This is a genomic window from Thermococcus indicus, assembly GCF_006274605.1.
Taxonomy (GTDB): domain Archaea; phylum Methanobacteriota_B; class Thermococci; order Thermococcales; family Thermococcaceae; genus Thermococcus; species Thermococcus indicus.
Map to the genome: position 1 here is coordinate 834,616 of NZ_CP040846.1, position 57,671 is coordinate 892,286.

Genomic DNA, 57,671 nt, shown 5'->3' on the forward strand with positions numbered 1-57,671 from the left:
TTCCAGCAAAAGCGCGAGCAGCTGGTCTCCAGGTCCGGCCATCGTTGTGAATTCGAGCGTTTTCCCGGTTTACTTCATCATCAAAAAAGACGAATTGGCAAGAAACGTCACCCTCGTTTACCTGGACACAACTGGAAACAACAGTCTGATACAGGGTTTCTGGTTTCCGAATAACGTCAAAATCGTCAACGTGACGGTCTGCAAGACCAGTAAGAATACATCCACCAGCACGGCCGTTGAGACCAACGGCACAACCTACACAACAAAGACGTCTCCTAATACAACAAAAACACAAACCAACACAAAAGAAACCAAAAAGGGCATCTGCGGGCCGGCTTTTCTCCTCTTCGGCGCTTTAACCTCAGCCTGCGTGAGGAGAATTAGGAGGTGGCGCTCATCAGAAAGTTCATAGCTCTCTTAGCTGTAATTCTCTCAATTCTAGTTTTGACTCAGACGGTCTCGGCGGATTGCTCTGCCTATGAGGTTTACCTCGTCTGGGGAGTTTATCTCACAAACGGCTGGTTACTCATCGTCGTCCAGCACGACAGCTACACCTGCGAGATGATAGCTGGTGAATGGGAGAGCAGGCTGGACTTCGCAAATTCTCTCCAAGAATACTACGTCCTGACGGACGGAGAGCGAGCCTTTCTGCTCGGGGGATACGGGCCTTCGCTCATGAATACAACTCCGGTTGGCATGATAAACGGAACGTTCTACGTGCTTAGGGTGGAGAAATCCACGGAACCGTACAAAAACCTTACTGTGGCCATCGACGGCGAACCAAAGAACTTCACACTCATCAAGAACGTGACAGTAAGGGAGATCTACCGCTTTGAAGGGAACTGCCTTGAGAAGGTTTCAGAGTGCACCATCACCGCCTACCCAAACGGAACCGTGACCAAAAGGTGCAACGGAGCGCAACTTAACGTCTGGGCCTTTAAGCTCCCCTCAACACAGACCCACGGGAGCTACGTGGAGGCCAGAGATGGAAAGGGTAACATTCACTTTGGAGGGAAGGGACTACACCGCCACGCTTCCAGAGAGTATAAACGCCTCAAGGCTCAGTCTAACGGCTTTCAAGGCGAAAAGAGGAATTGTGGTGATCAACAGGAAGGTGGTGCAACTTCCCGCTGGAGAGGGTCTTGATGAAGCCTCTCTGCTCTTTAGGATCGAAAACGGGACGGTTTCCCGGCTTGAAGTGTCCCCAGATTTTAGCGAGCTTGTATGCGAGAAGCCAGTTGTGTCTGAGGCAAACGCCACCACTAAACTACACGAACCCGCAACAACCAGGAGAGAAATCTGCGGTACTGCCTTTCTGGTTCTGCTGGCAGCATCAGCGCTGGCAATAGAGAAACGCAGGTGGGGCAGTAAAAAGGCACACGAAGAACAAGGGAAAAGAGGAATCAGGCCTTCTTGGCCTGCTCCCAGTACTCGTTGAACTTGCCCTCGAAGAGGGCCTTGACGCGGAAGTCCTTGATCCATATCTGGGTCTCGTAGTTGAAGTAGCGAGCCGCCATGTCCTCGAGGGCGAAGAAGACCTCGTCGTCGCAGATGAGCATCGGGAGCTCGAGCTTGTCGATGACCTTGAGCTCGACCTTGCCCTTCTTGTAGTAGTCCATTATCTTCGAAGTGCCGAGCCTGTGGAGGACGTTCTCGGTGACGATTATCTTGGCCTTGGCGCCGTTGTCGATGGCCTTGATGATGTCGCTCTCGAGGTTGATCGCTATGTAGCCGTCGTCAGCCAGGAGGATCTGCTCCTTGACCTCCTCGAACATCTCCTTGGTCTTGAGGGTGGCGTTCCTGATTCCCCTGACCACCCAGACCTTCTCGACGCCGTACTTCGGAATCTCGGTCTCGATGAGCGGGCTCATGAGCTCAAGGAGTTCCTCCTTCGCCTTCTTCTTGAGCTCAAGCTCTTCTGCAACGCGCTCCTGCCACTCCTCGATGAACTTCTCGAGGATGTTCTGCGGGTGGACGGGCCTGTACTTGTTGACCTTACCCGGCTGGCTGATGGCGAAGCCCTTCTTCTCAAGGCTCCTGAGGACATCGTAGGTCCTCGGCGCCGGAACCTCCGAAACGCTTGCCAGCTCGGCCGGGGTGAGGACGCCAAAGCCGACCAGTGCCACGTACGCCCTGGCCTCGTAGAGGTTCAACTCAAAGTGCTCCTGAAGGAGCTCAACCATCCTGTCCTTAACCATTCTTACCACCACCGTATTTTCCATTTGTATGTTGGGCTCCATCACATATAAGTTTTTTCCAAATGTTGTTAGTGTCTTCGGTTATGTCCCGAAGATTACCCCGGGATGACTTCCCGGGATATTATATCCGTTGCGCATACATGCAAACCCATTACTACATCAGGATTTTAAAATTTTTGGTTTTACTTGGGAGCAAAATCACCCCAAAACCTTTTGTCGCTATGCTGCCGTTAAAATTCTAAAAAACCTGACCCTCCGTACCGGAACAGTCCAAAGCTGGTATCATCAAAAGTGTTATGGCACAGGTATCAAAAAGTAGTAAATAACCCGCGGAAAGAAACATTATTGGGGCTTCCCGTTCCCCAGATATCCCTGCAGCTCCCGGTAAAGCGCGTTTAGAACCTCCTGATAATCGACGCTGCCCTCCTCAATGCGGTCCATCATCTCCTCGAGCCCCCGAGTTTTCTCCTCACTGACGAGATCCCTGTACTTACTAATGAGATAGTGATAAACCTTGATGCCCTGATCCGTTGGCACCAGCTTCTTCCTGCCGCGGGTCTCGATGGCGTAGTAGCGCTGGAGGAGCGTCTGAACGATTTTTGCATAAGTTGAGGGACGGCCTATCTTGCGTTCCTTCATCAGGGCTATTATATCTCCCTGGGTGTAGAGTGACACCTTCGGTGCCTTCCACTTCTTGGCCTCTACAACCTTCAGCCTTGTCCCTTTCTCCAGCCTCGGGAGCTGCCTCATCGGCGGGCTCCTCAGCTTTGTCCACCCCTCCTCAACGACCTCAACATAGCCCTCTATCTCGGTCTTTCCGACGCCCGCGTCGATGACGGCCTTTTCATGGATTATCTTTGCCGCCTTCATCTGGCTCGTCATGAACTTCTTGAATATCATATCGTAGAGCCGGTAGTGGTTGCGGGTGAGGTTCTTGGGGAGCTGGATAATCCCATCGCGGATCAACTGCATCAGCCTGCCCGTGTCTATCGGCCTCGTTGGCCTTATGGCCTCGTGGGTTCCCTCCTCACCCCAGGGGCGCGGTTTAAAGTACTCCTCACCGAGTTCCTGGGTAATGTACTCCTTAGCAATCTCTATTCCCGTGTTACTGACGTGGGTGGAGTCAGTGCGGTGATAACTCGTCAGCCCGGCCTCGAACAGGTCTTGGGCCAGGCGCATGGTCTCCGGCGCTGACAGCTTGAGGAATGTGGAGGCGTCCTTAAGCATGGCGTCGGTCGTGTAAGGCGGCGAGGGCTTCAGCTCCCTTTCCTCAAGCTGGACGTCCTCGACGGTGACGTATTCGGGAGGCTCAACGTTCTTTCCGTCCTTCCCAAGCTCCACTGTTATCCCCAGGTCGTTCTCAAGCCTCAGACCCATGAAGTAGGTCTCGCTCTCGGTGAACTCCTTGTAACGCTCGATCACCCAGCCGAGAACCGGCGTCTGAACCCTTCCGGCGGAGAGGTTGCGGTTCTCAAAGACTCTCTGAAGTTCCTGGCTCAGCTCAAAGCCTATCCACCTGTCCTCTATTCTCCTCACTATCTGCGCGTTGACGCGGCCCTCGTTGACGTCCCTGGCCTCTTCGATGGCCCTCATTATCGCCGGTCTCGTCACCTCGTGGAACTCTATGCGCTTGATGTTCGGGGTGTACGGACTCAGGACGTTCATGATGTCCCAGGCTATCTTCTCACCCTCCGTATCGGGATCGGTTGCGATGAGTATCTCATCGACCTCCTGGGCCAGCTCACGCATCGCCTTGACGTTCTGAAGGGCGTCGCGGACGTTGGTCGAGCCGCAGCGCGGACAGACGCATTTCTCCTCCCAGTCCACGAACTGATGACCACAGTCGCGGCAGCGCTTGATGGTGTCGTAGACGGGTATGAACTTCAGCATGTCGTCTTTCTCGTCAACCAGAACGCCGTGGTAGCCCTCGTTCGTTACGAGGTCAAACATGTGCCCGCCGCTCGCCAGAATGGTCAGCATCATATTTCCTATGCTCACCTCGTAGGCGACCAGGTCACCTATCCTCGTCTTGCTTGGCTGGCCGAAGAAGTTGGCTATCGTCCTGGCCTTGTTCGGGCTCTCTACTATCATGAGGGCGGATTTGACGAGGTCCTTGACCTTGGCGCTTATCTTGCCCTCCATGACGAGCCTTACCTTCTCCCTGTCCTCGTCTATCTGTCTCAGAACATCATCGAGGTCCAGCTCCTCGAAGGGCACCATCTTGAATTCCGTGAAGCGCCAGCGCATCTGCCTGAGGAGGCCGTTGAAGACCTTCTCGTTGTCAACTATGAGCACGCTCAGTCCCTTGGTGATTCCACCGGCAAACAGACGGCTCGTCCTTCCGGTGGCCTGGATGTACGTTCTAACATCGGGAATCTCGATGTACCACTTGCCACCTTCCTCCTTCAGGCTGATGAATGGATCCTCGGCGAGCTTTCTGAGAACCTCCTCGTCCTTGAGGACCCTCCTCAGAAATTCGACCAGCTCGCGGAAAACGCCGAGGACGTGGTTGTGGAACTCGTTCTCTATCGGCAGTCCCTCGGCTAAAGCTTCCTCTATCTTGAGGAGCTCGAACTGAGGGATGTTCCGTATCAGCCTCCTGAGCCTCGCATGGAGCTTTTCAGCCTGCTTCCTGTCTTCGTCGCCCAGGAAGTCCATGACCTCGCTGAGGAGACCGAGGGCGCGGTAGATGGTCGGCCTTTCGAGGTCTATGGAGAAGCGAAACTTGGGAACGCCGGTGAATATAGCGTAGCGGATGAGGTGGGGCATGTCGAGACCGCGGACGAGGGAGCCGTAGTATGTGGCGGAGCCTATGAGGTAGTCGGCCTCCCCATTCTCGAAGCGTTCGATGGCCTTCCTGTTCTTGGAGCTGACGAGTTCGATTCTGAAGCCGCGCTCGCGGAGATAATTGGCCAGCTCCTCGGCGTAGGTCAGGCCCTGATCGATCGGTGTGAAGATTATGCCCCCCTTCCCGAGCATCGTTAGAAGCTCTTCAATGTGCTCCCTGATGTCCTTGCTCGGCTTTAGGTAGCTGTCAGCGACGTTCCTGAGGGCGCTTCTCCCGCTTCCAACCTCGAAACCCAGGAGCTCGCGGTAGAGCTTTATCCTGTCGCCCCTCGCCGAGCCCGTGGCCGAGGCGATGATCATGATGCCAATATCGTTCTTCGACTTGAACTCCTCAATCTCGCGCTGGAGTTCCGCTATCTGAGCGTTTAGCTCCTTAAGTCTCTCCTCCCGGTCCTTGGCGCGTCCGTTCAGGTATTTGGACATCTGCTTTTTGAGGCGGATTATCTCCCAGGCCTTTCCGATTACCTCGTCGTTGAAACCGAGGAGGTAAAGGGAGCGGTCTATGTTCTTGCTCGCCTTGAGAAACGCATCAACGTCATCGACGAATATGAAATCGAAGTGCCTGCCCTTCAGAACCTCATCGAACTTCCTGGCCATCCACTGGGCACTGGTAACGAGGATATCGTAGTCCCCGCCGGTTATCTTGGCCAGCATCTCCTCCTTCTCCTTCTTGCGGAGGTTGCCGTGGTAGTAGGCGAGGTTGACCTCAACGCCCGCGTTCTCCGCTATCTTCCGAATCTTCCTGACGGTCTGAACCACCAGCGGGGTGGTGGGCACGACTATGTAGCTCTTCTTCCCTCTGGTCGCGTGCCACACCGCCATGACGGCTCCAAAGGTACTCTTGCCCATCCCAGTGGGGGCTATGATGGAGAAGCTCCTGCCCTTCAGGAGTCTCTTAACCCACGTCCTCTGCGCGCTCCAGAAGGTAAAGCCCGTGGCCCTTTCGAAGAACCCCTCAACCTCACGCAGCCCGTTCTCGAGGGAGTATATCTTCTCCCACTCTTTCAACGTGCCTCTGAGCTCCAGGGCGCTTCTAACCGCAGTGATGAGGTCAAAATAAGAATCCGCCGTGACGGTGTCATCGAGACACTCGCTGCACGGGTTCTTATTGATCAGCCTCTCATCGGAGATTCTACCGAGGCAGTTCGGGCACATATCCCGGTAAATCGCCTTCATTTTCTCACCCTCTAAGTTCCTATTTGGGGTTGGGGAGATTTATAAGGCTTTTTTAGAGGGCCGTCTCAAGCTCTCTCAGTTCGTTCTCAAGCTTTAGGGAAAGCTCATAGTCGCTGAAAACGTGCCGGTATTCCTCAATAACCTCTTCAAGGAAGTGCAGGGCTTCCCTTTTCCCGGTCATACCCACGAGCCTCAGCGCCCGCCTGAAAAGCCTCGCGACCTCACTCCCGCTCTCGTCGGTGCTGAGGGCAAAGCGGAGCTCTTTGAGTGTAACGTCGAGGGCCAGCTCCGGAACCTCCGCGAGGAACTCCATGGCGACCGCTTCAGGAAAGAGATCGGCGTGACGGTCGAAGGCCTCAAAGTAGAAACCGTTCTCGTGGGCCTTCATAACGGCCGCAACGTGCTTGCAGTCACCTCCCAGGGGGCAGGTGCAGGTGTTCTCCCCCGTCGAGAGATCCAGCTCCACGTAGTACTGGTAAGTGCCCAGAACCTTGGAAAAGAGCCTGTCACCGTACTTGACGACCCATAGAACCTTTCCCGCCTTGTAGTAGCGCTCACCCTTCCGGAGGGTCTTCTCGTCCATGGCTCTCACTCTCACCGCTTGGCGGGGGTTGCTTTAAGCCTTTCGGACGAAAGCGTTTTATCCTCTGGGAGCATACTATAACCGGTGGTGACCATGGATGTTTTTGAGCTGGCCAGGCGCTATCACGACGAGCTGGGCATAAAAGAGCCGAGCATGGCCACGATGGCGGCGGAGTTCTTTGGCGACCTGGGTCTAAAGATGGCGGAGTTCCTCAAGGGGGAGGGCTACGCCGTCGTGAACACCAAGTTCGTCGACTATGACAAGAGCCTCGTGCTGGACATAACAAAAGGAGAAAACATATTTGAGATAACCCTGCGGAAGAGCTAGTCTCAATACCGGTTCTCGTAGTCGAAGATTATCTCCTTCTTTTCTCCGGGCTTCAGGGTCACCCTGAAGTCGATGTAGTTGGCGGTCTCTTCGATCGGCCCGATGCTCGAACTCAGCAACTTGCCCCACTTGTGGTGCCTGACTATCACCGTCTTGGTCTCGTTCCCGAAGTTCTCGAGGGTTACCTTTATCTTGTAGTACGTGTAGCCCTCGCCGTTCCTCTGATCGAGCACGGTAGTCGTGCCCTTGAGGTCGTAGTCCCTGCCGATGCCTATCCTCAGCATCTCGCCCTTGGGGGTGTGCTCGATGGCCCTCTCGCCCACGAGGAGGCTCCCGTCGTCGGTCTCCCTGTATATTTCGACGATCCCCGCTGGGAGAACCTTCTCGGTCTTGAACGATATCGACTCATAGACCGGTCCCTCCCGGCTGTAAGGCCAGCTCTCGTAGAGGTACTCCCTCTCGAAGGAGGCTTCGAAGTTGATGTAGGGGTACATCATCCTGCTCGCGGGGTTCAGGTCAACGATGCCGAGCTTGTAGAGGTAGAACGCCTCTATCTTCTCCGGCTCGCCGACGCTGACCTGGTCGGTTCCCTTCTCGGCCATCGCGTAGAGGACCCTCGGCTGGGGAACGTTCTGATACAGCTGGACGTCGCCCGCAACCAGGAGAACCTTCGCGTCCCTGAACTCCTGGGCGGTGGGGTTGTTGAGGACTATGTAACCGTAGAGCTTCGCGTTATCGCCGATGTAGAGCTTGTACCTGCTCTCCCAGCTCATGTTGGAGACGCGGTAGATTATGCTCACGTTGTACTTTCCGGCTTTCTCGGCCTGAAGAACCGCGTAGACGCTCGCCTTCCCCTCAAGGTTCTTGGCCTTGAAGTATGAAACTTCGTTCGGATTTATGAGGTAGTAACCGTCGCCCTCGATGGCTATCTTCCCGTTCTTGAAGCCGAGGAACTTGCCAGTAACGGTGTCGCCGCTCCTCAGCTTGACCTCGACCTCGCTCCCGACGTTGGCGCTGTAAACGTCCCCTGTTGAGCCTTTGCTGAAGACCCCGAGGACGTGTACTCCACCATCAAGAGGCCTTATCGTGACCTCCGCTATGTCGAGCCCGGCCAGCTCCTCCAGGGGCACGTCGTTTATTCCCTCATCCAGCTCGACCTCCATGACCCTCTCCACAACCCCGATCTTCGCGGAGTTGTAGAGAACGACGGTGGTGTCGCTCGCCGCTGCCTTCTCACCATGGAACGAGAAAACTGCCAGGATTATAAGTGCAATTCCACCCACTGCAGCCATCGCCTTCTTTCTCATGAAAATCACCTGTACTGTATTAGGCGGCGGAGTATTTATACCCCCCTCATCGCTTCAAACCAGGCCGAAACGAAAGAAACGATTGGTTGACGAATGGAAACCCTTTTAACCCCCCTGCCGGATTGAGAACTGTCAAGCTGATGGGGTGATTGGTATGGACAGGATCGAGAAGGCTAGGGCAATCATCGAGAAGGCCAAGGCCGAAAACAGGCCGCTCGTCGAGCCTGAGGCTAAGGAGATACTCAAGCTCTACGGCGTCCCCGTTCCGGACTTCAAGGTCGCCACCAACGAGGAGGAGGCCGTTCAGTTTGCCAGGGAGATAGGCTACCCGGTCGTCATGAAGATCGTTTCTCCGCAGATTATCCACAAGAGCGACGCCGGCGGTGTCAAGGTCAACATCAAGAGCGATGAAGAGGCCAGGCAGGCCTTCAAGACCATCATGGAGAACGCCAGGAACTACAAGCCCGATGCAGACCTCTGGGGCGTCATCATCTACCGCATGCTCCCGCTCGGCAAGGAGGTCATAGTCGGTATGATCCGCGACCCGCAGTTCGGCCCGGCCATCATGTTCGGTCTCGGTGGAATCTTCGTCGAGATCCTCAAGGACGTTAGCTTCCGCGTCGCCCCGATAACCAAGGATGAGGCCCTCGACATGATCAAGGAGATCAAGGCCTACCCGATCCTCGCCGGAGCCCGCGGTGAGAAGCCCGTTAACATCGATGCTCTGGCGGACATAATCACCAAGGTCGGCGAGCTCGCTCTCGAGCTTCCGGAGATCAAGGAGCTCGACATCAACCCGATCTTCGCCTACGAGGACAGCGCGGTTGCGGTTGACGCGAGGATGCTCCTTTGAGGGCTTTTGGCCCTTTTCTCTCCTATTCTGAACCACTCTTACCATGTCTGGATCTGAAGCCTCGTCGACAGGTTTTTAAGTATAACCACGGTTATTATAATGGTGGTTATACTAATGACCATTATACAAAGGCGGGAGCTGGATCGCGTCCTTGGAGTTAGGTGGCTCCTGCTCTACGGCAGAAGGAAAACGGGAAAAACCTTCTACGTCAGGGAGAGGAGCCAATACTCCAAGTACTTCGTTGTAACCCGGGGGAGGAGCCTCGTCGACATAGAAAGCGGTGAAGAGCTGACGATAAGCGAATTTACACGTCTCCTGCCATATATGATACAGAGCGGTCGCGTTGTTATTGATGAATTCCACCGGCTGGACGAGCCCTTCTTCTCACTGCTCCAGGGCCTCTCTGGAAAGGGAGAATTGACACTTATAACCTCAACAAGACACTACTTCCGGCGCTTCATTGGCGAGAACAGCCCGCTCCTCGGCCTCTTTCACCTCCAGGAGGTGAGACTCGTTGACCCAAGGGATGCCATGGCATACGTTGCCGGTCTCGGGATAAAGGGAAAATCCCTAATGGAGCTTGCCTGCCTCGTTCAGGAGCCGTGGCTGGCGCAGACCGTGGAAACTATGAAGGAGCGAACCTTTGAAGTGCTCGGGAACCTTTTGAGGGACTATGTACCGAGCCTGACGGGTGAGATATTCACGGAGGAAGACAAGGAGCTAAGCCAGCGCTATTTTGCTATCCTTGAGGCCGTTGCTGATGGTAAAAGAACCTCTGGAGAAATAGCCTCGGAGCTGTTTTCAAGGGGGCTTATCGAAAAAAACCACCCCGGGGCGGTGAGTCAGTACCTGGAAACCCTCGTGAACATGGGGCTCCTCGAAAGGATACTCCTTTACGGAAAGCGGAGAAAGGGCTACCACTACAGGCACGTTTCACCGGTCGCTGACTTTGCCTTCTACCTGAACTCCAAATACGGGTTCTTCGAAACCGGACTGCCGGAGAAGAACGTCTCCCAGCATCTCGGAGAGAAAATGCCCCGGTACATGGAAACCTTCTTCGAGAGGTTCCTCGCCAGGGTGTATGGTCTCCAGCCCGTGAAAATAGCCCTGCCAGAGCTTGAAGTCGACATAGCCCTGAGAAAGCACAAACGCCTGGCCCTTGTAGGGGAAGTGAAGTGGAAAACCCGGCTGACGAAAAAGGAGCTGAGATCCATAGAGGACAAGCTGAGTAGCCTCGGTGCGGAGAGACAATTCCTGATAGTGCCGGACAGATCAGCGATCCCGGAAGAACCCGAAGAGGTAGAGGTTCTGGACTGGAAGAACTTTGTGGAGCTCTCCAAAATGTGAATTACTCACTCCTCTTTTCATTCCCTGGAACATTTTGCGCGGTTTTCATAGTACTCCAAACCATGGAAAACCTTATAAGGTTCAACGACGTACCCTTTTTGCCATACGCTGCTCCATCTGGGGGAGGTAAATGGTCAGGTTCCTAATAAGACTCCAGCCGGAGAATGAGCCGTTCAAGGTTCCCTTTAACCACCAGCACAAGCTACAGGGCCTGATCTACAGGAGGATTGGGCGCGTTAACCCGGAGCTGAGCCTCAGCCTTCACCCGCCGAAGGTGCCCAAGCTCTTCACCTTCTCGCTCTTCATGGCAGAAAAACGGAGATTCGAGCGCGGAAAGCCTTATTTCCTCGGTGAAGGCGGGGGTTTCTTTTACTTCTCAACGGCAGTTCCCGGGATAGCGGAGGCATTCATAGGTGGACTTCTACAGAAGCCCGAGGTCGAGCTCTGGAACGAGAAGTTCGTTGTCAAGGAAGTTAAATCCCTGGCCGAGCCGAAAAAGCTGAGCGGGAAAAAGTTCGTAACGCTTTCACCGATAGCGGTAACCACTAAGAGGGTTCAGTTCGGAAAGCCCAGGAGCTACGACCTGAGCCCTTCCGAGCCAGAGTTCTACGAGCTAATACGGGAGAATCTCCGCGAGAAGTACCTCGCGATATACGCCGAGAGGCCGCCCGAAGAGTTCGAGATGAAGGTGCTCAACGCCAAGCCCAAGCGCTTTGAGGTCAAGCCCGGCATCTTCCAAGTGGCATGGCATCTGGTGTTCCGCGCAAAGGGCGACGAGGGACTCCTGAAAGCTGGCTACCTGGCCGGCTTCGGGGAAAAGAACTCGATAGGCTTCGGGATGGTGAAGATTGATGGGAGGAGAAGAGCTTAGGTTCACGGGCAACTGGTTCGTAGATGCCGGCATTTTGGGTTTCTTGAATTTGATGGAAGAAGTTTACGGCTGGGACCTTGAGGAGCTTCAGAAACGAATTAATGAGAATCGGGAGAAGGTCTATTATGGGTATTTTCCGCTGGCTTACTTTTACAATTTAGCCCCTAGGAGCCAAGAGAACAAAAGGATTCTATCTCAGGCAATTAAAGAAATTGAAACCTTTGATGGAGATAAACACGAGTTGCTGGAGCTGATATGGTGGAAATATATAGCCCAGCTATTTACTAACGTGTGGATTAGGAAGAAGCTTGAGATGATGCACGAGAAAGACTTAAAGAACAAAAGCGGGAAAATAAAGGATCCATACAATGATAACAGGTATGTAGAATTCGTAAAGAAGCGCGAAGAGCTCCTTAATGTAGTTCTTAAAATGGAAGGCAATCCCATCAAAGAGAAGAAGTGTGCCGATTCAATTAAGAAACTTATTGGAAAAAGAGAAGTGATTAAAGATGGCAACCACAGATTGACCCTGAAAGATTTTGAGGAACTGATTAAGCTATTCTCTGAGTCCTCAAGCCCACTAAACGAGTTACTCGAGGAGTGTAAAGTTAAGACAGAGGAAGCCATTGAAATTCACAAGAAGTTGGAAGAATATTTGATGAAAAAATGGAAAGAACTCTCATCGAACTCATTCGTGGAATATGGAAGTGAAAAGCTAAAGAATTCCTCAAAATTTTATAGATTGCCAATAGACTCCAGCTTTTATCACAATTACCAGTTCTTTAATCAAAGCAAGGGCATCATCGAACAGTTCAGAGCGTTCAGGGATGTCCTTGATGGTAAAATCCACCACATCTCCCGAGATGTTTCCAAGTTCCTTCCCTCAGACAATGAATTCCCAAACGTGTCCTATACCAAGTTCAACATAAAACCTCTCCAAAAAGTGGTTGAATATTTGCCTGTGTATCTAATTTGCGTGGATAAAGGAATGATTGACGTGAATTATAGTGATATCGGGAAGATATTGTTCTATGGGAGTGACCTAAAGTTTGCCTACACCGTAAACAGAAAATTAAAGGAGTGGCTAAAAACACTGCAGGATAAAAACTCGATTTTCAGGCTAACGTGGAGGGCAGTTATAGACACAATAGTGGAAACAAAATCAAGTTACTATCTCGAAAATATGTATATAATTCAACTTAACCGCAATGAAAAGGGCCAGATAATAATACCAACTCAGCAAACTTTTGTAAAAGTTGAGTACCTCGGTATTCCCAAGCTCCACGCCTCGATAATCCTCGACGACCAGATAAGGGAGGCACTTAATACCCAAATGCCCATTGACATTCTGGATAAGTCCAAAAACAAACCTAAGGACAAATTGAAGTGGAGCGACTTCAAAAAGGCTTGGTTACTTGAGGTATTTATCTCTCAGAGACCAATGTTCCCAGTAGTTCTAAGGCATTCTAACTTTTACCTTAGAATTGGAAAGAAACCCCTTTTGACGTCAAGCCTCTACGCCCTGGCAATAGACGCGGAACTCAGAAAACCCATGGGTGCTGGCATTTTTACGTGGGAGTTCTTTGAACGTCCCAAGAGTGCAGTTTCAGAGATAAAGGAATTTTACAACGACATGCAGATGGCTTTGAACGTAATAAAGCGAATCTCTGGGCAAATACGCGGAAAAGACATCCTGCCCCAGCTGTTTTCTGCCCTGAGAAGGCACAACAGAAACGCCTTTGTCAATACGCTCCTCAAGGCACTCTTGAAAGCTAATGATAAACAGGCGGTCGCTCTAATCAACTCCTACCTCTTCAAACATGTTTTGAACAACGATTCCTCATGGGAGGATTTTGCCCTTGCCCTTGTTATTGGTCTTGCCGGAGGTGGAAGCAGTGGGGAAAGTTGATGACCCCACCCTACGAGATATTAAGAGATTGAGCGGTGAAGTATTAGGTAAGGTCAGCTCCGACAGTTACAGACAGAAGCTCGTCTTCGACCTGTTAAACGCGGTTAAAGCTAAAGACCAGAACAGGTTTCTCTGGATTCTACTAAGGGCAATCAACGCCCACTCCAAGGACACGTCAGAGAATGTCAAAAAGCTCTCTTCCGTGCTCATGGAGGTCTTTCCTTCTTCGGAGTCTGATTTTGAAAAGATCGCTTATTCCATCATACTTGGGATAATGGGAGGTGGTAGGGAATGAGTAGGTTCCTCGTTATGGATGTCGTTTTCTACGGCAGTTCGCTCAACTACGACCAAGGGAGCGGGAATTACCAGGAGCTGAAGAAGATAACCCGCTGGGACGGGAGACAGTACACGTTGGTGAGCAAATACGCCCTTAGATACAGCATGCTCAACGACAGCGGGGTTTTTGGAAGGGAGCTCGCACCGGGGGAGGTCTTCATAAAAGACACCGGAGAGAAAAGTAAGGGAGATGTCTTCAACCCCAAGCCGGACGTTCTCTTCAGCGGGGAGATACTAAAGTATCCCGAGTTCGACCTTTTCGGATACCTCATTACAAAGTCAGAGCCAACTCAGTCGAGAACAGCCCCAGTCAGGATAAGCCACGCGGTTTCAATGACGCCGTTTTACTATGACTCCCACTTCAACGGGAACCACTGGATAGCTCAGAGGGCTTTAAAAGCAGGGCTTACGACAAAGCTTGAGCCGAACCTGTTCACGGTGGAAGAGCACTACTCCTATTACATCTACACCATCGTCGTTGACGTTGATAACGTGGGAAAGCTCTCAGTGTTCACGACGAAAATGGATGATGTTAAAACAGTCCTTGACAACCTAAAGGCTAAGGGGGAAAATGCAAAGAAGATTGAGGAGTACAGAACTTTCTTCGAAAGCAACGGCAAAGGAAAGAAGAAAGGAAACAAAGAAAGCGCCTTAGTTAATCCACTAACTCTCAACTCTGCTGAGGGAAAACTTGAAATTGCCGGCGTTGAATTGGAGGAACTCAAAATAATCCCCATAGTGGATCCAACGAGCAACAAGAAAGAGGTTAAAGTTAGTCTCTATGAGATTCAGTTTGACCTCGGCGAAGAAGCAAGGAGAGAAAGGGTTCTCAAGCTTGTCAAGGCCGTTTTGAACCTCAAGAGGAAAATAAAAGGACGCACTGAGTTTCTTGCTCCAGAACTTCTGATTCTTGGAATCTACAAGGACAAACCCTACGACTCCTTCAAGAACAGGATTCAGCTTCTCGGCGAATTTGAGGAAGAAGAGTACGTTGAAGTAGAAGAGAAAAACGGGAAGATTGTCAAGAAAATCAGGAGAATAACAACTGGTGAGAATGGTACTGAGGAATACATTGAGGAAATCGTTGAAACCAAGCCAGAGAACTCCGGCGAAAAAACGGTTCAGGTTAAGAGAAGAAGGAGTGTATCAAGAAAAAGAACTGCTATCTTCGAGATAACTGGTATTTCGAGTAGTACCCCAATATATGAATACTACAACGATGACACAGTAACAAGCACAAAGGAGAAAACTAAAGAACATAACAGTGGTAGTAATGATAACAAAAAAGAAATTCATCCTATTTCTATGGACAGGATACTAAATCTTCTTGGGGAACGCCTCTCCAACACCACTAAAGAGCCCCAGCAAGAAATTTTCATCGTTAAATCCTCGAACGTAGAGGTAAGGCTCAAGTGATGGCTATGGCTGGGAAAACCCTCCTCATTGAACTCTTCCAGCCCTTTGCCCAGTATCGCAATCCTTTCACCTTTTACTACGCCCAGACCTACCCATTGCCACCGAAGTCAACGATAATCGGTATGCTCCAGAACGCGCTCAACGACTGGTATGGTCATGGAGATGGTCATAGAGAGGGAGTTGAGAAGTGGTGGTCACTAAAGGTCAGCGTTCACGGTGGCTTCGAGAGCGTTTTCTGGAACTACCAGCAGCTGATAAAGGCCACTAAATCGGGAATTTCCCTCGTCCGCTTCAGGGGTAGGCCTGTGCTCTGGAATCAGGGCAGACCTCTCTACGGCTTTTCTCTGACATCTCAAAGAACTCCGGTTTCCCAGCAAGAACTCTTCAACGGCTGGCTTTACATCCTCCTCAAGCATAAAGACGAAGAATTTCTTGAGAAAATCAAGAACGCGCTTGAAAGACCAAGGAAAGTCCTCTCCCTCGGAAGGAGTGAGGATATCGTTTTCATAAGGAATGTTCACTTCGTTCGGGAAAGCGAGACAAACTCTGACAATGCCAGAGAAATCGGCGTTATATACCCCACCTACGTTTATGTCAAAAATCCAGAAGAAGCTCTGGCAAGGCAGGAGTATCCAGTCTATTATATTCCTATCAAGGTCATCTTCAAGAACAACGGAAATCCCGTTAGACACAAGGCGGAGATAAGCAAGAAAACGTTCAGAGACGTTGAGTTCAAGCCAGTAGTCCACGTCGGTCCTTGGAAATACTTGGAGCTCAAGCAGGAAGTTACTTTTGAGGAGTACCGGTTAGGTGAAGTTATTTTGAGGATCCCTAATGGAAAGGATGTCAGCGGGTGGTTGTAATGCCCCAGATGACACTTGATGTGTACTATCAAAAATCCCTTCAAAAGGAGGAACCCACTTCTAAGGTTCCTAACAGTGAGAAGGTGGAACTTTTGAGAAAAATACTCGCGAAGAGCAAGCGCGAGGAGGGCAAAGATGATAACTTCCCACCCTATACACTCGTCGGCCACGTTATATTGGCTTTAAACCGGTGTGTTGAGCTTGAGAAGTTTATATCAAGCCTTGAAAACATCAAATATCCTCGTTTTGCGAACCCAGAGGATAGATATATTTTCTTCAAGAACCTTGCGAAGGCTATAATAATTCACGATCTTGGAAAGATAAGCCTCGACTTTCAAAAGAGGCTCTACGCTCCAGATAAGGTTCCCCACGAGATTTGGGGGCTCCTCAAGGAGAGCAAGGGCGTTAAAACCTACGGCAACCACGAGTTGTTTTCCCTCCTCTGGAGCTTCGCCCTTTTGGGAAACAGCAATGAAGATGCAATGATTAGAACCGCTGTGCTTCTCCACCACTACAACGAGTTCTTCTCTCAGGAAGAGCCAAGAATAACCAAAATAATAGAGGGTGACAACTCTAACGAGCTAAAATACCTTGAATTTCTACTTTGCAAGAGAGACAAGCTTGAGGCTCTTCTCATGGCTTATCTCGAAATAATAAGAGACAAATTTAGTGCAATCAGCTTTATAGCAGAGGCTGCTGACGAGCTCATAGACAGCATGGACTTCTCAAGGCTTGAACTCCTAAAGGAACAGATGGAGACCTTTGGGATCAACCCATCCAGAGAGTTCCCCATATATAATCCAAGAGAACAGAAAACCAGCGTGGACTTCTTAGTCTTCCTTGGCATGCTGAGAAGGTGTGATTACTCATCGAGCGGGGACTTTTACGTTGAGGTCATCGATAACTTGGAGGCTATCTTTGGAGACGTGGACTCAAAAATCAAGAAGAAGATAAGAGCGAAAGCAGGAACCACCTTCAAAGGCCTCTGGCAGGAAGAGCTTTTGAGAAAGTACAACTCTGACTATCTTGCCGTTATAGCCCCAACGGGCTCGGGGAAGACCGAATTGGCTGTTCTCTGGGCGAAAAACAGGGGAAAACTCGTGTATACCCTCCCGCTTAGAGTGGCCCTAAACGACCTCTATAGACGCCTGGCCAAGGAGTACTTTGATGAGGAACACGTTGGGTTGTTGCATTCAACCGCTTTCATGGAGTACGTAGAGGGCTCAGGCAAAGAAGTCGACGTCGAGAAAAAGGTGAACGCCGCGAGTTTGCTCGCAATGCCGGTCATGCTATCAACACCTGACCAAGTCTTTCTCACAGGACTCAACTACTATGGGGCCGACAAAGTGATTTCAGTTTATCCAGAATCAGCGATAGTCGTTGATGAAGTTCAGGTATATACTCCTGAAATGGTCTCAGTCTTCCTCAGAACCCTTGACCTGATAATGCAGGCAGGAGGAAAGGTTCTCTTAATCACCGCGACCCTACCACCTCATATAAGATGGTTCCTATCGGGTTTCACTGAAGATGATGCCAAAAAGCTTAGAATCAACACTGACAGGCTTCCAAAACCACTTTTCAATTTCAAAGTCTTGGACGTCGCCGAAGAGTTCAGGGGAAAGGAGGAGAACGTTAAGAATCTGAAGATTAAAAGGCATAAGCTGGATGTCATTGAGGATAAAGTGATGTTTCAATACATCAATGAGAATGGAAAAATGTCTCCTACGGTAGGACCAGCGGCTTTCAAAGAAATACAAGAGCGCCTTGAAGAGTTCAATAACAATGGCCTTAAAGCTGTCATGATAGTCGTAAACAACGTGAAGAAGGCCATCGAGCTGTGTAAATCCTTCACAGAGACGAGTAATGAAGAACACAGGGAAACCAAGGAAATCAAATGCGGGAGCTGGAACAACTGGGATATCTACCTTCTTCATTCAAGGCTCCCAGAAAAGAGAAAACAACTCATCATAGGAGAGGTAAAGAAAATTCTCAACGAATACAAAGATAGAAAAGAAATAGACAGGCCAATTCTCTTAATAACAACTCAGGTTGTTGAGGCTTCGGTTGATGTTGACTTCGATGCGATGATAACGGAAATTTCTCCCATAGACAGCCAAGTCCAGAGGTGGGGTAGGGTCTACAGGAACAGGGGAGGAAAGCACTACAATGAGTACATAAAAGAGATTAGAGAGAAAAACAAAGTTGAGGAGAACCCAAATGGAGAAATCCCGCCGAACATAATTGTTTTCCTTGGAGATGAAATCGATAGAGGAACCACCACCGTTTATGGCAAAGGAATCGGTAAAGATGTCCTTGAGAAGACAAAAGAAGTCCTTAAAAAACTCGATGGAAAACTCCTTGGATACATTGAGGAAAGGAATGCTATTGAGGAAGTATACAGCGGGGAGATTCTTGGGGAATACATAAAACAAGTTGATGAACTCTATAACAAGCTCGACTACTTCACCCTCGAAAAGAAGAGCGAAGCCCAAAGAGTCTTCCGGCAGATGGCAGGGATGTACTTTGTCGTCCCCTCTCTGATGAAGAAGTTTGGGGATGAAACCGCCAAGAAGTTCGGTGAGTTCCTCAGCGAACCTGAAAACCGCAGGCTTAGCTGGAAAGATGTTGTAATCGGAGTCTATGGGCTTGAGGAGGAGCCTCCGCAGGAGAAAGAAAAAAAGGAGGAATGGGAGAAAAAACTGAAAATAGGAAAATGGAAGCTCAAAAAGATCCTCCAGGAGTACTCGGTGAACGTTCCGCTATGGTTCGTTCTGGAGGACTTCAACCTTCAACATGCTCTCAACGATACCTTCAAGGGCTATCCAGTGGTTCTAACATGGGGCAAAGACAATGCCGAGAAGCTCTGGAAGTTTGGAGTTGATGAAGTCGTCGGTGACCTCGATGCAGAAGAGGATGTGCTGTGAGCTACAACAAAAACTATAAAATTCATTACACAAAATACTGTTACAGGTGAAGGTGTAATGAAGGCACCCTTTGTCTACGGGAGGAAAGTGGGCAGGGAACACTTTGCGGATAGAGAGGAAGAGGTTGAGAGGCTCAAAATAGCCATAATAAGCGGTCAGAACGTTATCATATATTCACCAAGGCGCTATGGGAAGAGTTCCCTCGTCGGCATTGCTCTGGAGGAACTTGGGGAGAAGGTGTACCCAATAGAAGTCGACTGCTCGGGGGTCCTCACCAAGAAAGAGCTTGCCGAGAGAATAAGCTCGGCAGCGATAAGAACATGGAAAGGACGGATAGAAGAGTTCCTGAGGAAGTTGTTTAAAACAACAACGCCCAGAATCACCATCGGGAAAAGACTCAGCGTGGAGTTCGTTGTGGGAGAGGAAAACACCGCCTTCGAAGAAGCTCTAAAGTTGCCAAAGCGTCTTGCGGAGATCACAGGAAAGAGGGTCGTGGTCGTTTTTGATGAGTTCCAAGAGGTGAGCAACCTTGGAAAAGAAGTTCTCCCAAAGATGCGCGCCGAGTTTCAGAAACATAAGGAAGTTACCTATGTCTTTGTGGGGAGCAAGCAGGGTATGATGCGCGAGATATTCCAGTCACCCAGCAGTCCCTTCTACAACTTTGGGATGCACATGATTCTCAAAAGAATCCAGGAGGAGAAGTTCAAGCCCTTCATTGAAAACAAATTCAAAGAGAGCGGGTTTGAGGTTGACGACGAGCTGATGGACTCCGTGCTGAGGATAACCAAAGGCCATCCCCACTACACGCAGATGCTGTGCTACCGACTGTGGTTAAACGCCCTCCTCTCGAAGAGGGGCAGTATATCCGAGGAAGACCTGGAGAAAGCCCTTGAAGAGATACTCAACGAAACCGCGGAGTTCTTTGAGGAAATGTGGGACTCCCTGACGATCAACCAGCGGAGGCTCCTCGTTGCGATAGCGCGAAACGAGAGCGACCTTTACTCAAGGGACTTCCTTAACCGATACGGCTTTGAAAGGGCTTCAACAGTCCAAGCGGCGTTGAGGGCCCTTAAAGAAAAGGAGCTGATAGTGCGGGAAAATGGAAGATACTTGATAGAAAATCCCCTCTTTGAGCTCTGGATACTTAAGGTAAGCGAGGGTTGAAGGATGGAGGAATACCCCCTCGACGACCTCCTCATCACCGGCACAGAAATCAACTACCTCTTCATCTGTCCGACGAAGCTATGGTACTTTGCCAAGGGCATAACGATGGAGCAGGAGAGCGAGTGGGTCGATCTCGGCAAATTCCTCCACGAGCGGCGCTACGGCAACGAGGAGAAGGAGGTCCAGATTGGAAGGGTAAAGATAGACTTCATCAGGAAGGGCGAAATCATAGAGGTTCACGAGGTTAAAAAGGGCAAGTCCATGGAGAAAGCCCACGAGATGCAGGCGCTCTACTACCTTTATTACCTCAAGAGGCTCGGCATCGAAGCGAAGGCGGTTCTCCACTACCCCCAGCTCAACGAGACGAAGGAGATAACCCTCGATGGCAGGGAGCGGGAAGTTGAAGAGGCCATCCAAGAGGTAGTCCGGATTAAATCCCTGCCCGCTCCTCCAAAACCGGTAAAATCAAAGAAATGCCGGAAATGCGCCTACTACGAGCTCTGCTGGGTCTGAGGTGGTGGTATGCGAAAGCGCTCCAAAACGATTCTCTCCGACGGAACCCTCTTCCGGAGGGAGAACACCCTCTACTTCCAGAACGCCAAGATGAAAAAGCCAAAGCCCCTTGTGGTAGAGGGCATCTACGACATCTACATCTACGGCCACGTGAACATAACATCCCAAGCGCTTCACTACCTCGCCCAGAAAGGTATAGCTGTGCACTTCTTCAACCACCACGGCTACTACGACGGCAGCTTTTACCCGAGGGAGAAGCTACACTCCGGAGACCTGGTTATCAGGCAGGTCGAGCACTACCTCAACCGCGAGAAGCGCCTCCAACTGGCGAGGCTTTTCGTCAAAGGCTCGGCCCTGAACATGGAAAAGAACCTGAAGCGCTGGAAGGTCGCCGATGGCTTCTCCGGCCTGCTGGAGGAGCTGTTTAGGGAGCTTGAGATGGCCAAGAAAATAACCGAGATTATGAACGTCGAGGCACGGATAAGGAGCGAGTACTATTCAAGATGGGACGAACACCTGCCTGAGGACTTCAAGATAGTCAAGCGCACGCGCAGGCCGCCGGAGAATGAGATGAACGCTCTTATAAGCTTCCTCAACTCAAGGCTCTACGCCACAATCGTTTCCGAACTTTACAACACCCAGCTCGTTCCGACCGTTAGCTACCTCCACGAGCCGGGGGAAAGGAGGTTTTCCCTGGCGCTCGACCTGAGCGAAATTTTCAAGCCAATCATAGCGGACAGGATAGCAAACAGGCTCGTAAAGCAAGGAACCATCAGGAAGGAGCACTTCCGGGGGGAGCTAAACGGGGTCCTGCTCACGAAGGAGGGCATGAGGAAGGTGGTCGAGGCCTACAACGATGAGATGAGGAAGAGCGTGAGGCACCCGAACCTTAAAACGAACGTTACGAAGCAGAGATTGATAAGGCTCGAAGCCTACAAGCTCATGCGCCACTTCGTTGGAGTCGGTAGGTATGACCCGCTGGTGGCGTGGTTCTGAGGTGGGGAAGATGGACTACCCAACCGAAATCTCGGAGTTCAACGAGCGGATAAGGAGCGCCGTCTCGGGAAAACCGCCGCTCGAGAGGAGGATATGGGTGACGTCGCTAAGCCACTGCCTGAGAAAGACGGCCCTTTCAATATACCTCAACACCTACAACCCCTCAAAGAGCTGGGAGGCGAGGATAGGCTCGGCACTCCATGGATGGCTCGGCGAGGTCGTTAAGGGGGCGGAGTTTGAGGTTCCCGTGGAGTACAAACTCAAAAACGGATGGACCCTCGTCGGAAAGGCGGACGCCGTTAAAGGCGACTACGTTCTGGAGTTCAAGTTCAAGGGCTTCGAGAAGAAGGGGGATGCCGAAAGCAAGTCAAGGAACAGGAGAAACCAGGACCTAGACCACGCCGAGCCCTCAAAGGAATGGGTGGAGCAGCTCAACGCGTATCTCGGAATGCTGGGGAAGGAAAGGGGGTACATATACATCTTCGACAGGAACGGCCTCGAATTCAGGATATTTCCGGTGGACTTCGACGAGAAGCTTTTCAGGAGGTTCATAAAACGGGCCGAGCGGGTAATTGAGGCCGTGGAGGAGCTTGAGGCAGGGAAGTTCCCGAAGTGGATAAGCACCGTCGGGAACAAGAGCTGGGTCTGCAACTCGTGCATTTTCAGGCCGATATGCGCCAGCATCGACCGGGAATGGTTGAAGCCTAAATAACGTCCCCCATCGGGTTCTTTTCCACCCCCATTACCTCCCTGGCCGGCATGGAGCGGAGCTTGTAGATGACGACAGAATCCTCTTCATCATCGATCAGCTCCCGGAGGGTGGCCTTTATCCTCTCGAACTCCGCTTTTGTAACTTCCCCCTCAAAGACGCTGTTCTGAACCCAGTGGAGGTGCTGACGCAGGAACTTCTTGACGTTATTGACGCGCTTCACGTTCACGTCGTAGACTATGACGACGTACATGGCACCACCAAAGAGGGTACAGAACCAGGGCTTTTAGGGGTTGCGATTGTGTCGTATCACGTTTAAATACCCAAAATTCACCGAAAATGGGTGTTTTAGGGACCTATCTAAAAACACCGCCCGCTCAGCGTTCGGGAAGTCTTAAATAACCATGTGTTAGAATGTGCCACATTGTTATTTATTCAGCCAACAAATATGACGAAATTTTTTCGGAATGGTCGGATGGGTCAGCAATGCTCCCAAAACTCCCTGCATCCCCATAAAAGAGGACATTCAAGCAGTTAGAGCTGTCTCGCTCTCGATTCCCTGAAATAAGAGCCTAAGAAGGCCCGGGAAATCACTGAGGGACAAAAACGGCAAGGACCAAAACAAAGCCCTCGCCACTATTATGGGCACGTATGGCGCCAGGGATGCCCGGATTGAAGACCCCAACATGCTTCAAGAAAACCCCTCCAAAGAAAGGCTTATAAGAACAAACGGGTTTTATTCCTTTATAGGGCAAAAGAGGGTAAAAGTCGCCCTGTTGCAATAAGACTCTAGGAGAATTGAAAGGCAGAAGAACGACTTCTATCACACCAACAACAACGGCGTTGCAATAAGACTCTAGGAGAATTGAAAGGACGGCAACCCGGAAATGGCAAGGGCTGACGTATGGAGTTGCAATAAGACTCTAGGAGAATTGAAAGACTTGAAGGCATTTGGTATCAGGGGCCCTCTTGAGGAGTTGCAATAAGACTCTAGGAGAATTGAAAGACATATAGAGTTCTTCTACCTGCCCGCTGGGCACATGGTTGCAATAAGACTCTAGGAGAATTGAAAGGAAACTGGTGGAGAGGCTGGGGCAACATCTGGATAATGTTGCAATAAGACTCTAGGAGAATTGAAAGACATCGTCGTGTATCCCTACCAAGCACAGGAGCAGGGTTGCAATAAGACTCTAGGAGAATTGAAAGCTCGATGGATCCGCCGGGAAAAATCGCAGGAATGAGGTTGCAATAAGACTCTAGGAGAATTGAAAGCTGATTGTCCCTTCATCATATGCCGTAAGATAAGCCAGTTGCAATAAGACTCTAGGAGAATTGAAAGATCCAAAATGCTTGATTTTGGTGGCTCTGCGTTCACGTTGCAATAAGACTCTAGGAGAATTGAAAGACGACTCTAATGCCTCGTGAGGTTCTGAAGGAGCACATTGTTGCAATAAGACTCTAGGAGAATTGAAAGGCCCTCCTCGTCATTCTCATTAGGATAATCACAGGTTGCAATAAGACTCTAGGAGAATTGAAAGACAACCTGCCAAGCGCGAGCGACCTCAACATTCAGGTTGCAATAAGACTCTAGGAGAATTGAAAGGTAGTAATCCTTAGCCCAAAGCTCAATCTCATAATTCGTTGCAATAAGACTCTAGGAGAATTGAAAGATAGCTACCTCCCAGATAAAGTCAAGGTTGCTGGGAGTTGCAATAAGACTCTAGGAGAATTGAAAGATCAATGCCTTTGTAGCGTACGCACTGACCGACAACGTTGCAATAAGACTCTAGGAGAATTGAAAGATACCTCGCTCTCCTTTTCAGGGGTGTTTGTGAGGGGTTGCAATAAGACTCTAGGAGAATTGAAAGAAATGATAAAAATCAAACAAAATCCAAAACACTCCTGTTGCAATAAGACTCTAGGAGAATTGAAAGCTGAAGTCTTTGTCGAGTGTTAATAAGCCGTGGGCGGTTGCAATAAGACTCTAGGAGAATTGAAAGAGCAATGTTACAATCAAACCTCGTCCTGTCGAGTTAAGTTGCAATAAGACTCTAGGAGAATTGAAAGGAGGAACTTGATTCTCAGCTCTATTTCTGGTATTTTTAGTTGCAATAAGACTCTAGGAGAATTGAAAGGCCTGAAGTTGTCGCGCTGTCCATGTTCATAATGAGGTTGCAATAAGACTCTAGGAGAATTGAAAGCATTATGGTAACGGACGTAAGGGACCATGTAATCACCGTTGCAATAAGACTCTAGGAGAATTGAAAGGACCTGGTGGTTTTCAGTTTCGCCGCTACAATGTTCGTTGCAATAAGACTCTAGGAGAATTGAAAGCCATATTCGAAGGGGATAGGGACGTTGTCCTCACGGTTGCAATAAGACTCTAGGAGAATTGAAAGTACACTGTAATGGTACACCTGCTGGACATCCTCGCGGTTGCAATAAGACTCTAGGAGAATTGAAAGAAGAAAGTCTCGTTTGAGGGGAGAGTTTGGTTATAGTTGCAATAAGACTCTAGGAGAATTGAAAGAGAAGAGTGTCCCTATGGAGATATTGGATTATTCCCAGTTGCAATAAGACTCTAGGAGAATTGAAAGCTCCGCTCCTCGTAGTAGAACGAAGCCAGCACCAATCGTTGCAATAAGACTCTAGGAGAATTGAAAGAAGTAGATGCTGATAAACTGGGGCTCCGATATGGATGTTGCAATAAGACTCTAGGAGAATTGAAAGTCATAGTTTCTCTTATAGTAACTGGCCCGGCCTCTGGGTTGCAATAAGACTCTAGGAGAATTGAAAGAACGTTGACATATAGCAGGGATGTACTGATGAGCCACGTTGCAATAAGACTCTAGGAGAATTGAAAGTTCAACGCGTTCGATAGAAAAGATATGGTTTTCATGGTTGCAATAAGACTCTAGGAGAATTGAAAGAGGATGGTCTGGATGAACTGCGGGTTGCTGATGGCCTGTTGCAATAAGACTCTAGGAGAATTGAAAGGTTCTCTACGACGATAAAGAAATCTCCCGCCTTCTCAGTTGCAATAAGACTCTAGGAGAATTGAAAGATCGTCATGGATGAAGATTGAGGGGTGAGTGTAAAGTTGCAATAAGACTCTAGGAGAATTGAAAGTTCATTCACAGGCAGTGCGGAATCCCACCACGTACCGTTGCAATAAGACTCTAGGAGAATTGAAAGCTAGCGGGAGGAGCAACATGAAGAGGAGCAGGAAAGTTGCAATAAGACTCTAGGAGAATTGAAAGAATTTGGGGCAGGGCTGTCAATGAGGACTTTGATGAGTTGCAATAAGACTCTAGGAGAATTGAAAGTGAGACCCTGGAGGTCAAGCAGCTCGAAGACGGCAGGGTTGCAATAAGACTCTAGGAGAATTGAAAGTTCGAGATCAAGCACGGGCAACACCTCTCCGCTCCTGTTGCAATAAGACTCTAGGAGAATTGAAAGATAATCAGGATTCCCCCAAAAACTGGCTCGCCGTGAGTTGCAATAAGACTCTAGGAGAATTGAAAGGCATCGAAACGTACTCGTAAAACCTGGCGGATGTGGAGTTGCAATAAGACTCTAGGAGAATTGAAAGCTCATCTTTGTATGCAAGAACCAAGGTAGAGGTGCCGTGTTGCAATAAGACTCTAGGAGAATTGAAAGGGAGTAAATGCCCCACGGGAGCACGATGTGAGGGTGCGTTGCAATAAGACTCTAGGAGAATTGAAAGATGTAAAGATAGCCTTAGGCGCGACCCTCTCCACGGCGTTGCAATAAGACTCTAGGAGAATTGAAAGACGCTCCCCTTCTCCCAAAAGGTAAGCCGGCAGTTTAGTTGCAATAAGACTCTAGGAGAATTGAAAGTCAGAGGTATGACGTAGTATGGCTCAGCGCCCGTGAGGTGTTGCAATAAGACTCTAGGAGGATTGAAAGAGGAACGTCATGAAGCCCTTGGTTGCGGTCCTGGCGGTTGCACTACCCCCTCTGCGCAAGCTCCATCTCAAAGACCCTATCGAAAACCGCCTTGTGGTTTCCGAAGGCCTCAAACATTCTGCCGGAGTAGTTCTCGGAGGCGGTTTCGAGGAACAGCCGCAGGTTTCTGCTTATCTCGTCGCTCATGGGGACGTGGAGGGGTGAGGGTTCGTAGTAGTTGAACGCCGCGTGAAGGAGGACTATCATGTCGATCTCGACGCCACGCTCCAGGAGCCTCTTCCTGCCGGCGTCCTTTCTGAGGTCCGTTATCCTGTAGCCGCTTCTCGTCTGCTCATCGTAGGGCACCCCAATGCCGTAGATGCCCTCCACCCTTGGGTCATAGACAAGGACCTCGGTTCCGCCGACGATGTAGAGCTTTCCGTCGCGAACCTCAACGACGGTGTTCTCGGTGCTGAGGACCGGCAGACCTTTGGCCATCGCAAGAACCGACATGGTGCTCTTCCCTGTGTGAGGATAGCCAACGAAGAGCACCGCCTTCCCGTTGGAGGCCATGACGCCTACGGAGTCGGTTATGAACATCCTGCCAGCTTTGGCCGCGGCCCTCGCGGACGCCTGGAGTATGAAGAAGATGGGCGCCTCGTTTCCGTAGGCGGACGGGACGCGTGATTCTATCTTGTACTCGTCGCGCCCCATGTGGTCATAGACCGCACTGAAGACCCTGAACTCGTCGCCCTTAAAGCGCTCCACCACGACGTGAGGCTCTCCTGAGCTCTCCTCGACATCCGGAAGATAACGCCGCGCAAAAACTCCATTGAAAGCCCTCTCAAAGCCATCATCAAGTTCCCCGCTGAAATGAACGTTCACACCGCCGATTCTCATGCCCATTGGCTCCCCCGGTATGGGCTGGATGGGGGGATTTATAACTTTTCCGTGCGAAGCTGCACCCGCTGAGTGGTGCACATTAACACGGAGATGAAAAAACATCCCGGAAGGAACCCGAAAGAGGAGACAGAACACAGACCAAAACGGAGAAAAGAATGGGACCCTCACTCGAGGGCCGCGAGGAGCTTCTCCATGAACATCTTCTCGGGATAGGCGCCCTCGAACTGGACCTTGTCCTCGCCATCGACGATGATGACAATCTTCGGCACGGCCATGACGCTGTACTTGTCGGCCCACTCCGGGTACTCGATGGCCTCGACCATGTCGCCGAGTATCTTGCCCTTGCCGGCGTTGGTGTTCTCGATGGCGAACTTGTGGGCCATCCTGACGGCGAGCGGGCAGTACGGGCAGGTCGGGGTGACGAAGACGAGTATCCTGACGTCCCTGTCAACCTTCGCGAGCTCTTCCTTGCTCTCCGGCATCAGGTCGGTTGTCGCGTTGCTGACATCGACGATGCTCTCGAGGAAAGCGCCGAACTCGTGGCCAGCCGGAAGGCCGAAGAACCTGACGCCCATGTCCTTGCCGTCCTGGGTGAGTGTGATGGCCGGGGCGCGGTCGATCCTGTACTGCTCGGCGAGCTTCCTGCCCTCCTCGGTGTCGAAGTCGTGGAACTCATAGGTGAGCTTGTCGCTGAGCTCGCTGAGCTCCTGAACCAGCCCTTTGAGCTGGTCGCAGTACTGGCAGTGCTCCTTGCCCGTGAATCCGATAATCTTAACGGGGTTTGTCATCTTGGAAAAGAACTCCTCCCTGATGACCTTCTTATCAGCGTCGCTAATCAGTCCCATCTCCAAACACCTCCATAGCTAAAGGTTTATAACGTTTTGAGCACAATACCACGTGGAGTTTAATCTCCAGGTTTGCAACCTAAGGTTGAATGTTCACTATATAAGCTTTGCGTCACAGATTTGGGTGGTGTGGGTCATGACTGAACCGGACATCTTTTACATCCTGGGGAACAAGGTGAGGCGCGATCTGCTCAGCCACCTCACCTGCACCGAATGTTACTTCAGCTTCCTGAGCAGCAAGGTTAGCGTTTCTTCGACGGCCGTCGCAAAGCACCTTAAAATCATGGAGCGCGAGGGTATATTGAAGTCCTACGAGAGGGAGGGTCCGTTCATCGGCCCGGCCAGAAAATACTACGATATAGCCATATCAAAGACGTACGTTGCCACCGTCACGCCGAACCTGTTCTGGTACCGCGGGCTTGACTTGGGGGGAGAATCCCTGGAGAAAACAAACATAGACCTGTCCCGCATTCCCAAGGATCACGATTCACTCCTGGGCATGGTTCACTCATTCCATGAGCTGACTTCGGAGCTTGAAAAGGTTCTCAAAGCCCTTCAGGCGGTTGAGAGCAGGCGCGAGGTGCTCATGAGGCAGATAAAGGAGCGCTACCTCAAGGAGATCGGCGACATGACCCAGCTCGCGATACTGCACTACATCCTCCTCGTCGGGGAGGCCACCGTTGACGAGCTCAGCGACAGACTCAACCTCAAGGAGAGGGAAGTCCTGGTCAAGGCCCAGGAGCTGGACAGGTTCGTACCGTTAATAATAAAAGACGGCACCATTAAAATTGACGAAGAAAGGCTCAAACAAAAACTTGGCGGTGAAAGCGATGCCAGAGAGGATTAAAGTCATCGTGAACGAGGACCGGTGCTACCTCTGCGGGGGCTGCGCCGGTGTCTGCCCCACCCTTGCAATTGAGGTCCACTCCAGCGGCTGGGAGTTCCTCCAGGACAAGTGCATAAGCTGCAGGATATGCATCAGCGCCTGCCCCGTTGGAGCGCTCAGCGCCGAATCCCTGGAGGTGAGCGAATGAAGGAGATGAAATACGACGTCGTCGTTGTCGGCGCCGGAATCGCCGGGCCGATAGTGGCGAGGAACGTTGCCAAATCAGGTTATTCGGTTCTGCTCATCGATAAGAAGCCCGCCATCGGCACGCCCAAACAGTGCGCCGAGGGCATAAGCATAAAGGTCTTTGAGAAGTACGATATACCCTACGACAGGCGCTTCATCAACCGCGAGATTTACGGAGCAAAGCTCTACTCGCCAAGCGGCTACGAGCTTGAGCTCCGCTATAAAGAGGCCAGTGGCGTTATCCTCGAGAGGAAGGTCTTCGACAAGATGCTGGCCTACTACGCGGCGAAGGCCGGCGCCGACGTCCTTGCCAGAACCGAGGCGCTGGACGTCATCAGGAAGGACGGGAGGATAGCCGGCATCAAGGCCAAGCACGAGGATGAGACGGTTGAAATTCATGCCGATGTCATAGTCGCGGCGGACGGTGTGGAGAGCACGATCGCGAGGAAGGCTGGCATAAACACCTATGCTCCCCCGCATGAGTTCGACTCAAGCTACGAGTACGAGATGCTCATCGAGGGCTACGACCCGGACCTGATACACCTCTGGTTCGGCAACGAGGTTGCCCCGAGGGGCTACGTCTGGGTCTTCCCTAAGGACGAGGACAGGGCCAACGTCGGAATAGGCATCAACTCAGACAACCCGCAGACTGCCAAGTACTACCTCGACAAGTGGCTGAAGGAGAACAACATCCCCGCGAAGAAAATCCTCGAGGTGAACGTTGGCGTTGTTCCGGTCGGCGGCTTCGTCAAGGAACTCGTCAAGGACAACGTTCTCGTGGTCGGCGATGCCGCCAGGCAGGTAAACCCGATGCACGGCGGGGGAATGGCCGAGGCCATGGAGGCCGGAACGATAGCGAGTAAGTGGATAGTCAAGACCCTCGAAGAGGAGAACCTCGCGCTGCTCAGGAACTACACGACCGAATGGTGGGAGACCGACGGAGAGAGGCTTCAGAAGGTTCTCAAGGTCAGGAAGGTCACGGAGAAGCTCAGCGACGAGGACCTGGACCTCTTCATCCAGATACTCAGCGGCGCCGACGCAGAAAAGATAGCGGGCGGCGACTACGGGGAGGTTATCAGGGCGCTCCTCAAGCACCCGAAGGTCATCCTCAGCCCGAGGAGAATAAAGCTCCTCAGGGAGCTTCTCTGAGCCTGAATCCCTTTCCCTTCTTCCTTGAAAACACCACTATTTCTCTCGCTTTCCCGATGCTCAGGCTTCCCCAGGGGGAGTGTAGGTCTTTGGAGTTCTCGATGAAGTAGTAAAGCTCCACGTCGCCGGAAACTGTTTTTCTAAAGGCCAAAACGTCTGGGAGCTCGGCTATCTCCTCACAGGTTCCGTCAGAGCATTCCAATGGCTCTCCGTCGAGTCCCTCGCCAAGCTCAAGGGCGAGAAGCCAGGCAGTTTCATCGATCGAAGCAGGGTATAGCGTGTAGAGCCTCCTGACGGCCTTCAAGAGAACGGGAAAGCGCCTGTCTCCCTTGTCTATCCCGTAGCCGATGCTCCTCAGCGGATCCCTGACTGGCCTCCCATGGAGGGCGTTTCTGAGCTGGACGACGCGGTTGGCCCAGACCATCGTCGGTTTCGGTTCGCTGAGGAGTGAGAAGCGCCTGTCAATGGAAAAGCCCCTCTCAGGATTCAGTTCCCTGAGAGGAGAAAGCCAGAGGTCAAGTTCTGGTTCGCTGACCAGGAGGTGGCCGGCTTTGAGGACGTCGAGCCCCTCAAGGAACAGCCGGTAGGAGCCCTCGATGATATCGTCCCGTCCAAGGGGGAAAGCGTAGAGGCTCGCGTCAGCCAAACCGAGGACGAACGTCGACTGAACCTCAAGAAGGCTCGCCAGGGTTACCTCGTCCAGCCTAACCTCATCCCTCAATCTCTCCAGGAACTCGCGGGCATTGTCGAGCAGAACTTTGGCGGTCCTTTCCCACTCCTCCATGGTAAGAACTCCGCAAAAGGGAAGATAAGGCTATCGCTTCCTCCAATCCCTGCAGTTCATGTCAACGCATATCTCGTACTCGCGGCCCTTCTCGCGTATCTTGACCACCGGCGCGCCGTTGCAACAGGTTTTGCCCGTTGGAATTATCTCGCCGCGCTGGAGGAGCGGATAGGTGACGTTGCACTCCGGCCAGTTGGAGCAGCCGACGAAGCGCTTGCCCGTCTTCCGGTTGTACCGCACCACGAGATCGCCACCGCACTTGGGACACTTACCTATCACGAGGTGCTCCTTCCTCCGCGCTCCCCCGTCAACGGCCTTTTTAACCGCCTTCTCCTCTTCCTCGCTGAGCTCCTTTACCGCGCCGGCCTTTCTGGCTGCCGTTTTTGAAGTGGTCGCTCCGGTTCCGGTCGTCTCCATGAGCATCTTTCCTATGTCGAGCTCCTTCTCCTTGAAAACCTGGAGGATTTTAATGAGCTGGTTCTTGCTCTCCTCGATGACGCCCTCCCTGTCGGCCTTCCCGGCCATAATCTCCTCCATCCTCTCTTCGAAGGCCTTCGTCAGCTCGACGCTCACTATGTCGGGCACGTTCCTTTCCAGGGCCTCAACGACGCGCATGCCGAGCGGGGTTACCTTTATCTTCCGCTTGCCCTCGATGTAGCCGCGGCTGTAGAGGGTCTCCAGAATCTGGGCGCGCGTTGCTTTGGTCCCTATGCCAAGGTCCTCCATCCTCTTGATAACCGCCGCGGGTGAATAGCGCGCGGGGGGCTTCGTCTTCTTCTTCTCGCGCTTTATCTGGATGACATTTACCGGTTCGCCCTCCTTGAAGGCCGGAAGGATCACCTCGTCGAACTTGACGTACTTGCCGTAGACCTTCAGCCAGCCTTCCTTCACGGTCCTCGCCCCACCCAGGATGAAGCGGTGGGAGTTGGAGTCTATGACCACCTTCATTATCTCCCTGACGGCCGGCTCCATGAAGAGGGCCAGAAAGCGCCTGACCACGAGGTCGTAGATGTTCTGCTCATCCTTCGTGAGGTCACCGGGCTTCGGCAATTCGCCAGTTGGATAGATTGCCGGGTGGGCGGGGTCGTCCTTCTTGCCCTCGACGGGCTTGAGCCTCTCCTTACCCAGGAGCTCGTGGGCGAAGGGCTTGTACTCCGGCAGCTTGGCAAGGTTCTGGAGAATGGAGCGGAAGTTGAGGTTCTTGGGGAGCTTCTGCGAGCTTGTCCTCGGGTACGATTGTAAACCCCTCTCATACAGCTTCTGTGCAATTTCCAGCGTCTTCTTCGGGCTGTAACCGAAGGCGGAATAAGCTTCCCTCTGAAGGGTTCCGAGGTCGAAGGGCACCGGCGGATTCCTCTTCTGCTGCTTGACCTCGACCTTCTCGACGAAGGCCGGGCCCTTCCTAGCCTCCTCAACGATGCGCTTCGCCTCATCCTCATCGAGTATGCGCTCCTTCTCATAGGCCGCCGTGTACTGCTCCCCATTCTTCTCGAGGAGCATCTTTATTACCCAGTACGGTGTGGGCTTGAAGTTCTGAATCTCTTTCTCCCTGTCAACCAGAAACTTAAGCGTCGGCCCCTGAACGCGGCCGGTGGAGAGAACCTGCCATTTGCCGCTGGCGCGCTTTATGGCGGAGGTGAGTGCCCTGGAGAGGTTCACACCCCAGTACCAGTCAAGGACGTGGCGCGCTATTCCGGCATCGGCCATTCCGAAGTTTATCGTCGGTTCGAGGTTGTACCATGCCTTCAGAAGGTCCTTTTTGGTGAGGGCGGAGAACTTCATTCTCTTCGCCCTGGAGGGGTCGACGCCGCAGGCGTACTTGAGGGCGGTGTAGCCGATAACCTCACCCTCCGTGTCATAGTCGCAGGCCACCACGAACTCGTCAGCCCTCCTGGCAAGCGTTGCCAAAGCTTTGATGTAGTCCTTGGCGTAGCCCTTGCCCTTCTCGGCGACATAGACAGGTACCCACTCGATATCGAAGATGGGGTAACCGTAGGTCTTCACCTTGGGGGCGAGGGAGAAGAGGTGGCCCACGGCGGGGGCTACTATTATCCTCTCTCCGTCGCGGGTGAACTCGTAGTAGCCTACCTTTCCTATCGTTTTTCTCACGGGTTTGCCTTCCGCCAACGCATAGGCGATTTTGCGGGCAACGTTGGGTTTCTCGGCTATGATGAGCGTGACCATGACGACACCTTGAGGCGATTGGGGAATCAGCTATAAAAATCCTGCGGAGCAAGCTTTTGGAAAGGGCTTGCCACGAACCTTTGGCGAAGATTTTCCTAAAAGCCCCAGCGAAAAGCTTAATAAGGAACCCCCCCATGCACCTACCGCGGGCATGGGGCCGTAGGGTAGCCTGGTCCATCCTGCGGGCTTTGGGAGCCCGTGACCCGGGTTCGAATCCCGGCGGCCCCACCATAAGAAACTTTGCCTGCGCAAAGTTTCATCAAAGTTGGTGATTCCTTTTGTGGTGGTAGTTTTTGAGTTGGGGTTTCTCTTCGAGTCTCCTCTTTGAATGAGTGAATCCTTCTCGATGGTTCCTTTTTGCGGGTTCAAATCTTTTTGCGCTCCTTTGGAGCGCGATTCTAAGTAGAACCCACATGGAAAATGCTTCAGTTCCTTGGATTCAACCCCAAGGGATTAGTTTAAATTTGAAACCCCTCACAAGAAAGCCCCAAAGAGGAATCACAAACTTTTGGTGAAGCTTTTTCCAAAAGCTTCCTTCGCAAGCGCTGGCGGAAAATAAGGTGCCTTTTTGTGATATTGCAGATTCTGAAGTGGGTTTCTACTCAACTGTTCTTTTGGGAGTGTTTCACTCTTCAAACGGCGTCCAAAGGACGCCAATAATAAAGTTGGAACTGTTTGAGGGTCTGTATTTAGTGTTAAACCCTTCTAAAGCTGCTTTTGAGTAGTGCACGACTGATTTTTGTCCCTTTGGATGAGAAAGAATTCTTTGGTCAAACTTTGCTTTGCAAAGTTTGCTCGCCTGCGCGACGTCGGGCTCTGCTCTGGTGTGAACTGAGATGATAAGGTTTATAAGACAACGTCCCAACCCAACGTGAGGCGAGACCGGTGGGGCGGGAGATAACCGAGGAAAAGCTCCAGAAGTACTTTAGAATCACCGAAGAGGCTTTAAAAACCCTTGAAATAGCCGTCCACGAGAAGAGCCTTCTTAGGGGCGTCGCGGAGGATTTTCTGACGATGGCGAGGAGCTATTTCAACGACGCCAGGTACTACTACGAGAGGGGCGACTACGTGACGGCTTTCGCGGCACTCAACTACGCGCATGGTTTTATCGACGCCGGCGTGAGGCTTGGCGTTTTCAGGGGAGAGGATGACAGACTTTTTGCCTTCGGCTGAGGTGAGAGCCATGGGAGACTACGTCGTCGTTTTGGAGGCACCCATAATCGTGAGGGACGTCGAGACCAGCGAGGACGCGATAAACGTTGCGGTTTCCAAGGTCGCCAAGGCGCTCAATAAGGAGAAGCTTGATTTCGTGAGGGTTGAAATAGGCTACTCCCAGTGCCCCGTCTGCGGGGCCCACTTTGAGAGTGCCTTCGTCATTGGCTCGGTGGGTCTCGTGGGGATGTACCTCACGATTAAGGTGTACAACGCCCAGACCATCGAGCACGCCGAGAGGATAGCCAAGGCCGTCATCGGCAAGGCCCTCAAGAAGGTTCCCCTCAAGGTCTATGAGATAAGGGAGCTGACCGAGGAGGACGAGGGGGACGGCGTGGAGCTTGGGGAGTGATCAGGTTTCTCCCTCAATTTCCTCTTCTGGAATCGTCTCCACGTACACCCACAGTGCGCCCAGGCTGTTTATCACGTACCTCACCGCCCCGAGGGGGAGCAGGATGAGCAGCGTCAGCGCCCCCATGTAGTATTCGTACTGGAGAACCAGAAAGACGTCCACAATCGAGAGGCCCAGCCCCAGGGTGAAGTAACCGCCGGGGTTGGCCCTGGCGACGCGCCATATCTCCCCCACGACCCCCACGTTCCCCGTGAAGTAGTACGCCGGGACGACGAGCGCGAAGGTAGGTGTGGCCAGTATCCCGGCTACGAAGGAGCCGAATGGGCCGAAGATCGCTATGGGAATCGCCAGTAGAACCAGTGCAATTAGAACGACCACGAACGTCAGGAGTTCCGCGGCAACCAGGGCAGGCAAAGCTTTCAATCCAGCCTTTATGGATTCTAGGGCCCTCTTCTCCTCTCTAGCCAGCTCCACAGCTGCGTCCACGAGAGCGTAGCCAAAGGACAGATTTGTCAGGAACGCCCACACTGCAAAGATGACCATCAGGGGGAGTTTTTCCCTCATCTCGCTCGATGCACGGAGGTACTCCCAGTACGTGTCCCTGTAGACGCTCATTCCGCAGCAGCTAACGGTCGGCTCGCTGGGGCGATAGTAGGTATCGTCGCATTTCATTCCATGGCTCCCGAAGAAGTCGGGGTTGGAGTTGAAAACCGAGTGACAGGTTATGGCGTCGTTCTCCTTTTCCATCAGCCTCAGTATCTCCTTTACCCTCCCGTAGCTCTCCATGAACCCGCTCATCAGAGGGAACGGGAGGGCGTAGGTTACGAGCAGGGCCACGATGAGCAGACCCACGAACTTCTTACTTCTGAGCGTCTTGTCGACTTCTATACTGGGAGTCTCCATATTACATCATGTGGTGGTGTGAAGATGGGTCTATTTAAGCCTTTTCATTCCAGCCTCGACAAAGCTTTTAAGCACCCACCAATCAACCAACGACATAACCCCTGGAGGTTTTGCCATGGCAAAGTTCATATTCGTCACGGGTGGTGTTGTTAGCGGTCTTGGGAAGGGTATAACCAGCGCCTCACTGGGAATGCTGATGAAGGCGAGGGGATTCAGGACGACTAACATCAAAATCGACCCTTACCTTAACTACGACGCCGGAACGATGAACCCCTACCAGCACGGCGAGGTCTTCGTCCTCGACGACGGCGGCGAGGTTGACCTCGACCTCGGCAACTACGAGCGCTTCCTCGACACCAGCCTGAGCTTTGACCACAACATAACGACGGGCAAAGTTTACTCCGCCGTCATCGAGAAGGAGAGGAAAGGAGAATATCTCGGTGCGACGGTCCAGGTCATACCCCATATCACCAACGAGATAAAGGACCGCATCAGGCGGCTCGCCAGGGACTACGACGTTGTCGTGGTGGAGATAGGCGGAACCGTCGGCGACATCGAGAGCATGCCCTTCCTCGAGGCGGCGAGGCAGATGCAGATCGAGGAGGGCAGGGAGAACGTTGCCTTCGTCCACGTCACCTACGTGCCGAAGCTCAGGGTTGTTGGAGAGCAGAAGACAAAGCCGACCCAGCACAGCGTCAAGGAGCTTAGGAGCCTTGGAATCCAGCCCGATGCGATAGTGGCCCGCTCGGAGGACCCGCTCGAAGAAAGCGCGAGAATGAAGATAAGCCTCTTCACCAACGTCCCCGACGAGGCCGTGATAAGTGCCTACGACGTTGAGGACACCTACGAGGTACCGTTGATGCTCGAAAAGGAGGGGCTGGCCCGGTACATCACCAAGCGGCTCGGTCTGCCCGAGAGGGAGCCGGAACTCGATGCCTGGAGGGCCATGGTTGAGAGGTACAAATCCCTCACCGACACGGTTGAGATAGCCGTCGTTGGCAAGTACGTCAAGCTCTCGGACTCCTACCTGAGCATCAAGGAGGCCCTGAAGCACTCCAGCGTTGCCAACGGCGTCAAGGTCAGGATACGCTGGATAGAAGCGGAGGAGCTTGAAAAGCACGGTGTCAAGCTTTTGGAGGGGGTCGATGGGATAATCGTTCCTGGTGGCTTCGGTGCCCGTGGAACCGAGGGCAAAATGATGGCGGCGCGCTACGCGAGGGAGAACGACATTCCGTTCCTCGGGATTTGCTTCGGCTTCCAGCTCACCGTCGTTGAGTTCGCCAGGAACGTCCTCGGCCTGAAAGGCGCCCACTCCACCGAGATAGACCCGCAGACACCCCATCCCGTTGTTGACCTCATGCCGGAGCAGAGGGACCTGGACAGGCTTGGAGGTACGATGAGGCTCGGAGCTTACCCCGTCCACATAAAACCCAACACCATGGCCAGGGCCCTTTACGGGAAGGAGATAGTTTACGAGCGTCACAGGCACCGCTGGGAGGTCAATCCGGACTACATAGAGAAGTTCGAGAAGGCGGGCCTGGTCTTCAGCGGGGTGGCCGGGGACGACGGCAGGAGGATGGAGATACTCGAGCTCCCGGACAGGAGGTACTTCATAGCCACGCAGTTCCACCCCGAGTTCAAGTCGCGGCCGATGAACCCCGCGCCAGTGTTCCGCGGGCTCGTCAAGGCCGCAAAAGAGAGGAAATACTGGGGTTAAATCTCAATTCCAAGCTCCATGAGCTCTTCATCGACTTTTTTCAGTTCTTCCATCTTCTGAATCTCCCTGTAGAACGCAACCCCTCCGACGCACAGGAACTCCATGAGGAGGGCGTTGAAGGGGGCCTGGAGGAACTGCGAGACGTAGCCGGCAATCCCCGCCGGAAGGAGAACCTCAGCGGCAAAGCCCAGGGGCCCCGTGACCATCGTTATCGCTATCACGCCCACCCAGAGGAGCACGCCGAACGCGAGGCTGGAGAGGACGTTTCCAAAGACCATCCCAAATGCCTCAAAGGCCGCACCTATCCTTCCCTTATCTGCATAGAGGGGTATTGCTATGGCCGTAAGGCTGGTTGTGATGGCCAGCACGGCCAGGAGAAGCAAGACCCCGATCAGTATCAGCACCGCGCCCCAGGGGAGGAACAGCGCCCCCAGAACCGCCGGCAGGAGAGCGACCGCGGCGAGCGAGAGGGACACGGCCATGAAGATCAGCTCTATGACAACGACGCCCGGCAGATGCTTGAGGCCATCGACTAAGAGTTCACCGATGCCGTATTCCTCCCCCGACTCGTGGAGGAGAACCCCCTTCGTGATGGCGTACTGGACTATCGAACCGAGGACGACGCTGATGGCTGTGAGCACCGCGAAGGCCTTGCCGAGCTGGGCGAGGTAGTCCAGGAACTCCTCCCCCACGTCTCCCCCGTACTGTTCCATGATGACGTCTCCGCTCGTGGTCTGGTTCGGCGTGATTTCAAAGGACGGTTCGCCTGGGAGCAGGTACGCCGCTACCGGTGCCAGTAGGAGTGCGAAGATCAACGCCGGGATGTAGAGTCTCTTTGCTTCCATCATGAGCGAGAAGGTCCTTACAAACGCATCTATCGCGCCCATTCCACCACCCGCTGGAGTAATGGGGGAGGGGCCTTTTAAATTTTTTGAGCCGGCGAGCCAGAAAAGCTTATAAACGAACCTCCGAAAGTGGCGATAGGTTGTAAACGAGAATATCAATCTCATGAGGTGAGAAGAATGGCTATCTGGCAGGGAAGATCACTCAAGAAGCCTTCGGGCGGAAGGATTATCCTCGCTAGGAAGAAGAGGAAGAGGGAGCTCGGAAGGGAGCCTGCTTTCACCAAGGTCGGCGAGGACAGGGAAAAGAAGAAGATAATCAGGACCTACGGCGGAAACAGGAAGGTCAGGCTCATCGAGGCCCTCTACGCCAACGTCTTCGACGGCGGAAAGGGCAAGAAGGTCAAGATACTCAACGTCGTCGAGAACCCGGCCAACAGGCAGTACGTCAGGAGAAACATAATCACCAAGGGCGCTATCGTCGAGACCGAGGCCGGCAGGGCCATAGTCACCAGCAGGCCCGGCCAGGACGGCGTCGTCAACGCGGTTCTCATCAAGGAGGAGAGCGCCTGAATTCTTTTCTCCTTTTAGTGTTATCGTTAAGTACCGTCAACCTGAAAACTTTACGCTACCGTTAACTTTTCTGGCTTTACGATGGTTAACGATGAACCATCTCGTACCTCCTCTGCGCACCTCTGCCTATGGCTCTTGCAAGGCCCAGGGCTTCGAGCTTTTCAAGCCTCTTTAACACGGCGGGCTTTGAGAGGCCAACGTACTCCGCTATCTCTCCGCTCCTCCTCGGGACTGTCAGGAACTCAAGGATTTTCCTGTCAGTATCATCCAAAAGCTCGCCGGTTTTCTTCTTGAAGACCACTTCAAAGCGGTTCGCACTGTTCTTAAACTCTACTTCCACGAGGCCGTGCTTCTTGCACTCCTCACGGATCAGTCTCAGACCGTAGCCGTACTTTTCGATGTAGCCCGCATCGTACATAAGTCCGCAGAGGTTCGGGTTCCTCGGCACGTGTTCGGGGTCTTCGAGATCCACTCCAGGCATCAGGCCCCCGGGGTTTCTTATTACAAGCCTATCGGGATGAATGAAAATCCTGACGTCCGCGGGGATTGCGTAGTTCCTGTGGGCGAAGGCGTTTATTATCGCCTCCCTAACGGCCCTTATGGGATACTCGGGCAGTTTGGTTCTCTTCGTTCCCATCACCACTTCTATCGTGCTGAACTGGGAAAGGAGCTCCGCGTACATCTCATCTATAACCTTCCATACCGGCCCCCTGAATTCCTTGCTCCACAGGGGTCTCTCTCCGTCCATTCTGACGATCCTGCCACCCGCGTGCGGTATGAACTCCTCGACATCGGTGAAAAACAGTACCCCTGCATTCGTCAGCTTGTTCCCTTTAATCGCCTTTGCACTCCTACGGTAACGGTTCCAGTCTTCCTTCGGGATACGTCTGCCTCGCGCTCTCTCCACCGCCGAGAAAAACCACTCAACGTATTCTTCCTTCATCTCCGACAGCTCTGCCGCCGGGAACTCATCCCAGGTAACCGCCCCCAGCTCGGCTGAAAGCATGAGAATCTCCTGGATTGAAAGGGGCCTTATCCCGGGGCCTATCCTGATGTAGGCAACTCCACCTATGGAGCAGAGGTTCCGGGACTTTGGAACCTCTATGACAAGAACGTTTCTGCCACCAAGCTCAAGCACGTGGGTTTTTACCTGCAGAGGAGGGGTGACGTTCTGGAGTGAGGAGGATATCGTTTCCCTGGCCTTTTTGATGTCACATCCCAAAACATTGCCCTCGTCGCTCACACCTATCAGAATGTAGCCTCCGTCGGCGTTTGCCATGGCGCATATCTCTCTGGCGATTTCAGGCGTTGCCCTGCGTTTGAACTCTATCCTCTCATTCTCTCCCTGGCGAATGAGTGCCAGAAGTTCGTTCACGTCCCTGATTACCGTTAAGTACCGTCAACCCTGAAAACTTTACGCTGCCGTTAACTTTTCTGGCTTTACGGTAGTTAACGGTATAAAAGAAGCGCGGTCAGAGCTCCAGCTCGTCCCTGTACTTCCTCAGCTCCCTCTCCATTATCCTCCTAGCCTGCTCCTCGACCATCGGTTTAACGAGCTCTATAACGCGCTCCTTCAGCTCGTCGAGTCCCTCACCGTTGAGCGCCGAGATTCTGAGGGGTTCGAGGCCTTTGGCCCTGACGAACTCCTCGACGGCCTTGATTTTCTCCTCATCGGCTATGTCCACCTTGTTGAGGACGACGATGAAGGGGAACTCCCCGAACTCGGCGTAGATTTCCTCGAACAGATGGGTCTGCTCTTCAATTGGATAACCGCAGTACTCGCTGGGGTCGAAGATGTAGACGATGACCTTTCCGAGGTGCTTTAAAGCGAGGATGGCCTGCCTCTCGACCTCGTTCCTCTCGCTCAGGGGTCTATCAAGCAGCCCGGGAGTGTCTATGACCTGGTATTTCAGGTAGTGCTCCTCGAACTGGCCAACGTTTATGCCCTTCGTTGTGAAGGGGTAGCTGGCGACCTCGGGTCTGGCGTTCGTCAGAACCCTGAGGAGCGTGCTCTTGCCGACGTTGGGATGGCCGGCTATCACGACCGTCGGAAGGTTGAGATCAACGACCGGGAGGTCTTTGAGGACGTTTCTGGCCTGGTTGAGGTACTCGAGGTCATCTGCTATATCCCTGATGACGTCGGCGACGCGGCCGTAGAACTGCCTTCGGAGCCTTGACATCTCGTCCGGGTCGCGCGAGTATCGTATCTTCTCGACGTAGCGCTGTTCGAGGTTTCTAATGGTTTTTATGGCCCAGTTCACGTGGGCCAGGGAGCGGTGGAACTGGTCGCGGTCAACGAGCGTATCGACCAGCTCCCTGTAGAACGGGGGAAGTTCTGAAACCCCCGGTGTCCTGTCCAGCAGTTTCCTCAGGTTGTCGCGGATGACGTTGGAGATCGTTCTGATTCTCAGCTCCTCCCTCTGCCTGGCCTTGGCCCTGGGGCCGCCCTTGGGGGTGAGGGCCGAGGCCGCCTTCTCCGCCCTCCTGAAGGCCTTGTCAATAATCTCGTCAGCGGTAAGCACCGTCGGCATCTTTTCAAAGGGGTTCTTCATCTCTCTCACCTCTCCTCTTCTCTTTTCTCTCGCGGTGCTTAGCTTTTCGGCCGGGTATTTAAAGGTTCGCTAAAGTTCGATGACCCTGCCGACGTGGAGGGGTTCAATCCTCTCGCCCAGCCCCGCCTTCAGGAATGCATACTCGTCCAGCCCCGTGCAGTGGCCGGCGTAGAGCCTTTCGGCGTCGATTTCCTCGACGACTTCATTGAGAAGCTCTTTTTTGGCGCCCCTCAGGTGGAGTCCCCCTATCAACGCCCTGACCGGCTTCCCAAGAACGTCCTCCGCGTGCCACGCTATGTTCAGAACCCCGGAGTGACCGCAGCCGGTGACGACGGCGACCCCGTCTCCCAGGTCGATGATCAGAGTGATATCATCGGGGACCGGGTCTCTGATGAGGCGGCCGTTCTCCTCAACGTAGCCGACGGCCCTGTCCCACGTGCGCCGCGGTATTTCCCCGGAACTCCAGAGTCCCGGCGCAAACTCGAAGGGCTCTTCTTTCAGGATGAACTCGGCCCCGAGCCCCTCAAGCTCCCCCCTGTCAAAGGGGATCCCTATATCCCTCCTGTGGGGTTTCACTGCCACCCTGAGCCGGAAGATTCCCGGGTGGGCGATAACCCTCACCGGCTCCTCCCGCGCATTTAAAAACGCCTTCAGTCCGCCGGTATGGTCGTAGTGCCCGTGGGTTATAAAGACGAAGTCTATTTCCCCGGGATCGATTCCAAGCTCGGCCATGTTGCCGAGGAGCACCTCCCCGTCGGTTCCTGTGTCGATGAGCACCCTCCTGCCCCTGTGCTCCAGGAGGGCGGAGAATCCGTGCCCGCCCAGGAGGCCCTTCACGAACCCGGCATGGTTCTCGTAGATCACGGTCAGCCTCATCCGAATCCCTCGAAAAGTTTATGTTTTAGGCCGTTTAAATTCTTCTGTGGTTGCCATGATATCGCCCGTGGACTACGTTGCACCGCTGATTTCCGGGATGATAATCGCGCTTGGCTCCTGGCTCCCGGTCGGTCCGGAGGGTCACTCCTTCACGGCCCTTCTGGGGGTTATTGCACCCTCGTACGGGGATTATCTCGTCCCCTCATATCTGGGTGTGACGTTCGCTGTCCTCTTCTATTTCAGGGAGCTGATAGCGCTCGGCTCCCAAAATGCAATTAAGAGACGTCTTGATTCGGACACGATGTACTTAATCTACGCCTCCGCCTTCACCCTGGTGGTGGGGTACCCCGTCCTGAGGACGGTTTCCGACGCAGTGGGGCCCGGTGCCTCCGACCTGATAAACGCGATCGCAGGCCTCGGGATGATCCTGGTGGGTCTCCTGGCCGGTACGCGCGTTCGGGCACCCCTCGAAGGGATCGAAAGCAGCATCCGGGAGAAAAAGGATGAGGCCACCCTGGTGGATGCGGTGGTATCGGGACTGGCCCAGGGCGTCGCCCTAATAGGGGGGCTCTCGAGGAGCGGCTTTGTTCTCCTCGGTCTTGTGTGCACAGGGATGGACGTAAAGCGGGCCCTTGAGCTGAGCTTCCTGGTAGCCCCTGCATATCTGGTCCTGAAGCTCGCTTTCATGGGAGGATGGGATCCGGAGCTTCCCGTTGCGCTGCTCTTCACCGCGTTCCTGGCGGCGTTCGTGGTGAGCTTTGTGACGATGAAGCTCCTCCTCAAACTTGCCGGCGCGGTGGGGAGGCGGATGTTCCTCGTGTCCTTCGGTTTAATCGCAATCGTGGTCTACCTGATGGGGGTGGTCATGTGAAGGCTGTTGTTCTCGCCGCGGGAAAGGGTGAAAGGCTCAGGCCGCTGACGGATGACAGGCCCAAGGTCATACTCAAGGTGGCCAACAGACCTATAATCGGTTACGTCCTTGAGAACCTCGACCCTTTCGTGGATGAGTTCATCATCGTTGTTCGCTACGAGAAGGAGAAGCTGATCAAGGCCCTGGGAGATGAGTTCAACGGCAAGCCAATAACCTACGTCGAGCAGCTGCCCGGCGAGGGGACTGCCAAGGCAATAGAGTCCGCCCGGGAGCACGTCGGGGAAGAGGAGTTCATAGTGGCCAACGGCGACATTTACTTCGAGATCGAGGGTGTAAAGGATCTCATAGGGGCCTTCAGGAGGGAAAAGGCCGACGCGGCCATTCTGGTTAAAGAGTTCGATGACCTCAGTCACTTTGGCAAGATTGAGGTCGAGGGGAGCCTCGTTTCCGGTGTGAAGGAGAAACCCGGGAAGGTTTCGGGCTACGCCAACCTCGGCGTTTACATATTCAGGCCCGAGGTCTTTGAGTTCATCGGGAAAACCCCCGTGAGCAAGCGCGGTGAGTACGAGATAACGGACACCCTCAACCTCATGATAGGGGCGGGCAGAAGGGTGGCATATGCGGTTTACTCCGGCTACTGGAACGACATAGGCAGGCCCTGGAACCTCCTTGAGCTCAACGAATACCTCCTGAGGAATAAACTGCGGCACGAAATACGGGGTATAGTGGAGGAAGGGGCCACGATAGTCCCGCCGGTTGAAATTGGGGAGGGCACAGTCGTCCGGAGCGGGGCGTACATCGTGGGTCCGGTTAAGATAGGAAGGAACTCCAGAATTGGACCCAACTGCTTCATACGGCCCGCCACCAGCATAGGGGACGGCTGTCACGTGGGCAACGCGGTGGAGGTCAAGAACTCCATAATAATGGACAGCAGCAACGCACCCCACCTCAACTACGTCGGTGACTCGATAATCGGGGAGAACACCAACCTGGGTGCCGGGACGATAACCGCGAACCTCAGGCACGACAGGGGCAACGTGAAGGTTGAGGTTAAGGGCAAGCTCGAGGACAGCGGCAGGCACAAGCTCGGCGCGATAATCGGCCACAACGTCAAGGTGGGCATAAACGTCAGCATCTACCCTGGAAGGAAGATAGGGAGCAACTCTTTTATTGGTCCGGGTGTGATAGTTGATAGAAACGTGCCACCCGGGCACATTGTCACCGTGAAGCAGGAGAAAACGGTGATGATGAGATGAACGCTGAGTCATTGGTTCCCTACCTCAACTTTATTTCGAGGTGGGTTCTCTTCGCGGCCGTTTTTTATAAGGCCTACCGGACCCGGGAAAAAGGATGGGTCTTGCTAACGGCCGCGTTTTTCATAGATGCCCTCGACGTTGAGAGTTACATCCTTGAGCCGCTGGGAATTACGATGCATCCCGATGCCTACGCAATCGCCGCCAAGATTCCGAACTTCATCATAGCATTTCTGGTGGTTTGGGGGGCGGTTCATTTAAAACACGGGGAGAGCAAACTCAAGCATGTGGTTTACATCTCCCTGTTCGCGGTGGTCTCATACATATGGCTCCTCCTGCTGGCCACGGATATCCTAGACGATCCAACAACGCGGGCCATCCTTCCGTCCCTCGCATTCGGCGGTGCTCTCATCTACGTTGGTAACGTGCTGAGGAAATACGTTGTGTCACACCACTGGGTCGAGATGATGTTCCCGTGGGGGTTGATACTTCTCGGGGCGCTCAACCTGACATACCCCGTGACTAGGTTCATCAGCTGGTTCGCGCCTATCGGCTTCTTTATGGGTGCGGTGTTCAGGCTAATGGCCGCCATAGGGGCAACGAAATTTGTGTTCTACCCTCTGACTCCAGTGGTACCCTCCACCGACGTGAAAATACCTCCCGGGGCGTATCTCTTCCCAACACGGGAGGACGTGGTTCACAGATTCGGGACAGTGTGGGATAAACCGGGCGTCATACTCATAACCCGTGAGGACGTGGGGATGCTCAAAGAAAGCATCCACCCCAACACGCTGGTGTTCTGGATAACCCGCGCGAAGGAAGGTAAGCTGGAGGAGTCCCCGACAATCTACGCCATGGGTCCGACGAAGATAGATATCCTGACCGATCTCATAACCCGTGCCGTCGGTCAGGGCTACAGTCTGGTTTATATCGATGCCTTTGAGTATCTGATGCTTGAAAATGGATTCGAGAATACCGTTAAGTTCCTGCTTAACGTTAAGGACCGGGTAGTCAGCTCTGAGGGCACCATCATACTGGTCGCCAACCTTAATACCCTGGAACCGCGCCAGAGAAGGATACTTGAGAGGGAATTCAGTCACTGACTCCCCTTCCCATGGGGCACTCCCGGGAGAAAAGACGATGAAAAGCTGGAGTGAAATCACTCCAGTCCCAATTTTTCGATGAACCTCTTGTAGTAGCGGGTGTCGTGCTCCAGCTCGGCCTTCTGGAGCAGCTGCCTCTCGATGGCCCTCAGCGCGTCGTGAACGGCCTGTATGGCGCCCCAGGTTTCGCCGGTGGCTATGAAAACTCCCCTGTCAGTGACCACACGCATCCTGGCCTGGTAAAGGTGCACGCCGCGGAATTTCTCGTTGAAGCGCCTTATGTAGAGGTAGATTATGCCCTCCTGGCCCAGAAGGTCCTCGTAGCCGTCAACGAAGCGCCTGACGTCCTCTATGATGCGCTCCCTCGTGAAGTCGCTGAGTATCTCCGCATCACCGCCCAGCTGGAGGTAGAAGCGGGCCTCTTTCTCAACCATCCTCGATATCGGCAGGAGCAGGTCCTTTACAGTCAGGACACCCACAACCTTGTTGTTATCATCGACGATGACGAGGCCGTCGATGGCGTTCTCCATCATCGTTGCTACGGCCTCCTTGACTCTGGCTTCCGGCCTGGCGGTTATAACGCCCCTTATCATGACGTCGCGGAGCTGCATGCTGAACGGGGGAATCTTCTCACCGGCCACCTCACCGTACTGGGACTTGAAGCGGGGCTTGATGAACCTTATGATGAGGTCGTGGAGGGTTACGAGCCCTTCGAGCTTTCCAGCCTCGTTTACTATCGGAATCCTTGATATGGCGTGGTCGCGCATCGTTGCCAGGGCCTTGGCCACCGTGTCGTCCGGTTTCAGGGTTATGACGTCTTTGGTCATGAACTCCTCAGTTTTCTTCTTTCCAAACTCTCCCTCGGCGACCCTCTTGAGAAGCTCTATATCGCTTATAACACCTATGATTTCAGCCTTGCTCTCCCCAACCGGAAGGGAGCGGAGATCAACCTCCATCATGAGCTTGGCAGCCTTGCTGAGATCCTCATCCGGTTTGATGACCGGGGCGGGCTTGTAAACATCCTTAACCTTGGCCTTGGTGGGGTCCCACTTGAGGTGGGAGCGTATAATAAGGTCCTGCGTCAGGACTCCTTTGTACAGGTTTCCGTCGAAGACCAGAATAAGGTCGGGGTCTTCCTTCTCAAAAATTCCGATCGCCTCAGAAAGCGGGGCGGCGATGTCGATTTTCTGGAACCTGTCGGTCATAACTTCCTGCACAAGAATACCGACCATGCTGTCACCTCCTTCGTAATATACTAGGGCGCCGGTCAATTTAAACCTTTTCAACGGGATTTTAGTAACTCCAGCTTAATAAATTTTTCGCGGAAAGATTTATAAAACTCCACCATGAACTCTCAACCGCGCCGGGGTAGCCTAGCCTGGGAAGGCGCTGGACTCGAGATCCAGTGGGCTCTGCCCACCAGGGTTCAAATCCCTGCCCCGGCGCCACAACTGCCGAGCCCGATGGGGTCTTGATTCCCCTCTTCTCCAGTCTTACCATCTGCAACGTTCCCCCGGTACTGCGAATATGGAAATGAGACGCTGATTCGATGTCCTCGCAAGAAGGGGAGAGGGTAACCAGCCGCAAAATTGGGTGGAAAAGGCCTTAGGTCATGATGTAGGCCCCGTCCTTCTCCACGATGACCGTGTGCTCGAACTGGGCGACCGTACCGCCCCTGACCTCACGCAGTATCGGGTAGCTGTAAACGGCCCCGACCCTGTCGAGCTGGGCGAGGGCGAGCTTGAGCTGTCCCTCCGGCATGAAGTCCTGCAGCCAGCGGTAGGCGAAGGGAAGCGTTTTGTACTCCCTCTTGATGTGCATGAGGAGCCTCCTTGCCTGGGCCATCCTCACGGGTCTATCGCGCACGTACATGAAGATGAGCGCCGGCGGCACCTCTATGACCTGGCCGGCACCGGTGGTCGCGAAGGGCTCTATCGCTATGACGTCCCCCTCCTTGAGCTCGTAGCTATCGGTGGGGCGGTAAATGTTGGGTATGCTGATGCCGGCGTGGAGTTTGTAGCGCTCTATCTTGTGGCCGCTTAGATTGACTATCGGGTTGAACCCCTTCCCGCGTATGGTGTCCTCTATGGCCTTCCCCAGCTCGTTTATCTTGGTACCTGCCCTGATCGTGGAGATGGCGTTTTCGAGGGCCTCCCTGGCGGCCGCCATCAGCTCGTCCTCCTCCATCCCGACGCGGTAGGTTACGGCGGTGTCGGCTATGTAGCCATCGACATGAACGCCGAGGTCGAGCTTGAGGTAGTCGCCCTCCCTGAGGACGGTTTCGTCGCCCCTGTAGGGTGTGTAGTGGGCCGCAATCTCGTTTATTGAAAGGTTGCACGGGAACGCCGGTTTTCCGCCAAGCTCAACTATGCGCCTTTCAACGAACTCGGCGATATCATAGAGCTTTGCTCCCGGCTTTATGAGCTCGACAACTTCCTTCTTGACCTGTCTGGCTATCTCGCCGGCCTTTATCAGTGCCTCCCTTTCGTCCACTTTTTATCACCATAACTGGGGTGAGCACGTGCCCCTTAAACCTTTCCACGGGAAAACCTTTTATTTGGTGCGAACCCTAACCCTACGGTGGGCCTATGCTGGAACTCGGCAAGCACATCAACATCTCGGACGATCTGTTCGTGGTGAAGAACCTCATCGGCTCAATCCTTCAGGGCGTGGGCATCGCCTACCTCATTCCTGTGCTGCTGGCGTGGTTCTACCCCGATGAGATTAACTACGTCATCTACTTTGCCCTTCCGGGCACGTTCTGTGTGCTCTTCGGTGCCTGGCTGGCGAGGCATATGGGTAAAATTGAGGACGTCAACCTCCGGCAGGCGATGGTTTCGGCCGCGTTCACCTGGCTTTTTGCCTCCGCAATAAGCGTCGTACCCTTCATGGCCATAGCCAAGATGTCGTTCATCGACTCCTACTTCGAGAGCATGAGCGCGTGGACGGGTACGGGCCTCACCATGATGACCAATCTGGAGGGCTATCCCCATATCCTCCTCTTCTGGCGTGCCTGGATGCAGTGGCTCGGTGGAATCGGTATAGTTCTTGTCGCCCTGACCGTCCTCATACGCCCCGGGGTGGCCGCCGCGAGGCTCTACCGGGCCGAGGCCAGGAGCGAAAGAATCCTCCCCAACCTGGTCAACACGTCCAAGGTCATCTTCCAGATATATTTCGTTCTGACCGTTGTGGGCGTTTACCTGTACTACATCAACGGCATGCCGCTCTTCGATGCGGTTACCCACTCCATGACCGGCCTGGGGACTGGCGGTATGAGCACCCACGACCTCAGCATCGGCTACTTCAACAGCACGTCCATCGAAGCGGTCACGATATTCCTGATGATAATGGGTGCCGTCAACTTCACGGTTCATTACAGGATGTTCGTCAGCAAGCACCTGAAGCCCTTCTTTGAGGACATCCAGGTCAGGTACATGTTCATTTTCCTCGTCCCCGCGGTGGCGATTACCGCTTACAGCCTCATCCAGGTGGGCGACAACGTGGGCGATTCCCTCCGCCAGGCGGTTTTTCACTCGGTTTCAGCCATAACCTGTACCGGATTCGGAATCGCTGACCTGCGCAGGTACCCCGAGCTCGGCAAGTTCATAATCGGAATCCTCATGGTCATAGGTGGTGGTGCTGGAAGCACCGCGGGAGGTATAAAGCTCATCCGCGTCACGCTGATGTACGAGAGTCTCAAATGGACGATTCAACAGGCCATACTCCCCAGGGGAGCCATCATAAAGCGCAAGGTCGGTAACTATCTGTTCACCGAGGAGGATATTCAGGAGGTCATGAGCTTCACGATAACCTACATTGCCCTGCTCCTCTTCGGGACCGTTTACACGATGCTCCGCATGGGAACCAGCCTCGTGGATTCCTTCTTCGAGGTGGCCTCCGCCCAGGGCAACGTCGGGCTGAGCGTGGGGATAACCTCAACGTACATGCCCGTCGATATGAAGGTGCTCCTCATCCTCCACATGTGGATAGGGAGGCTCGAGATATTCTCCACCCTGGTGTTCATTATAAGCACGTTCTTCCTCGTCCCGAGGGTGGTGAGGGGCAGATGAACGTAATCAGTGTTGAGGGCCTTGGCTTCAGGTACCGTCGGGCGGAGAGGCATTCCCTGAAGGACGTCAGCTTCACGGTAAAGCGGGGGGAGCTCCTCGGGATAATCGGCCCGAGCGGGAGCGGAAAGTCCACCCTCTGCCTCACCCTCAACGGAATAATTCCCAACTCTATAAAGGGGGAGTTCGAGGGCGATGTGGTTATTACCGACCCAAGGACGGGGGAGGAGTACAACACGAAGGAAACCCCCGTCCCAACGCTTTCCGCGGTCGTCGGTCTCGTCCTCCAGAACCCCGAGAGCCAGCTCTTCAACATGACCGTGGAGGAGATAGCCTTCGGTCTGGAGAACCTGGGACTCGAGCGGAATGAGATACTAAGAAGGCTCCGGTGGGCCCTTGAGGTCACCGGCCTGAGAGGCCTTGAGGGGGAGTTCCCACCGAACCTGAGCGGCGGTCAGCAGCAGAGGCTCGCTATAGCGGCCGTTCTTGCGATGGAGCCGTCGATAATAGTCCTCGACGAGCCGACGAGCCAGCTTGACCCCGTGGGGAGGAGGGAGGTCCTGGGCCTTGTGTCGCTTCTCAACAGGGAGCACGGTATAACCGTCGTCCTCGTGGAGCATCATACCGACTACATTCTTCGCTACGCAGACAGGGTTATAGTCATGGACCGCGGTGAGATAGTCCTGCAGGGGACCCCCGAGGAGGTGGCGGAGGAGGTTGATACCCTCAGAAAGCTCGGGGTGAAGCTTCCGCCGGCCCTTGAGATCTCCCACGAGCTGAAGAGAAGGGGTGTTATCGATGAAACCGTCCTCACTCCGGAGGCTTTCCTTCGCCTGATAGGACGCTCATCAGACTGACGGAGGTACCTTCGAGTCTGTGTTTTAAGTCGTAGAGCTTCATGTTCACCTCAAACCTCGCGTGCGGGTCGTCTATCTTCTCCGCCACCTTAAACGCTACCTCCAGTATTTTCTTGGCGTCCTCCCTGTTTCTATCCGCCTCTATCAGGGCTATGGAGTAAAGCGCCATGGCTTTGTGAAACGGGTGTGTTATGTGCTTTAGAACCCGCGTTGCCTTTTCCAGGTCTCCTTCCCGGTACAGCTTTTCTGCCAGCTGGACCAGAACAACGTCGAGCTTTTCAGGGTCCTTGACGAGATTCATCGCATAGCCCGCTTTGTCAAGGAGGCCATGATTCACGAGCCCGAGTATTATCTCCTTTAGTATGTTTGTGCTGTTTATCGCGAGGTCTATGGCGGCTTTAAGTGTCAGGTCCCCACTGAAATCATCGTTGATCCTGTAAAATGCGATGGCGATGTCCGCCATCAAAACGGCACGGTGCAGGGGGTTTAGTATAGTGTTCACCAGGAGGGTCAGTTCCTTGATCTTGGATCTGACCTCGGCCTCCGACGCGTTTCCGGAGAGGTTGTCTTTTGAGAGGATTTCGCGAAGCACCATCCTTAGGGCCAGGAAGAGATTGTGCTCCTTGTTTATATCCCTGAGAAGGAGTATGGCCTGGTCTATATTGCCCTCCTTTAAAGAGTCCTCGATTTCATCAAGTATCTCCAGGTCTGATTTTTTATTCTCCTTGCCCCCAAGGGACCCGAAGAACTCGTCGAGTTTGCTTACGCTCATTCTTTCCCCCCGAGCAACAATTCCAGGTACGACCTTCTCTCGAGCTTGGTTACCCCTATCGAATTTAGTATCCCCTGAGCTTCTTCACCGCGGGTTCTATCTCCTCCTCGCTCTCCACTAGGGTCTCCACTTCCACGAACTTGCCAAGTCCCTCCACGTTGTCCAGGGTGATCACCACTCCCTTGTCGTAGTAGTACTTCTCCCGCACCTTTACAACGGTCAGGACCTCATGGAAACCCAGGGAGTTCAGTATTCGTTCATGCTCATCGGGGTCGGTTATCGGTACCTCTATCTCCCGGCGGGTTTTTGACTCCCCGTCAAGTTTGGGACCTTTGTACGTCAGAAATGCCTCAAAATGCCCGTTAAATTTTTTCACCCGTATCCTCAGTGCCTCATCAGTTTCGCTGAAGTCCCTGCAGGGGTGCGAGAAATACGTGTCCTCATGATACTCCCGCCTCATGAGCTTGAACTTTTCACGAACCCTGTTGAAAATGCCATCGTCGGCGTACCCCTTAAGTTCAACTTCTATCATCGTGGTGCCTCCGTGGCAGTTCTCTGAATCGCTGTTGTATTATCAATATCAAATTTAACCCCCAATAAAATAAACTTTTTCCTTGGAACGCGCCGAGAACGTTGTATAAATTCCAATGAATTAAAAGCACAGGAAAATTAGAAAAAGTCTCCGATCACCGGAGAGCAACCCATAACTCCCAGGTTGTTCCGGTGTGTTAAGCTGATCGCTATTTAGCAGGTACCTCACGGAGTGAGGTCCATCTCGCGAAGCTCCTCGAGGAAGTGCTTCGCGAACTCGATGGTTTTGTCTATGTCCCTCAGGTCGGCCGTCTCGACCTGGCTGTGCATGTAGCGTATCGGTATGCTGAGGACGGCCGTTGCAACGCCCTCCCGGTTGATCTGCATTATGTTGGCGTCCGTCCCGGTCGGCCTCGGGCTGGCCTCGACCTGGAGCTCTATGCCGTACTTCTTGGCAACCTCATCGGCGAAGGCGCGAACCTTGGGGTTGATGTTCGGGCCGACGTCCATGACCGGGCCGCCGCCGAGCTTTGGCACGATTTTGCCCTTGTCGCCGACCTGCTTGGCGAAGGTGACGTCCATCGCTATGCCTATCTCCGGGTCGATGGCGTAGCTGGCAACCCTGGCACCCCTCAGGCCAACCTCCTCCTGGACGGAGGCAACGAAGTAGATATCAGCCTCGTGGTTCTCAACCCTTCTGGCGGCCTCTATCATGGCGTAGAGGCAGACGCGGTCATCGAGATACGGTGTGGCAATCCTGTTCTCGTTGAGCTGAACGAAGGCCGGAGCGAACTCGCCGACGGTTCCAACGCGGAAGCCCATCTCCTCGGCTTCCTCCCTGCTATCGGCACCAACGTCCACAACGATGGTGTCCCAGTCGGCGGCCTTCTTCCTGTCCTCCGGCTTCTGGAGGTGGGGCGGTATGTGGCCGACGACTCCAAAGCGCTCGCCCTTCTCGGTGAAGAACCTTATCCTCTGGGCGACGAGGGTTCTGGGGTCGACTCCTCCAACGGGAACGACGTGGAGGTAGCCCTCCTTGTCTATGTGGTTGACCATGACGCCTATCTTGTCCATATGCGCAGCAATCATCACCCTCGGCCCGTTGCCCTTCTTGTGGGCGATGACGTTGCCGAGCTTGTCAACGTGTATCTCGTCCACGTGGTCCTTCAGGGCCTCAAAAACGACGTCCCTTATTCCAAGGAACTCGTAGCCAGAAACTCCCGGCGCCTCCACCACTTTCCTGAGCAGCTCAATGTCCACCATGGCTTTCGCCTCCTTTAGATTTCCATCTGAATGTGTTCGGCCGGCTTAATAAGGTTTACGAAAGAAAAGGGATTCAGCCGAGGATGACCTGCAGGTAGGCCTCCTCCTCCGGCTCCAGATGCTCTATCTCCCATACAACCCTCCCGTCTTCTATTTTAGCCCTGCCCTTCGTTGCCCTGACCTCCACTGCGTTGACGCTCCTCTCGAACCTGAAGTTATCAACGCCATTCAGCCTGGGCGCCTTCACCTTGACGAAGTAGTATCTGTCGAGGGTCTCCTCCAGAATCGTTGGCCTGAAGAATGCCATGTACGAACTTCCTGCCAGAATCACACCTGCAATCAGAAGTATAGCCGCCAGCGGGCCGTAGTCCCTCGGAGGCTTTGATGGGATGGTGGTCGTGGGTGGTTGGGGTGTGGTGGTCGTTGGGCTCGAGCTGGACGTTGTGGTCGGCGCGGAAGGCTTTTCCGGTTCGGCAACTTTGAGATTGGCGGACGTGCCCAGATACCTGCTGCTCGTGGCCCGAATCATGATCGTTCCATACCCGGTGATTTCTAGGTTAACCACCGCGATTCCGGATGCGTCGGTTACCCTGTAATCCGTCCCCTTCGGCCCAACGGCCACGACGGTTACATTGGCTAGTGGATTGCCTTTCGTGTCGGTGACTGTGACTAAGATTCTGGTTTTATTCTGGAAGAGGGTCATCTGCAGGGAGTTCACATTGACAGTAGTGTGGGCTATTCTCCCATCCAGATTCAGGGTTATTCGATAAGTTCCGGGGGTGGATACTGCGTAAATCACCCTGCCGTTTTCATCGGTCGTGAGCACCGTACCGTTGATGCTGACGGGGATTCCCCTCACACCCTTTCCATCCTCCCCATAAACCTCCACGTTTATTGAACCGTCCCTGTAAAACGCCCGGTAGGTGAGGTTCCTCTGGTATACAATGAACGTCTTGGAAACCTCTTTGAAAACTCCGCTAAAGTTTGCCCACAGGGTCAGGGTGTATTCCCCGATTCCAGGCTTTGGAAGGAGTATCTCCTGCTCCCACGGGTCGTCTGGCCTGATGTACGTCACCAGGCTGACGTTCTTAATTACATGCCCGTTGTGGCTCAGGTGGTACCCGATCCTTCCGGTCAGCACGCCGTTCGCCCCTGTAACGGCCTTAAGTTTCAGCGGAACATCATGACCGTATATGTACCTCTCCTCGGAGATGACGTACAGGGAATAGTCCACCACGAGCCTGACTTTAACCTCGATTGGAGCCTCGCTGTACGTGTTTCCCGTCCTCGCTACCAGCTTCAGGGTGTACCTCCCGGTGTCCGCGTTCAGTATCTTCACGGAGAGCGTGTCCTGGTAAGTCTGGTTCGGTTCTATAGGCTCTCTGATGACCTTGCTCTGGTAGAGGAATCCTTCGGCGGGCCCGGTGATGTAAACGCTGACGTTTTCGAGGGTCTGGTTCCCGAGGTTCTCCAGCCTGAAGGGGATTATTATGGTGTCCCCTGGAACCCCGGAGAAATCGCTGTTCAGCGGCACGATTACGAGGGGCGACTGGGCGCTTGTGGGAGGCAGAAACGGAAGCATCGCGGTGAGCAGGATTATAATCAGGACTCCCCTAAGTTTCACGTTCTATCACCCCTTCGAGGGACCTCTGTCTTCCGATGACTTCATCGAAGGTGAGGTAATTCTTTGTTTGAAGGCTCACCTTATAGTTCTTGCCCCCTTTCTCCAGGTTTGCCGGGTAGAAGAACCTCCAGCCGTTGTTGATGAACTTGACCGCTATGACTGCCCTTCCCCCGAACCGCTCGGCAAAGGAGGTCAGCTTTCTGTAGTCCTCCTCGCTGAAGTAGAGCCTGTCGTCGTGGGTACTCTTGACCTCTATGCAGAGGTAGAGTTTCCCATTTCCGGCTATGATGTCAACCTTCTTGCTCCCCGCGGAGCGCACCACCGCGAAACCTGCCTTCTCGAGCATCTTTATGAGTTCCCTCTCCGCGCTCGCTCCCCTTCTGTACCTCATTGCACTCCCTCGAACCATCTTGCCCGGTTAGGTTTATAAGTTATGTCGAGGAGTAAAGCCGGTGATGCTTATGGCGATTTACGAACTCGATGGAAAGAGGCCTAAAATTCATGAGACCGCATTCGTCGATGAGAGTGCCTCCGTCATAGGAGACGTCGTCCTTGAGGAGAAGACCAGCGTCTGGCCGAGCGCTGTTCTGAGGGGAGACATAGAGCAGATTTACATCGGCTGCTGCTCCAACGTCCAGGACAACGTCAGCATACACACCTCCCACGGCCAGCCGACGATAATCGGAAAGTACGTCACCATCGGCCACAACGCCGTCGTGCACGGTGCCGAGGTGGGAGACTACACCATCATAGGAATGGGGGCAATAGTCCTTGACGGCGCCAAGATAGGCAAGCACGTCGTCATAGGCGCCGGTGCCCTCGTCCCGCCCGGCAAGAAGATACCCGACTACAGCCTCGTCGTCGGCGTTCCAGGAAAGGTCGTTAGGCAGCTCAGCGAAGAGGAGATCGAGTGGACGAAGAAGAACGCCGAGATATACATGGAACTGGCGGAGAAGCACCTCGGGTCAAGGAAGAAGATCGAGTGATGCCCGATGCTTTCCCGTCTTCTTTCCCACGTTCCCCACATCATTTTCAAGCCCGCCTACGACATGTACGAGGACTACCTCCTCGAGCGGGTTAAGGGGGGCCGCATACCCAACCACGTGGCCATAATAATGGATGGAAACAGGCGCTGGGCCAGGAAGCTCGAGAAGCCGCCATGGTACGGCCACCTTTTCGGCTCCCAGAAGCTCGAGGAGATACTCGAGTGGTGCCGTGAGCTGGGTATAAGGACGCTCACAGTTTACGCATTCTCCACCGAGAACTTCAAGAGAACTCCCGATGAAGTGAACGCCCTCATGGGGCTCTTTGAAGAGAAGTTCAAGGAACTCCTCACCGACGAGAGGGTGCACAAGTACGGCATCCGGGTTAACGTCCTGGGCAGGAGGGAACTCCTACCTGAGAACGTCAGGAAAGCCGCGGAGGAGGCGGAGAGGGCCACCAGAAAGTACTCCAACTACACGCTGAACATAGCCCTCGCCTACGGGGGAAGGAGCGAGATAGCCGATGCGGTTAAGGACATCGTGAGGGACGCTCTGGCGGGAAAGATAAAGCCGGAGGACGTCGATGAGGAGCTCATAAAGGAGTACCTCTATTATCCGAACATGTCCGACCCCGACATCGTCATAAGAACCGGTGGAGAGGAGAGGATAAGCAACTTCCTCCTGTATCAAATCGCCTACAGTGAACTGTTCTTCGTCGATGTGTACTTCCCGGAGTTCAGGAAGATTGACTTCCTCAGAATAATACGCGAGTATCAAAAGCGCCAGAGGCGCTTTGGGAGGTAGCTTTTCTCCATCGGAACCTTTTCCTCCCTGAACGACCCTTTTTAAAATTTTCCGCTAAAGCTTATTAACGTTGGCTTCGAGTTCTCCACGGTGGTGACTAATGGAGTACGGTGAACTGAGCCCAAGGATAAAGAGGGTCTACGCTCAGGTGAGATACCTGGATGATTATCACTGGGAAATATCCGGCGACAAGATAGTGGGTATCCACAAGAAGAGCAACGTCAGGGTTACAATAGACGTCGCGGACAACAAGGAGCACGCGGAGAAGCTGGCCGAGGGAGAGGGGGTTGGAATACGGATAATAGCGGTTCCGGACAAGAGCGTGTTCTACGTCCACAACGGGGCGTTCATTCTCACCTACCGCTACATAAAGGCGACCCTTGCAGATATCAACGACCACATCGTATGGAGCGGCTTCAAGGTCGTTGAGGACAACGGCAGCTTAATCCAGGAGGACCTCTACGAGTACCTCGGAGGCGTCCTCATCAACCACATCAAGAACAACATGCTCGCCGGCCAGGACTACGTCTTCTGGCAGTTCTACAGGTGTGAAGCGTGCGGAAAGTACGTCGATGTCGAGAGCCTCGAGAGGCACCTGAAGGGGCACGGCATAAAGCACCACGAGAAGAGCGAGGAGCGCTACGAGGTCTTTGAGATAAACTTCAGGGACGGCAGGGTCTACGACAAGTACGGTAAGGAGGTCCCCCTGAAGGAGTTCAGCGAGGAGGCCAGGGACTTCCTGGATGAGATCCTCGCGGGAACACCCCCGGAGGGTAGATAATGGACGGGCCCCTCGATATTTTCCCTTCCTCCATTCTTCACAGATCCACCGTCGCTGTCATATATGACGCCTACTCATCCGCGTGGCAGATGCTGTTCCTTCTCCTCCGTGAGGCCATGGAAAATGAATATTTTGCTGTGATTTCAAACTATAGCGTCCCCCTTAGGAGTCTCATCAGCAGGTTTCAGAGCGTTGGCGTCGACGCAGAGGACGCCCTTATCGACGATAAACTGGCCATCATCGATGTTTTCGGCTCCCGCTACTCCCCTCTCCGTCCGAAGATAAGGAACGTTTTCTACCTTGACAGAGTTGAACCGGAGACCATAAACCCCAAGGTGGACATGATATACTGCGGCCCGCTCAGGGAAAGATTGAAATCTGACCGGGCCGTAAGGATGGTTTATACCCTTGACGGTGCTGCCATGATGCTTGGAGAGGAGCAGACCCTGAAGCTGTTGAATCAAACCATAGCCCACAAAAGCGTTCGCTTCCCGGAGTCTTCTCTGTTCCTGGCACTGAATGCCGATATGGTATCGAGGAGGTTCGCGGC

At 53.3% G+C, this 57,671-nt stretch carries 51 protein-coding genes, 2 tRNA genes, 1 pseudogene and 1 CRISPR repeat array (2 of these 55 only partly in view); of the genes and pseudogenes, 33 read left to right on the forward strand and 21 right to left on the reverse strand.

Annotated elements, in window-relative coordinates; genetic code table 11:
- Positions 1-412, forward strand: partial view of a hypothetical protein gene (locus FH039_RS04580; protein ID WP_139680374.1) — the 3' end only. 548 nt of this gene lie to the left of the window's left edge; only the last 412 of its 960 coding nucleotides appear in the window; its start codon lies beyond the left edge, outside the window; it ends in the stop codon at positions 410-412.
- Complete coding sequence (locus tag FH039_RS04585; RefSeq protein ID WP_139680375.1) at positions 388-1,146, forward strand: hypothetical protein; 759 nt, start codon at positions 388-390, stop codon at positions 1,144-1,146. The genes FH039_RS04580 and FH039_RS04585 overlap by 25 nt, the downstream gene beginning before the upstream one ends.
- Before the next feature lie 257 nt (positions 1,147-1,403).
- On the opposite strand, the gene trmBL2 is transcribed toward FH039_RS04585, so the two are convergent.
- The 3 genes from trmBL2 to FH039_RS04600 form a co-directional block, all read right to left on the reverse strand.
- Positions 1,404-2,198, reverse strand: coding sequence for an HTH-type transcriptional regulator TrmBL2 (gene trmBL2, locus FH039_RS04590; protein ID WP_139681646.1), 795 nt, complete (start codon positions 2,196-2,198; stop codon positions 1,404-1,406).
- A 342-nt stretch (positions 2,199-2,540) separates the two neighbouring features.
- Complete coding sequence (gene rgy, locus FH039_RS04595) at positions 2,541-6,221, reverse strand: reverse gyrase (RefSeq protein ID WP_139680376.1); 3,681 nt, start codon at positions 6,219-6,221, stop codon at positions 2,541-2,543.
- Positions 6,222-6,273: 52 nt separating this feature from the next.
- Positions 6,274-6,804 (reverse strand): SWIM zinc finger family protein, encoded by a 531-nt coding sequence (locus FH039_RS04600; RefSeq protein WP_139681647.1) that lies wholly within the window; start codon positions 6,802-6,804, stop codon positions 6,274-6,276.
- 93 nt (positions 6,805-6,897) lie between these two features.
- Between FH039_RS04600 and FH039_RS04605 the strand changes: the two genes are divergently transcribed.
- The gene (locus FH039_RS04605; RefSeq protein WP_139681648.1) at positions 6,898-7,131 is read left to right on the forward strand and encodes a hypothetical protein; all 234 of its coding nucleotides are present in this window, start codon (positions 6,898-6,900) and stop codon (positions 7,129-7,131) included.
- Between the two features lie 2 nt (positions 7,132-7,133).
- Here the strand turns inward: FH039_RS04605 and FH039_RS04610 are convergent, their stop codons facing one another.
- Positions 7,134-8,438: a DUF4139 domain-containing protein gene (locus tag FH039_RS04610; RefSeq protein WP_139680377.1), complete on the reverse strand. Its 1,305-nt coding sequence runs from the start codon at positions 8,436-8,438 to the stop codon at positions 7,134-7,136.
- Between the two features lie 154 nt (positions 8,439-8,592).
- On the opposite strand from FH039_RS04610, the gene FH039_RS04615 reads away from it, so the two are divergent.
- From FH039_RS04615 to FH039_RS04670, 12 genes are all read left to right on the forward strand, one after another.
- Positions 8,593-9,291, forward strand: coding sequence for an acetate--CoA ligase family protein (locus FH039_RS04615; protein ID WP_139680378.1), 699 nt, complete (start codon positions 8,593-8,595; stop codon positions 9,289-9,291).
- A gap of 99 nt (positions 9,292-9,390) precedes the next feature.
- On the forward strand, positions 9,391-10,638 hold the full coding sequence (locus FH039_RS04620; protein ID WP_206206167.1) for an AAA family ATPase: 1,248 nt from the start codon (positions 9,391-9,393) through the stop codon (positions 10,636-10,638).
- A gap of 130 nt (positions 10,639-10,768) precedes the next feature.
- Complete coding sequence (gene cas6 / locus FH039_RS04625; RefSeq protein WP_139680379.1) at positions 10,769-11,509, forward strand: CRISPR-associated endoribonuclease Cas6; 741 nt, start codon at positions 10,769-10,771, stop codon at positions 11,507-11,509.
- Complete coding sequence (locus FH039_RS04630) at positions 11,490-13,418, forward strand: hypothetical protein (RefSeq protein WP_139680380.1); 1,929 nt, start codon at positions 11,490-11,492, stop codon at positions 13,416-13,418. Before cas6 ends, FH039_RS04630 begins: the two co-directional genes overlap by 20 nt.
- Entirely contained in the window at positions 13,405-13,713 is a 309-nt protein-coding gene (locus FH039_RS04635; protein ID WP_139680381.1) for a hypothetical protein, read from the forward strand. The genes FH039_RS04630 and FH039_RS04635 overlap by 14 nt, the downstream gene beginning before the upstream one ends.
- Positions 13,710-15,170, forward strand: coding sequence for a type I-B CRISPR-associated protein Cas7/Cst2/DevR (gene cas7i, locus FH039_RS04640; protein WP_139680382.1), 1,461 nt, complete (start codon positions 13,710-13,712; stop codon positions 15,168-15,170). The genes FH039_RS04635 and cas7i overlap by 4 nt, the downstream gene beginning before the upstream one ends.
- The gene (cas5b, locus tag FH039_RS04645; protein ID WP_168188370.1) at positions 15,170-16,033 is read left to right on the forward strand and encodes a type I-B CRISPR-associated protein Cas5b; all 864 of its coding nucleotides are present in this window, start codon (positions 15,170-15,172) and stop codon (positions 16,031-16,033) included. Before cas7i ends, cas5b begins: the two co-directional genes overlap by 1 nt.
- The gene (cas3, locus tag FH039_RS04650; RefSeq protein ID WP_139680384.1) at positions 16,033-18,957 is read left to right on the forward strand and encodes a CRISPR-associated helicase Cas3'; all 2,925 of its coding nucleotides are present in this window, start codon (positions 16,033-16,035) and stop codon (positions 18,955-18,957) included. Before cas5b ends, cas3 begins: the two co-directional genes overlap by 1 nt.
- 57 nt (positions 18,958-19,014) lie before the next feature.
- The gene (locus FH039_RS04655) at positions 19,015-20,121 is read left to right on the forward strand and encodes an AAA family ATPase (RefSeq protein WP_139680385.1); all 1,107 of its coding nucleotides are present in this window, start codon (positions 19,015-19,017) and stop codon (positions 20,119-20,121) included.
- A 3-nt stretch (positions 20,122-20,124) separates the two neighbouring features.
- Positions 20,125-20,634, forward strand: a complete 510-nt coding sequence (gene cas4 / locus FH039_RS04660) for a CRISPR-associated protein Cas4 (RefSeq protein ID WP_139680386.1) — start codon at positions 20,125-20,127, stop codon at positions 20,632-20,634.
- A 9-nt stretch (positions 20,635-20,643) separates the two neighbouring features.
- A complete protein-coding gene (gene cas1b / locus FH039_RS04665) occupies positions 20,644-21,630 on the forward strand; it encodes a type I-B CRISPR-associated endonuclease Cas1b (protein ID WP_139680387.1) in 987 nt (328 codons plus the stop codon).
- Between the two features lie 10 nt (positions 21,631-21,640).
- Positions 21,641-22,342, forward strand: a complete 702-nt coding sequence (locus FH039_RS04670) for a CRISPR-associated protein Cas4 (protein ID WP_139680388.1) — start codon at positions 21,641-21,643, stop codon at positions 22,340-22,342.
- Here the strand turns inward: FH039_RS04670 and cas2 are convergent.
- From cas2 to pdo, 3 genes are all read right to left on the reverse strand, one after another.
- Positions 22,335-22,592, reverse strand: a complete 258-nt coding sequence (gene cas2, locus FH039_RS04675; protein ID WP_139680389.1) for a CRISPR-associated endonuclease Cas2 — start codon at positions 22,590-22,592, stop codon at positions 22,335-22,337. The two genes, FH039_RS04670 and cas2, sit on opposite strands and share 8 nt — an antisense overlap.
- A 522-nt stretch (positions 22,593-23,114) precedes the next feature.
- Positions 23,115-26,269: direct repeats of the CRISPR family, unit length 30 nt; unit sequence GTTGCAATAAGACTCTAGGAGAATTGAAAG.
- Between the two features lie 42 nt (positions 26,270-26,311).
- Positions 26,312-27,154, reverse strand: a complete 843-nt coding sequence (locus FH039_RS04680) for a hypothetical protein (protein WP_139680390.1) — start codon at positions 27,152-27,154, stop codon at positions 26,312-26,314.
- Between the two features lie 161 nt (positions 27,155-27,315).
- A complete protein-coding gene (pdo, locus tag FH039_RS04685; protein WP_139680391.1) occupies positions 27,316-27,996 on the reverse strand; it encodes a protein disulfide oxidoreductase in 681 nt (226 codons plus the stop codon).
- Between the two features lie 136 nt (positions 27,997-28,132).
- On the opposite strand from pdo, the gene surR reads away from it, so the two are divergent.
- The 3 genes from surR to FH039_RS04700 are packed head-to-tail and all read left to right on the forward strand — an operon-like array spanning position 28,133 to position 30,217.
- A complete protein-coding gene (surR, locus tag FH039_RS04690; RefSeq protein ID WP_139680392.1) occupies positions 28,133-28,843 on the forward strand; it encodes a sulfur metabolism transcriptional regulator SurR in 711 nt (236 codons plus the stop codon).
- A complete protein-coding gene (locus tag FH039_RS04695; protein ID WP_139680393.1) occupies positions 28,827-29,030 on the forward strand; it encodes a DUF362 domain-containing protein in 204 nt (67 codons plus the stop codon). Before surR ends, FH039_RS04695 begins: the two co-directional genes overlap by 17 nt.
- Positions 29,027-30,217 (forward strand): geranylgeranyl reductase family protein, encoded by a 1,191-nt coding sequence (locus FH039_RS04700; RefSeq protein WP_139680394.1) that lies wholly within the window; start codon positions 29,027-29,029, stop codon positions 30,215-30,217. Before FH039_RS04695 ends, FH039_RS04700 begins: the two co-directional genes overlap by 4 nt.
- Here FH039_RS04700 and FH039_RS04705 read toward each other — a convergent pair.
- Positions 30,201-31,001: a hypothetical protein gene (locus FH039_RS04705; protein WP_139680395.1), complete on the reverse strand. Its 801-nt coding sequence runs from the start codon at positions 30,999-31,001 to the stop codon at positions 30,201-30,203. The genes FH039_RS04700 and FH039_RS04705 overlap by 17 nt on opposite strands.
- Before the next feature lie 30 nt (positions 31,002-31,031).
- On the reverse strand, positions 31,032-33,185 hold the full coding sequence (gene topA / locus FH039_RS04710; protein WP_139680396.1) for a DNA topoisomerase I: 2,154 nt from the start codon (positions 33,183-33,185) through the stop codon (positions 31,032-31,034).
- A 153-nt stretch (positions 33,186-33,338) separates the two neighbouring features.
- Between topA and FH039_RS04715 the strand changes: the two genes are divergently transcribed.
- From FH039_RS04715 to FH039_RS04725, 3 genes are all read left to right on the forward strand, one after another.
- Positions 33,339-33,416, forward strand: a tRNA-Pro gene (locus tag FH039_RS04715).
- 654 nt (positions 33,417-34,070) lie between these two features.
- Positions 34,071-34,358 (forward strand): DUF357 domain-containing protein, encoded by a 288-nt coding sequence (locus FH039_RS04720; protein WP_058939223.1) that lies wholly within the window; start codon positions 34,071-34,073, stop codon positions 34,356-34,358.
- Positions 34,359-34,368: 10 nt separating this feature from the next.
- Positions 34,369-34,749 carry a DUF555 domain-containing protein gene (locus FH039_RS04725; protein ID WP_014012281.1) on the forward strand — a complete coding sequence of 127 codons (381 nt, stop codon included), beginning with the start codon at positions 34,369-34,371 and terminating at the stop codon, positions 34,747-34,749.
- On the opposite strand, the gene FH039_RS04730 is transcribed toward FH039_RS04725, so the two are convergent.
- Positions 34,750-35,652: a hypothetical protein gene (locus FH039_RS04730; RefSeq protein ID WP_139680397.1), complete on the reverse strand. Its 903-nt coding sequence runs from the start codon at positions 35,650-35,652 to the stop codon at positions 34,750-34,752. It lies immediately after the preceding gene.
- A 115-nt stretch (positions 35,653-35,767) separates the two neighbouring features.
- On the opposite strand from FH039_RS04730, the gene pyrG reads away from it, so the two are divergent.
- Positions 35,768-37,369: a glutamine hydrolyzing CTP synthase gene (pyrG, locus tag FH039_RS04735; protein ID WP_139680398.1), complete on the forward strand. Its 1,602-nt coding sequence runs from the start codon at positions 35,768-35,770 to the stop codon at positions 37,367-37,369.
- Here the strand turns inward: pyrG and FH039_RS04740 are convergent.
- Positions 37,366-38,256 (reverse strand): hypothetical protein, encoded by an 891-nt coding sequence (locus tag FH039_RS04740; protein ID WP_139680399.1) that lies wholly within the window; start codon positions 38,254-38,256, stop codon positions 37,366-37,368. The two genes, pyrG and FH039_RS04740, sit on opposite strands and share 4 nt — an antisense overlap.
- A gap of 135 nt (positions 38,257-38,391) precedes the next feature.
- Between FH039_RS04740 and FH039_RS04745 the strand changes: the two genes are divergently transcribed.
- A complete protein-coding gene (locus FH039_RS04745; protein ID WP_014012277.1) occupies positions 38,392-38,784 on the forward strand; it encodes a 30S ribosomal protein S8e in 393 nt (130 codons plus the stop codon).
- A gap of 85 nt (positions 38,785-38,869) precedes the next feature.
- On the opposite strand, the gene FH039_RS04750 is transcribed toward FH039_RS04745, so the two are convergent.
- The 3 genes from FH039_RS04750 to FH039_RS04760 form a co-directional block, all read right to left on the reverse strand.
- Complete coding sequence (locus tag FH039_RS04750; RefSeq protein ID WP_240703282.1) at positions 38,870-40,159, reverse strand: AlbA family DNA-binding domain-containing protein; 1,290 nt, start codon at positions 40,157-40,159, stop codon at positions 38,870-38,872.
- 97 nt (positions 40,160-40,256) lie between these two features.
- Entirely contained in the window at positions 40,257-41,336 is a 1,080-nt protein-coding gene (locus FH039_RS04755; RefSeq protein ID WP_139680401.1) for an NOG1 family protein, read from the reverse strand.
- Positions 41,337-41,405: 69 nt separating this feature from the next.
- The gene (locus FH039_RS04760; protein ID WP_139680402.1) at positions 41,406-42,212 is read right to left on the reverse strand and encodes an MBL fold metallo-hydrolase; all 807 of its coding nucleotides are present in this window, start codon (positions 42,210-42,212) and stop codon (positions 41,406-41,408) included.
- Positions 42,213-42,267: 55 nt separating this feature from the next.
- On the opposite strand from FH039_RS04760, the gene FH039_RS04765 reads away from it, so the two are divergent.
- Genes FH039_RS04765 through FH039_RS04775 form a run of 3 tightly spaced genes read left to right on the forward strand, consistent with a single transcriptional unit; the run spans position 42,268 to position 45,439 of the window.
- The gene (locus tag FH039_RS04765) at positions 42,268-43,083 is read left to right on the forward strand and encodes an undecaprenyl-diphosphate phosphatase (protein WP_139681650.1); all 816 of its coding nucleotides are present in this window, start codon (positions 42,268-42,270) and stop codon (positions 43,081-43,083) included.
- Positions 43,080-44,339, forward strand: coding sequence for a bifunctional sugar-1-phosphate nucleotidylyltransferase/acetyltransferase (glmU, locus tag FH039_RS04770; protein WP_139680403.1), 1,260 nt, complete (start codon positions 43,080-43,082; stop codon positions 44,337-44,339). The genes FH039_RS04765 and glmU overlap by 4 nt, the downstream gene beginning before the upstream one ends.
- Positions 44,336-45,439: a DUF835 domain-containing protein gene (locus FH039_RS04775; protein WP_139680404.1), complete on the forward strand. Its 1,104-nt coding sequence runs from the start codon at positions 44,336-44,338 to the stop codon at positions 45,437-45,439. The genes glmU and FH039_RS04775 overlap by 4 nt, the downstream gene beginning before the upstream one ends.
- Positions 45,440-45,495: 56 nt before the next feature.
- Here FH039_RS04775 and FH039_RS04780 read toward each other — a convergent pair whose 3' ends face one another.
- Complete coding sequence (locus FH039_RS04780) at positions 45,496-46,671, reverse strand: CBS domain-containing protein (protein WP_139680405.1); 1,176 nt, start codon at positions 46,669-46,671, stop codon at positions 45,496-45,498.
- A 130-nt stretch (positions 46,672-46,801) separates the two neighbouring features.
- On the opposite strand from FH039_RS04780, the gene FH039_RS04785 reads away from it, so the two are divergent.
- A tRNA-Ser gene (locus FH039_RS04785) sits at positions 46,802-46,887 on the forward strand.
- 157 nt (positions 46,888-47,044) lie between these two features.
- Here the strand turns inward: FH039_RS04785 and map are convergent.
- Positions 47,045-47,932 (reverse strand): type II methionyl aminopeptidase, encoded by an 888-nt coding sequence (map, locus tag FH039_RS04790; RefSeq protein WP_139680406.1) that lies wholly within the window; start codon positions 47,930-47,932, stop codon positions 47,045-47,047.
- Between the two features lie 95 nt (positions 47,933-48,027).
- Here map and FH039_RS04795 point away from each other — a divergent pair, with 95 nt between their 5' ends.
- A complete protein-coding gene (locus FH039_RS04795; RefSeq protein ID WP_139680407.1) occupies positions 48,028-49,509 on the forward strand; it encodes a TrkH family potassium uptake protein in 1,482 nt (493 codons plus the stop codon).
- Positions 49,506-50,363, forward strand: coding sequence for an energy-coupling factor ABC transporter ATP-binding protein (locus FH039_RS04800; RefSeq protein WP_139680408.1), 858 nt, complete (start codon positions 49,506-49,508; stop codon positions 50,361-50,363). Before FH039_RS04795 ends, FH039_RS04800 begins: the two co-directional genes overlap by 4 nt.
- Here FH039_RS04800 and FH039_RS04805 read toward each other — a convergent pair.
- The 5 genes and pseudogenes from FH039_RS04805 to hjc all read right to left on the reverse strand — a co-directional run bounded on the left by FH039_RS04805 (position 50,317) and on the right by hjc (position 54,944).
- Positions 50,317-51,135, reverse strand: a complete 819-nt coding sequence (locus FH039_RS04805) for a hypothetical protein (protein WP_139680409.1) — start codon at positions 51,133-51,135, stop codon at positions 50,317-50,319. The genes FH039_RS04800 and FH039_RS04805 overlap by 47 nt on opposite strands.
- Positions 51,132-51,667: pseudogene (gene cyaB / locus FH039_RS04810) on the reverse strand (class IV adenylate cyclase). The gene FH039_RS04805 and the pseudogene cyaB overlap by 4 nt, the downstream one beginning before the upstream one ends.
- A gap of 224 nt (positions 51,668-51,891) precedes the next feature.
- Positions 51,892-52,929: a lysyl aminopeptidase gene (locus tag FH039_RS04815; protein WP_139680410.1), complete on the reverse strand. Its 1,038-nt coding sequence runs from the start codon at positions 52,927-52,929 to the stop codon at positions 51,892-51,894.
- Positions 52,930-53,002: 73 nt separating this feature from the next.
- Positions 53,003-54,553: an Ig-like domain-containing protein gene (locus tag FH039_RS04820; RefSeq protein ID WP_139680411.1), complete on the reverse strand. Its 1,551-nt coding sequence runs from the start codon at positions 54,551-54,553 to the stop codon at positions 53,003-53,005.
- Complete coding sequence (gene hjc, locus FH039_RS04825; RefSeq protein WP_139680412.1) at positions 54,543-54,944, reverse strand: Holliday junction resolvase Hjc; 402 nt, start codon at positions 54,942-54,944, stop codon at positions 54,543-54,545. The genes FH039_RS04820 and hjc overlap by 11 nt, the downstream gene beginning before the upstream one ends.
- A 70-nt stretch (positions 54,945-55,014) precedes the next feature.
- Here hjc and FH039_RS04830 point away from each other — a divergent pair, with 70 nt between their 5' ends.
- The 4 genes from FH039_RS04830 to FH039_RS04845 form a co-directional block, all read left to right on the forward strand.
- A complete protein-coding gene (locus tag FH039_RS04830; protein WP_139681651.1) occupies positions 55,015-55,539 on the forward strand; it encodes a gamma carbonic anhydrase family protein in 525 nt (174 codons plus the stop codon).
- Positions 55,540-55,545: 6 nt separating this feature from the next.
- Positions 55,546-56,340, forward strand: a complete 795-nt coding sequence (gene uppS, locus FH039_RS04835) for a polyprenyl diphosphate synthase (protein WP_139680413.1) — start codon at positions 55,546-55,548, stop codon at positions 56,338-56,340.
- A 100-nt stretch (positions 56,341-56,440) separates the two neighbouring features.
- Positions 56,441-57,121, forward strand: a complete 681-nt coding sequence (locus FH039_RS04840) for a TBP-interacting protein (RefSeq protein ID WP_139680414.1) — start codon at positions 56,441-56,443, stop codon at positions 57,119-57,121.
- Positions 57,121-57,671, forward strand: the 5' portion of a protein-coding gene (locus FH039_RS04845; RefSeq protein WP_139680415.1) for a hypothetical protein. Its footprint extends 205 nt past the window's final position; only the first 551 of its 756 coding nucleotides appear in the window; its start codon is at positions 57,121-57,123; the stop codon falls past the right edge of the window. The genes FH039_RS04840 and FH039_RS04845 overlap by 1 nt, the downstream gene beginning before the upstream one ends.

Coding starts and splice junctions, on each gene's coding strand:
- trmBL2 (WP_139681646.1), bottom strand. CDS start 2,198: ATGGTTAAGGACAGGATGGTTGAGCTCCTTCAGGAGCACTTTGAGTTG.
- rgy (WP_139680376.1), bottom strand. CDS start 6,221: ATGAAGGCGATTTACCGGGATATGTGCCCGAACTGCCTCGGTAGAATC.
- FH039_RS04600 (WP_139681647.1), bottom strand. CDS start 6,804: ATGGACGAGAAGACCCTCCGGAAGGGTGAGCGCTACTACAAGGCGGGA.
- FH039_RS04605 (WP_139681648.1), top strand. CDS start 6,898: ATGGATGTTTTTGAGCTGGCCAGGCGCTATCACGACGAGCTGGGCATA.
- FH039_RS04610 (WP_139680377.1), bottom strand. CDS start 8,438: ATGAGAAAGAAGGCGATGGCTGCAGTGGGTGGAATTGCACTTATAATC.
- FH039_RS04615 (WP_139680378.1), top strand. CDS start 8,593: ATGGACAGGATCGAGAAGGCTAGGGCAATCATCGAGAAGGCCAAGGCC.
- FH039_RS04620 (WP_206206167.1), top strand. CDS start 9,391: ATGGTGGTTATACTAATGACCATTATACAAAGGCGGGAGCTGGATCGC.
- cas6 (WP_139680379.1), top strand. CDS start 10,769: ATGGTCAGGTTCCTAATAAGACTCCAGCCGGAGAATGAGCCGTTCAAG.
- FH039_RS04630 (WP_139680380.1), top strand. CDS start 11,490: ATGGGAGGAGAAGAGCTTAGGTTCACGGGCAACTGGTTCGTAGATGCC.
- cas7i (WP_139680382.1), top strand. CDS start 13,710: ATGAGTAGGTTCCTCGTTATGGATGTCGTTTTCTACGGCAGTTCGCTC.
- cas5b (WP_168188370.1), top strand. CDS start 15,170: ATGGCTATGGCTGGGAAAACCCTCCTCATTGAACTCTTCCAGCCCTTT.
- cas3 (WP_139680384.1), top strand. CDS start 16,033: ATGCCCCAGATGACACTTGATGTGTACTATCAAAAATCCCTTCAAAAG.
- FH039_RS04655 (WP_139680385.1), top strand. CDS start 19,015: ATGAAGGCACCCTTTGTCTACGGGAGGAAAGTGGGCAGGGAACACTTT.
- cas4 (WP_139680386.1), top strand. CDS start 20,125: ATGGAGGAATACCCCCTCGACGACCTCCTCATCACCGGCACAGAAATC.
- cas1b (WP_139680387.1), top strand. CDS start 20,644: ATGCGAAAGCGCTCCAAAACGATTCTCTCCGACGGAACCCTCTTCCGG.
- FH039_RS04670 (WP_139680388.1), top strand. CDS start 21,641: ATGGACTACCCAACCGAAATCTCGGAGTTCAACGAGCGGATAAGGAGC.
- cas2 (WP_139680389.1), bottom strand. CDS start 22,592: ATGTACGTCGTCATAGTCTACGACGTGAACGTGAAGCGCGTCAATAAC.
- FH039_RS04680 (WP_139680390.1), bottom strand. CDS start 27,154: ATGGGCATGAGAATCGGCGGTGTGAACGTTCATTTCAGCGGGGAACTT.
- pdo (WP_139680391.1), bottom strand. CDS start 27,996: ATGGGACTGATTAGCGACGCTGATAAGAAGGTCATCAGGGAGGAGTTC.
- surR (WP_139680392.1), top strand. CDS start 28,133: ATGACTGAACCGGACATCTTTTACATCCTGGGGAACAAGGTGAGGCGC.
- FH039_RS04695 (WP_139680393.1), top strand. CDS start 28,827: ATGCCAGAGAGGATTAAAGTCATCGTGAACGAGGACCGGTGCTACCTC.
- FH039_RS04700 (WP_139680394.1), top strand. CDS start 29,027: ATGAAGGAGATGAAATACGACGTCGTCGTTGTCGGCGCCGGAATCGCC.
- FH039_RS04705 (WP_139680395.1), bottom strand. CDS start 31,001: ATGGAGGAGTGGGAAAGGACCGCCAAAGTTCTGCTCGACAATGCCCGC.
- topA (WP_139680396.1), bottom strand. CDS start 33,185: ATGGTCACGCTCATCATAGCCGAGAAACCCAACGTTGCCCGCAAAATC.
- FH039_RS04725 (WP_014012281.1), top strand. CDS start 34,369: ATGGGAGACTACGTCGTCGTTTTGGAGGCACCCATAATCGTGAGGGAC.
- FH039_RS04730 (WP_139680397.1), bottom strand. CDS start 35,652: ATGGAGACTCCCAGTATAGAAGTCGACAAGACGCTCAGAAGTAAGAAG.
- pyrG (WP_139680398.1), top strand. CDS start 35,768: ATGGCAAAGTTCATATTCGTCACGGGTGGTGTTGTTAGCGGTCTTGGG.
- FH039_RS04740 (WP_139680399.1), bottom strand. CDS start 38,256: ATGGGCGCGATAGATGCGTTTGTAAGGACCTTCTCGCTCATGATGGAA.
- FH039_RS04745 (WP_014012277.1), top strand. CDS start 38,392: ATGGCTATCTGGCAGGGAAGATCACTCAAGAAGCCTTCGGGCGGAAGG.
- FH039_RS04755 (WP_139680401.1), bottom strand. CDS start 41,336: ATGAAGAACCCCTTTGAAAAGATGCCGACGGTGCTTACCGCTGACGAG.
- FH039_RS04760 (WP_139680402.1), bottom strand. CDS start 42,212: ATGAGGCTGACCGTGATCTACGAGAACCATGCCGGGTTCGTGAAGGGC.
- FH039_RS04765 (WP_139681650.1), top strand. CDS start 42,268: ATGATATCGCCCGTGGACTACGTTGCACCGCTGATTTCCGGGATGATA.
- FH039_RS04775 (WP_139680404.1), top strand. CDS start 44,336: ATGAACGCTGAGTCATTGGTTCCCTACCTCAACTTTATTTCGAGGTGG.
- FH039_RS04780 (WP_139680405.1), bottom strand. CDS start 46,671: ATGGTCGGTATTCTTGTGCAGGAAGTTATGACCGACAGGTTCCAGAAA.
- FH039_RS04795 (WP_139680407.1), top strand. CDS start 48,028: ATGCTGGAACTCGGCAAGCACATCAACATCTCGGACGATCTGTTCGTG.
- FH039_RS04800 (WP_139680408.1), top strand. CDS start 49,506: ATGAACGTAATCAGTGTTGAGGGCCTTGGCTTCAGGTACCGTCGGGCG.
- FH039_RS04805 (WP_139680409.1), bottom strand. CDS start 51,135: ATGAGCGTAAGCAAACTCGACGAGTTCTTCGGGTCCCTTGGGGGCAAG.
- FH039_RS04815 (WP_139680410.1), bottom strand. CDS start 52,929: ATGGTGGACATTGAGCTGCTCAGGAAAGTGGTGGAGGCGCCGGGAGTT.
- hjc (WP_139680412.1), bottom strand. CDS start 54,944: ATGAGGTACAGAAGGGGAGCGAGCGCGGAGAGGGAACTCATAAAGATG.
- FH039_RS04830 (WP_139681651.1), top strand. CDS start 55,015: ATGGCGATTTACGAACTCGATGGAAAGAGGCCTAAAATTCATGAGACC.
- uppS (WP_139680413.1), top strand. CDS start 55,546: ATGCTTTCCCGTCTTCTTTCCCACGTTCCCCACATCATTTTCAAGCCC.
- FH039_RS04840 (WP_139680414.1), top strand. CDS start 56,441: ATGGAGTACGGTGAACTGAGCCCAAGGATAAAGAGGGTCTACGCTCAG.